Source organism: Nocardia veterana NBRC 100344, from assembly GCF_000308855.1.
In the GTDB taxonomy this organism is placed as follows: Bacteria; Actinomycetota; Actinomycetes; order Mycobacteriales; family Mycobacteriaceae; genus Nocardia; species Nocardia veterana.
Map to the genome: position 1 here is coordinate 1 of NZ_BAGM01000069.1, position 49061 is coordinate 49061.

The 49061-nt window shown below is 68.6% G+C and carries 46 protein-coding genes and 1 pseudogene; 20 read left to right on the forward strand and 27 right to left on the reverse strand.

Features of this window, described 5'->3' with window-relative positions:
• Both ON37_RS11865 and ON37_RS11870 read left to right on the forward strand, forming a co-directional pair.
• On the forward strand, positions 1-752 hold a 752-nt coding region (locus tag ON37_RS11865), incomplete at its 5' end, for a hypothetical protein (protein WP_040719134.1).
• 394 nt (positions 753-1146) lie between these two features.
• A complete protein-coding gene (locus ON37_RS11870; RefSeq protein ID WP_040719135.1) occupies positions 1147-1482 on the forward strand; it encodes a transglycosylase family protein in 336 nt (111 codons plus the stop codon).
• Positions 1483-1576: 94 nt separating this feature from the next.
• On the opposite strand, the gene ON37_RS32910 is transcribed toward ON37_RS11870, so the two are convergent.
• From ON37_RS32910 to ON37_RS11895, 6 genes are all read right to left on the reverse strand, one after another.
• The gene (locus tag ON37_RS32910; RefSeq protein WP_157171435.1) at positions 1577-1726 is read right to left on the reverse strand and encodes a hypothetical protein; all 150 of its coding nucleotides are present in this window, start codon (positions 1724-1726) and stop codon (positions 1577-1579) included.
• Positions 1727-1798: 72 nt separating this feature from the next.
• Positions 1799-2692 (reverse strand): ABC transporter permease, encoded by an 894-nt coding sequence (locus ON37_RS11875; protein ID WP_040719136.1) that lies wholly within the window; start codon positions 2690-2692, stop codon positions 1799-1801.
• Between the two features lie 4 nt (positions 2693-2696).
• On the reverse strand, positions 2697-3530 hold the full coding sequence (locus ON37_RS11880) for an ABC transporter ATP-binding protein (RefSeq protein WP_040719137.1): 834 nt from the start codon (positions 3528-3530) through the stop codon (positions 2697-2699).
• Complete coding sequence (locus ON37_RS11885) at positions 3527-4606, reverse strand: ABC transporter substrate-binding protein (RefSeq protein ID WP_040719138.1); 1080 nt, start codon at positions 4604-4606, stop codon at positions 3527-3529. Before ON37_RS11885 ends, ON37_RS11880 begins: the two co-directional genes overlap by 4 nt.
• 11 nt (positions 4607-4617) lie before the next feature.
• On the reverse strand, positions 4618-4833 hold the full coding sequence (locus ON37_RS33460) for a hypothetical protein (RefSeq protein WP_040719139.1): 216 nt from the start codon (positions 4831-4833) through the stop codon (positions 4618-4620).
• Positions 4834-5021: 188 nt separating this feature from the next.
• Positions 5022-5684: a TVP38/TMEM64 family protein gene (locus tag ON37_RS11895; RefSeq protein WP_040719162.1), complete on the reverse strand. Its 663-nt coding sequence runs from the start codon at positions 5682-5684 to the stop codon at positions 5022-5024.
• Between the two features lie 301 nt (positions 5685-5985).
• Between ON37_RS11895 and ON37_RS11900 the strand changes: the two genes are divergently transcribed.
• The 3 genes from ON37_RS11900 to meaB are packed head-to-tail and all read left to right on the forward strand — an operon-like array spanning position 5986 to position 11290.
• Entirely contained in the window at positions 5986-7869 is a 1884-nt protein-coding gene (locus ON37_RS11900) for a methylmalonyl-CoA mutase family protein (protein ID WP_083892921.1), read from the forward strand.
• Positions 7869-10130, forward strand: a complete 2262-nt coding sequence (gene scpA, locus ON37_RS11905; protein WP_040719140.1) for a methylmalonyl-CoA mutase — start codon at positions 7869-7871, stop codon at positions 10128-10130. The genes ON37_RS11900 and scpA overlap by 1 nt, the downstream gene beginning before the upstream one ends.
• Complete coding sequence (meaB, locus tag ON37_RS11910; RefSeq protein ID WP_083892922.1) at positions 10127-11290, forward strand: methylmalonyl Co-A mutase-associated GTPase MeaB; 1164 nt, start codon at positions 10127-10129, stop codon at positions 11288-11290. Before scpA ends, meaB begins: the two co-directional genes overlap by 4 nt.
• Before the next feature lie 30 nt (positions 11291-11320).
• Here meaB and ON37_RS32385 read toward each other — a convergent pair whose 3' ends face one another.
• Together ON37_RS32385 and ON37_RS32390 are read right to left on the reverse strand one after the other, a co-directional pair.
• Entirely contained in the window at positions 11321-12205 is an 885-nt protein-coding gene (locus ON37_RS32385) for an amidohydrolase family protein (protein WP_040719165.1), read from the reverse strand.
• Entirely contained in the window at positions 12205-13245 is a 1041-nt protein-coding gene (locus ON37_RS32390) for a nucleoside hydrolase (protein WP_168441207.1), read from the reverse strand. The genes ON37_RS32385 and ON37_RS32390 overlap by 1 nt, the downstream gene beginning before the upstream one ends.
• Positions 13246-13396: 151 nt before the next feature.
• Here ON37_RS32390 and ON37_RS30940 point away from each other — a divergent pair, with 151 nt between their 5' ends.
• The gene (locus ON37_RS30940; protein WP_083892924.1) at positions 13397-13816 is read left to right on the forward strand and encodes a hypothetical protein; all 420 of its coding nucleotides are present in this window, start codon (positions 13397-13399) and stop codon (positions 13814-13816) included.
• A gap of 8 nt (positions 13817-13824) precedes the next feature.
• Here ON37_RS30940 and ON37_RS11935 read toward each other — a convergent pair whose 3' ends face one another.
• Complete coding sequence (locus tag ON37_RS11935) at positions 13825-15066, reverse strand: FAD-dependent monooxygenase (RefSeq protein WP_040719142.1); 1242 nt, start codon at positions 15064-15066, stop codon at positions 13825-13827.
• 101 nt (positions 15067-15167) lie between these two features.
• On the opposite strand from ON37_RS11935, the gene ON37_RS11940 reads away from it, so the two are divergent.
• The gene (locus tag ON37_RS11940; RefSeq protein WP_040719143.1) at positions 15168-15740 is read left to right on the forward strand and encodes a TetR/AcrR family transcriptional regulator; all 573 of its coding nucleotides are present in this window, start codon (positions 15168-15170) and stop codon (positions 15738-15740) included.
• Between the two features lie 30 nt (positions 15741-15770).
• Here the strand turns inward: ON37_RS11940 and ON37_RS11945 are convergent, their stop codons facing one another.
• A complete protein-coding gene (locus ON37_RS11945; RefSeq protein ID WP_210741188.1) occupies positions 15771-16151 on the reverse strand; it encodes a DUF2784 domain-containing protein in 381 nt (126 codons plus the stop codon).
• A 296-nt stretch (positions 16152-16447) separates the two neighbouring features.
• Complete coding sequence (locus ON37_RS11950) at positions 16448-17665, reverse strand: erythromycin esterase family protein (protein ID WP_040719145.1); 1218 nt, start codon at positions 17663-17665, stop codon at positions 16448-16450.
• A gap of 112 nt (positions 17666-17777) precedes the next feature.
• Here ON37_RS11950 and ON37_RS11955 point away from each other — a divergent pair, with 112 nt between their 5' ends.
• Positions 17778-18476: a MerR family transcriptional regulator gene (locus ON37_RS11955; RefSeq protein ID WP_040719146.1), complete on the forward strand. Its 699-nt coding sequence runs from the start codon at positions 17778-17780 to the stop codon at positions 18474-18476.
• A 268-nt stretch (positions 18477-18744) separates the two neighbouring features.
• Here ON37_RS11955 and ON37_RS11960 read toward each other — a convergent pair whose 3' ends face one another.
• Together ON37_RS11960 and ON37_RS11965 are read right to left on the reverse strand one after the other, a co-directional pair.
• The gene (locus ON37_RS11960; RefSeq protein WP_051031498.1) at positions 18745-20229 is read right to left on the reverse strand and encodes an SDR family NAD(P)-dependent oxidoreductase; all 1485 of its coding nucleotides are present in this window, start codon (positions 20227-20229) and stop codon (positions 18745-18747) included.
• Positions 20230-20313: 84 nt separating this feature from the next.
• Entirely contained in the window at positions 20314-21171 is an 858-nt protein-coding gene (locus ON37_RS11965) for an alpha/beta fold hydrolase (RefSeq protein ID WP_051031499.1), read from the reverse strand.
• 210 nt (positions 21172-21381) lie between these two features.
• Here ON37_RS11965 and ON37_RS11970 point away from each other — a divergent pair, with 210 nt between their 5' ends.
• The 3 genes from ON37_RS11970 (at position 21382) to ON37_RS11980 (ending at position 23977) form a co-directional block, all read left to right on the forward strand.
• Entirely contained in the window at positions 21382-22098 is a 717-nt protein-coding gene (locus ON37_RS11970; RefSeq protein WP_040719147.1) for a TetR/AcrR family transcriptional regulator, read from the forward strand.
• A 93-nt stretch (positions 22099-22191) separates the two neighbouring features.
• Positions 22192-23337, forward strand: a complete 1146-nt coding sequence (locus ON37_RS11975) for an acyl-CoA dehydrogenase family protein (RefSeq protein WP_040719148.1) — start codon at positions 22192-22194, stop codon at positions 23335-23337.
• On the forward strand, positions 23321-23977 hold the full coding sequence (locus tag ON37_RS11980) for a TetR/AcrR family transcriptional regulator (RefSeq protein ID WP_040719149.1): 657 nt from the start codon (positions 23321-23323) through the stop codon (positions 23975-23977). The genes ON37_RS11975 and ON37_RS11980 overlap by 17 nt, the downstream gene beginning before the upstream one ends.
• A gap of 33 nt (positions 23978-24010) precedes the next feature.
• On the opposite strand, the gene ON37_RS11985 is transcribed toward ON37_RS11980, so the two are convergent.
• From ON37_RS11985 to ON37_RS12005, 5 genes are all read right to left on the reverse strand, one after another.
• Entirely contained in the window at positions 24011-25051 is a 1041-nt protein-coding gene (locus ON37_RS11985; RefSeq protein ID WP_040719150.1) for a DNA polymerase domain-containing protein, read from the reverse strand.
• Positions 25048-26142, reverse strand: coding sequence for an ATP-dependent DNA ligase (locus ON37_RS11990; RefSeq protein WP_217999929.1), 1095 nt, complete (start codon positions 26140-26142; stop codon positions 25048-25050). The genes ON37_RS11985 and ON37_RS11990 overlap by 4 nt, the downstream gene beginning before the upstream one ends.
• Before the next feature lie 127 nt (positions 26143-26269).
• A complete protein-coding gene (locus ON37_RS11995) occupies positions 26270-26653 on the reverse strand; it encodes a cold-shock protein (protein ID WP_040719151.1) in 384 nt (127 codons plus the stop codon).
• Positions 26654-26686: 33 nt separating this feature from the next.
• Positions 26687-27793: an SPFH domain-containing protein gene (locus tag ON37_RS12000; RefSeq protein WP_040719152.1), complete on the reverse strand. Its 1107-nt coding sequence runs from the start codon at positions 27791-27793 to the stop codon at positions 26687-26689.
• 14 nt (positions 27794-27807) lie between these two features.
• On the reverse strand, positions 27808-28047 hold the full coding sequence (locus tag ON37_RS12005; RefSeq protein ID WP_040719153.1) for an NfeD C-terminal domain-containing protein: 240 nt from the start codon (positions 28045-28047) through the stop codon (positions 27808-27810).
• A 181-nt stretch (positions 28048-28228) separates the two neighbouring features.
• On the opposite strand from ON37_RS12005, the gene ON37_RS12010 reads away from it, so the two are divergent.
• The 3 genes from ON37_RS12010 (at position 28229) to ON37_RS12020 (ending at position 31048) form a co-directional block, all read left to right on the forward strand.
• Positions 28229-29770, forward strand: coding sequence for a DHA2 family efflux MFS transporter permease subunit (locus ON37_RS12010; RefSeq protein WP_040719154.1), 1542 nt, complete (start codon positions 28229-28231; stop codon positions 29768-29770).
• Between the two features lie 244 nt (positions 29771-30014).
• Entirely contained in the window at positions 30015-30377 is a 363-nt protein-coding gene (locus ON37_RS12015; RefSeq protein ID WP_157171436.1) for a hypothetical protein, read from the forward strand.
• On the forward strand, positions 30374-31048 hold the full coding sequence (locus tag ON37_RS12020) for a hypothetical protein (protein ID WP_040719156.1): 675 nt from the start codon (positions 30374-30376) through the stop codon (positions 31046-31048). The genes ON37_RS12015 and ON37_RS12020 overlap by 4 nt, the downstream gene beginning before the upstream one ends.
• On the opposite strand, the gene ON37_RS12025 is transcribed toward ON37_RS12020, so the two are convergent.
• Positions 30957-32438 (reverse strand): MFS transporter, encoded by a 1482-nt coding sequence (locus ON37_RS12025; protein WP_051031500.1) that lies wholly within the window; start codon positions 32436-32438, stop codon positions 30957-30959. The genes ON37_RS12020 and ON37_RS12025 overlap by 92 nt on opposite strands.
• 54 nt (positions 32439-32492) lie before the next feature.
• On the opposite strand from ON37_RS12025, the gene ON37_RS12030 reads away from it, so the two are divergent.
• Entirely contained in the window at positions 32493-33284 is a 792-nt protein-coding gene (locus tag ON37_RS12030) for a TetR/AcrR family transcriptional regulator (RefSeq protein WP_083892925.1), read from the forward strand.
• 151 nt (positions 33285-33435) lie between these two features.
• On the opposite strand, the gene ON37_RS12035 is transcribed toward ON37_RS12030, so the two are convergent.
• Together ON37_RS12035 and ON37_RS12040 are read right to left on the reverse strand one after the other, a co-directional pair.
• Complete coding sequence (locus ON37_RS12035) at positions 33436-34062, reverse strand: TetR/AcrR family transcriptional regulator (protein ID WP_051031501.1); 627 nt, start codon at positions 34060-34062, stop codon at positions 33436-33438.
• 120 nt (positions 34063-34182) lie between these two features.
• The gene (locus tag ON37_RS12040; RefSeq protein ID WP_040719174.1) at positions 34183-36051 is read right to left on the reverse strand and encodes a Na+/H+ antiporter; all 1869 of its coding nucleotides are present in this window, start codon (positions 36049-36051) and stop codon (positions 34183-34185) included.
• A 100-nt stretch (positions 36052-36151) separates the two neighbouring features.
• Here ON37_RS12040 and ON37_RS12045 point away from each other — a divergent pair, with 100 nt between their 5' ends.
• A complete protein-coding gene (locus ON37_RS12045; RefSeq protein ID WP_083892929.1) occupies positions 36152-37588 on the forward strand; it encodes an FtsW/RodA/SpoVE family cell cycle protein in 1437 nt (478 codons plus the stop codon).
• A gap of 186 nt (positions 37589-37774) precedes the next feature.
• On the opposite strand, the gene ON37_RS12050 is transcribed toward ON37_RS12045, so the two are convergent.
• From ON37_RS12050 to ON37_RS12070, 5 genes are all read right to left on the reverse strand, one after another.
• Positions 37775-39094, reverse strand: a complete 1320-nt coding sequence (locus ON37_RS12050) for a pyridoxal-phosphate dependent enzyme (RefSeq protein ID WP_040719157.1) — start codon at positions 39092-39094, stop codon at positions 37775-37777.
• On the reverse strand, positions 39094-40578 hold the full coding sequence (locus ON37_RS12055) for a type III PLP-dependent enzyme domain-containing protein (protein ID WP_051031502.1): 1485 nt from the start codon (positions 40576-40578) through the stop codon (positions 39094-39096). Before ON37_RS12055 ends, ON37_RS12050 begins: the two co-directional genes overlap by 1 nt.
• Positions 40575-41858 carry a heavy-metal-associated domain-containing protein gene (locus ON37_RS12060; protein WP_245553166.1) on the reverse strand — a complete coding sequence of 428 codons (1284 nt, stop codon included), beginning with the start codon at positions 41856-41858 and terminating at the stop codon, positions 40575-40577. The genes ON37_RS12055 and ON37_RS12060 overlap by 4 nt, the downstream gene beginning before the upstream one ends.
• Positions 41855-43198, reverse strand: coding sequence for an aminotransferase class V-fold PLP-dependent enzyme (locus tag ON37_RS12065; RefSeq protein ID WP_245553167.1), 1344 nt, complete (start codon positions 43196-43198; stop codon positions 41855-41857). The genes ON37_RS12060 and ON37_RS12065 overlap by 4 nt, the downstream gene beginning before the upstream one ends.
• Before the next feature lie 148 nt (positions 43199-43346).
• Positions 43347-43904, reverse strand: coding sequence for a DUF2599 domain-containing protein (locus tag ON37_RS12070; RefSeq protein ID WP_245553168.1), 558 nt, complete (start codon positions 43902-43904; stop codon positions 43347-43349).
• A 113-nt stretch (positions 43905-44017) separates the two neighbouring features.
• On the opposite strand from ON37_RS12070, the gene ON37_RS12075 reads away from it, so the two are divergent.
• On the forward strand, positions 44018-45106 hold the full coding sequence (locus tag ON37_RS12075) for a TerD family protein (protein ID WP_051031504.1): 1089 nt from the start codon (positions 44018-44020) through the stop codon (positions 45104-45106).
• Positions 45107-45302: 196 nt separating this feature from the next.
• On the forward strand, positions 45303-45782 hold the full coding sequence (locus tag ON37_RS12080) for an HAD-IIIC family phosphatase (protein WP_040719158.1): 480 nt from the start codon (positions 45303-45305) through the stop codon (positions 45780-45782).
• Between the two features lie 57 nt (positions 45783-45839).
• Here the strand turns inward: ON37_RS12080 and ON37_RS12085 are convergent, their stop codons facing one another.
• Positions 45840-47555, reverse strand: coding sequence for a GMC oxidoreductase (locus ON37_RS12085; RefSeq protein WP_040719159.1), 1716 nt, complete (start codon positions 47553-47555; stop codon positions 45840-45842).
• A 217-nt stretch (positions 47556-47772) separates the two neighbouring features.
• On the opposite strand from ON37_RS12085, the gene ON37_RS12090 reads away from it, so the two are divergent.
• Both ON37_RS12090 and ON37_RS33800 read left to right on the forward strand, forming a co-directional pair.
• Entirely contained in the window at positions 47773-48480 is a 708-nt protein-coding gene (locus tag ON37_RS12090) for a TetR/AcrR family transcriptional regulator (protein WP_040719160.1), read from the forward strand.
• Positions 48481-48627: 147 nt separating this feature from the next.
• Positions 48628-49061 (forward strand): annotated as a pseudogene (locus ON37_RS33800) (hypothetical protein); the annotation flags it as partial.

The following is a 49061-nucleotide window of genomic DNA, read 5'->3' on the forward strand; positions in this document are numbered from 1 at the left end:
CCCACGAGTCGGCATTGCGGCAGCTCGAGCAGTGGCAACGCGCCCACGATGCGCCCGGCACCTCGACCGGCTCGCCGCCGGCCGGTGCCGCAGCCGCGCGGCGGGCGAACGGCCGGTCCCGGTGGTGCCGGGCCCGGGCCGGGCTCACCCCACTGCACGATCCGGCGCCGCCGCTCGCGGAGGTCGTCGACGGGTTCGAGCGTGCCTGGTGGTTGCTGCCGCGCCGCGACATCGCGGGCGAGGTATCCGCCCTGGTCGACCTGGCCATCGTCCATCTGCACCAGGGCCGGCTCGAGGCCGCGCGGGATCGCCTGGAACTGGCCGAGGTGCTGACCAGGGGCGGTCGCAATCCGACCGGACGAGCCCACACCTTCGAGGTCCTGGGCGTGCTCTGGTGGATGCGCGGCGAGCCCCGGCGGGCGTTGCGGTGGTGGCTGCTGGCGCTGACCCGCTATCGCGGAGTCGGCCACGAGCTCGGTATCTGCCGCTGCCTGCAGCATCTGGGTAGCGCGGCCACCGTGGCACCCGAGTACGGGTCGTTGCTGCTCGAGGGGCCGTTGGACACCGGTGAGGTGCTGCGGCAGGCGGCGGGCTGGTTGGCCTACGCCGAAAAGCGGCGTCCTGATGCCGCGAACGGTGGTTCCCGCCTCGCGGAGCGCTATCACCGGCGTGTCGCGCAGGCGCTGCGACACGCCGGGCTGACCTCGCCGGAGACCGTGGATCGATGGCCGGTGCGCCTCGTCGAGCAGTAGCCGAACCGGGCCCCGACCTGCGAAGTTGGCCGATTTCCGGCCTCGAACCACGCGAATCGGGCAGCGTCATGCGACCTGGGTCACTATTTCTCAGTGATCTCGACCACATAACGTTTATATAACTACAGATATGTAACGCGCGTTAATCGCATTGTGCGCTGCGTAAACGCGAATAGTCTCACCGATGGGTGGAGACAGTTTGGTTGTTACCGCAACGTGATCTATCGAGATTCGTTCGTTATCGTCGTCGACGGCTCGTGATTACGGGCTGACGCTCGAATCGCTGAACACCGGCAACCCTGTCCCGCGATTCGAGTTCGACCCCGACATACCTGGGGACAGGGGCCCGCGATCGTCACCGCCGGGCTGGTTGGGCGCAGGCAGGAAACCCCACATGTCTCGTAACCGTAAGTTCAGCACTCGCGCACTCGGCTTCGCCGCCGTCGCCGGCGCCATCGTCGCCGTCCCCTTCGGCCTGACCGCCACCGCGTCTGCCGACGGTGGTCACGATTGGGATGCCGTGGCCCAGTGTGAGGCCAGCGGCAACTGGGGCGCCGACACCGGCAACGGATTCTACGGCGGCCTGCAGTTCACGCAGAGCACCTGGGAGGCCAACGGCGGTAGCGGCAGCCCCGCCAACGCCAGCCGTGAGGAGCAGATCCAGGTCGCGGAGAACGTGCTCGCCAGCCAGGGCCCCGGCGCCTGGCCGGTCTGCGGCGCCTACCTGTAAGGGTTCGCCCGCGCGGTTTCGGCCGCATCGATGAACGTGCCGTCAGGCCCCTCCCCGGAGCTCCGGGAGGGGCCCGACGTCGTTTTGGGCGGGGTCAGGCGCTGATCGGCGGGTCGGCCGCGAACCGGCTCTCGACCGGCGGCAGCCCGTAGTGCCCGCGCAGCGTGTCGGCGGTGTACTCGCTGCGCAACAGTCCGCGCTCCTGCCGGATCGGCGCGTATGCGCCCCAGGCGAATTCGTCCATTTCGCATTGCAATTGATGAAACGTTTTTCGTGATGGCGGCAGGGACGGTCGCGGTCCCTTCGAACGGACGCGTCAGCGGTCGGTGGGCGGGCGCCAGCGCGTGAGCCGCCGCTCGATGGTCACGAGGACCGCGTTGTGGATCAGGCCGACCAGGGCGATGGCGACGATCCCGACATACATGTCGGGAATCTGGAAATTCTGCTGGGCCGCGGTGATGAGATAGCCGAGACCGGCCCGCGCGCCGGACATTTCGGTGGCGATCAGGACCAGTATCGAGGCCGAGGCCGCCATTCGGATGCCGGTGAAGATCGTGGGTACCGCCGCGGGCAGGATCACCTTCTGAAACAGCCGCAGCGGTGAGAAGCCCAAGGACACAGCCGATTTCACGAGTAACGGATCCACCGCGCGCACGCCGCTGATGGTGTTGAGCAGAATCGGGAAGAATCCGGCGTAGACCACGATGGCGACCTTGGAGGTCTCACCGATACCGAGAATGAGGATGAACACCGGCAGCAGCGCCAAGGCCGCGGTATTGCGGAACAATTCGAGCAGCGGGTTCAGAAAGTCGGCGATCGGCTTGTACCAGGCGATCGCGACGCCGGCCGGCACGGCGAGCGCGACGGCGATCGCGAATCCGGTCAGCGAACGGCCGAGGCTGGCGGAGGTGTTGTCCCAGAGCTGGCCGTTGCGGACCAGTTCCTCGCCGCGCTGCACCACGGTGGAGAACGGCGGCAGGAAGATCCGATCGACCAGGCCCAGCCGCGGCGCCACCTCCCAGAACAGGAGAAACAACGCGATGACCAGCGCGGGCTTGAGGACCCGCCAAGCGAGCCGGCCGGCGCCGCGGGCCAGCCGGCGCCCGGATGAGTCGTCGCGGGCGGGGGTGAGAGCGGGAGCGCCGGCGGCCGGCGGCGCCTGCTTCGGAACCAGCGTCGCCTCGGCGACGGCGGGCAATGCGGTGGACACGGGATTACCTCCTGTCGGTGGCGGCGAAGTCGGCTTGCTCCAAGCCCTGCGCGCGGGCCACCTCGTCGTGCAGTAGGGACCAGATCCGATGCCGGATCTCACTGAAGTGCTCGCTGGAACGCAGGTCGGCATCCGGATCGGTGTCGCGGTCGAGATCGATGTCCACCACGGCCTTGATCCGTCCCGGCCGCGAGGTGAGCACGGCCACCCGCTGACCGAGGTAGACGGCCTCGTTGATGTCGTGGGTGATGAACAGGATGGTCTTGCCGGTGGTGCGCCAGATGCGCAGCAATTCGTCTTGCAGGGATTCCCGGGTCTGCGCGTCGAGCGCGGCGAACGGCTCGTCCATCAGCAGCAGTTCGGGATCGAAGGCCAGGCTCCGGGCGATGGCCACCCGCTGCTTCATCCCGCCGGACAGCTCGTGCGGATATCGGTCGCCGAATCCGGACAGCCCGACCAGCTCCAGATAGTTCTCGGCGATCGCGCGCCGCTCCCGGCGGCGAATCCGCTTGGCCTCCAAGCCGAATTCGATATTGCCGCGCGCGGTGCGCCACGGCAGCAGCGCGTACTGCTGGAAGACGATGCCGCGATCGAGTCCGGGTCCGGTCACGGGCGTGCCGTCGAGCAGGATTCGGCCGTGGCTGGGCCGGGTGAGTCCGCCGAGGAGGTCGAGCAGCGTCGACTTACCCGAACCGCTCGGGCCGACCAGGACGAGGAACTCCCCGTCGCGCACCTGCAGCGTGATGTCCTCGAGCGCGGTGAACGGGGTGCCGGCGCCCCGGGCGGGAAACTGTTTACGCACCCCGTCCAATGCGAGTTTGATTGCTGTACCGCTCATTTCGCGGCCACCGCCTCTCCCGTCGGCCCGCTGGCGGGCGGGTAGGTGCCGTTGGCGTAGGGGTTGAACTTGTTGGTGTAGAGATCCTTCGCCGCCAGCGTCCCGGCGGGCAGTTCGCCGTTGCGGACCAGCCAGTCGATCCAGATCTGCAATTCGCGCTCCTGGATCACACCGCCCGGGACCGGGAGCCCGGAGCTCTTGTAGTACTGGAGCAGGTTGGTGTTCTCGTTGCGCCCCCGCTGCTGGATGATCGTGGTCATCCGGGCCACCACCTGATCGCGCGGCGTCACCTGGAGCCAGCGGATCGCCCGTGCCGTGCCCTGGACGAAGTCGGCCACGGCATCCTGATGCTGTTGCAGGTAATCGTTGCGGAAAACATAGGTGCCGTAATCGAACTGGCCGAACAGATCCTTGTCGGTGTACAGCGCGTGCAGCCCACCGTGCGCGAGGGCGGTGTCCTGCAATGGTCCGCCCAGCGCCGCGGCGTCGATCTGCCCCTTGCGCAGCGCGTCCTCGGTGTTGGCCGGCGGCAGCACCACCAGCTGCACCTGCTTGATCTCGGCATCGCTGAGACCCTGATCGTGCAACCACTGCCGGGTGATGAATTCGTGGTGTGCCCCGAGGGTGTTCACGCCGATCTTCCTGCCGATCAGATCGCGCGCGGATCGGATGCCGGAGTCGTCGCGGACGAAGTAGCCGGTGTAGCTCAGGGCATCCGCGCCGTAGGAGCTGAGCACGGAGGTGACCGGCGCGCCGCCGCTGACGAGTTTGACGACGGCGCCGTTGAAGGCGCTGCCGAATTCGATCTGCTTGGTCGCCGCAGCCTGGATATTCGCCGGGCCGCTGGTGGTGTCGCCTTCCCATTTCAGCCGCACCTTGGTGAAGTAGCCCAGGTCGGCGGCGAGTTCGTAGGCGGTGACGGCGCCGGTTTGGCCCTGATATCGCAGAATCGTCTTGCCGTCGGCGGTGGTGCCGGCTCCGGAGTCGGAGCAGCCGGCGGCGATCGCGACGGTGAGGGGGAGGGCCAGTGCGGCGGCGAGGGCACGCACGACCCGAGGTCGTCCGAACGACAACATGATCGGTTCTTTCACTGAATGCGTTTCGCGATCCCGAGCGGGGATCGCTGCGGGCGGATCTGCGAAACGTGGTGCCTGACAGGTGCTTCGAGGCGGCGAGGCCGCGGGCGGGCGTGACAGATCCCGTGCGGCACCCGCATGAGATCGACCGTGCGGCGGCGGGTCAGACCGAGGAGGTGGTTCGGTGCCGTACCCGCACCGCCGGCGCCTGTGTCGGTGGCGGCCATACATCCTCCTGCCGAGCCGAAATCGTCAACTCGCACTCTGACCGACCCCGGGACCTGGGGCAATGGTTGTGCGCAGCGCGAGCCGATCCCGGTGGGGCCGAACGGGACCCGTGCGTGCCGACATCGGATCCGCGGGATGGTCACTCGCGACCGGGGACCGCCGACCGTGGCAGGTGGCGCCGGACGGGTCAGCGGGAGGCGGGCTGTTCCGCGGCCTCGGCTTCGGCCGCGGTCTCGGCGAATTGGTCGGCGCCCCATCGCGCATCGACGACCAGTCCGATGACGCCGATGGTGATGCAGATCCCCGACAGCACCAGCAGGCCGGGCTCTGTCCGCCCGGTCAGCGCGTCGCCGAGGACGACGATGCCGACGGTGCCGGGAATGATGCCGAAGAAGGTGGCCAGCAGGTACGGCAGCAGTCGCACCGAGGACAGGCCGGCGCAGTAGTTGATCACCGAGAACGGGACCGGTGCGATGAGCCGCAACGAACCGACCGCCAACCAGCCACGCCGGGCGAGCCGACGGTCGACCGCCCGCACCGCCGGATGGTCGAGCCGCGCCGCGACCTGGTCGCGGTCGAGCGCGCGGACCAGCAGCAGGGCGAGCACCGCGCTCACCGTCGTCGCCGCCACGGCCAGGCCGATCCCGAGCACCGGCCCGAACAGCAGCCCCGCGCTGAGGGTGAAAACGGTCCGGGGGAACGGTGCGACGGTGACGATCGCGTGCACGAGGAAGAAGACGAGCGGAAAGACCGGGCCGATCGAATCGGCCCAGTCCCTAATCTGCTGCGGAGCCGGATGCGGGGCCAGTGCGGCCACCGCGACCAGCGCGGCGCCGAGCACCAGCAGCATCACGACCCGTCGATTGCGCAGCAGTCGCAACGCCACATCCGTCGTCCTCCGCACCGCGACAGGTTACCGGTTGGTAGTGCGACGCCGTGCGAAGCATGTGCGAACACGGGGCTAGCATCGAGTGAAGGTTGCGGAATGGTCGTTAACCGAACTGGCCGCTCACCTGCCGGTATCGCGCGGCCCGCGGATTGTGAAGCGGACACACAGCCGGTTGCGAAGGCGCTGCGAAGACTTGGGTTGCAGCACCGGTATCCGGTACAGGTGAAGTATCGGCCAGTCGAGTGGAAGAGGTGCAGCAGCGATGCCGATCGGTTCAGATCCGGACGCGGACACCGTGCCCGGATACGCCGCATGGCGTAAGGGCGTGGCCGGAGTTCTGGCCAAATCTCGCAAGGTGGACGCCGCGGAGCTCGGCGACGAGCCGGAGCGCTTGCTCGCGGTCACCAATTACGACGGTGTCACCGTCGCGCCGCTGTATACGCGCCGGGACGAACTGCCCGAGCAGCCGCTGCCGGGGCGGTTCCCGTTCGTGCGCGGCAACGAGGCGACGCGCGACGTCCACCGCGGCTGGTATGTCAGCGCCCGCTTCACCGGCTCGGATCCCGCCCGCGTCAACGAGGAGATCCTCGCCGCGCTGGAAAACGGCGTCAGTGCGGTATGGCTGGGCGTGGGCGCGGACGGTGTGCCGGTCGCCGGCCTGCCCGATGCATTGCGCGGATTGCTCTTCGAATTGGCGCCGCTGACCCTGTCCGCCGGAGCCGATGCCCCGGCCGCCACGGCGCAGGTCTTGTCGCTGCTCGACGGCTATCAGGTCGCCGATCGCTCCGACATCCGCGTCTTCCTCGGCGCCGCGCCGCTCACCAGCCGCTTCGCCGCCCTGCCCGATGCCGACCTGGACGCTACCGTCGCGCTGGCCCGCACCGCCGCCGCCCGTACCGAGACGGTGCGCGCGATCACGGTGTGCGGCATGGCCTTCCACAACGCCGGTGCCTCCGACGCGCAGGAAATCGGTGCCGCGGTCGCCGCGGGTCTGGATTATCTGCGCGCGCTCACCGATGCCGGCCTCGATATCGCCGATGCGCTGGACCAGGTGAGCTTCCGATTCGCGGCCACCGACGATCAGTTCGAGACCATCGCGAAATTCCGTGCCGCGCGCCGGCTCTGGGCCCGGATCGCCCACGAGGTCGGCGCGCCGGACTTCGGCAACGCTCCCCAGCACGCGGTGACCTCGGAACCGATGCTCAGCCAGCGCGACCCGTGGGTGAACATGCTGCGCACCACGCTGGCCGCGTTCGGCGCTGGCGTCGGCGGCGCCGATCTGGTCACGGTGCTGCCCTTCGACGCGGCGCTGCCCGCCGGGGAACTCGGTGTGTCGCAGGCGTTCTCCGAACGGATGGCGCGCAATACGCAGCTGTTGCTGCTCGAGGAATCGCATCTGGGTCACGTACAGGACCCGGGCGCCGGATCCTGGCATGTGGAGAGCCTGACCGCGGAGGTGGCGGCCGCCGCCTGGTCGTTCATGCAGGAGATCGAGCGCGCCGGTGGATACCGCAGCGCTCTCGAATCGGGTCTGGTGGCCGAGCGCATCGCCGAGACCGCGGCGCGGCGCGACGCCGATATCGCCCATCGCCGCACCGCCGTCACCGGCGTGAACGAATTCCCGAACCTCGCCGAGGAGCCCCTGTCGGAGGCCGCCCGGGCTGCGGACCTGCCCTCCCGCTACGGCGGCGGAGTCCCGGCTCGCCGGGGCGCGGCCTTCGAGCAGTTGCGTAACCGGTCCGACGCGTATCTGGCCGCCCACGGTCGTCGTCCGCGTGCCCTGCTGGTGCCGCTGGGCCCGGTGGCCGAACACAACGTCCGGGTCACCTTCGCCGCGAACGTGCTCGCCTCCGGCGGTATCGAAACCGTCAATCCGGGTGCCTTGGAGATCGCCGGAATCGGGGCGGCCGCAACCGAATCCGGCGCGACGATGGCGGTGCTGTGCGGCAGCGACGCCCGCTACGGCACCGAAGCGGCGGCCGCGGTGCAGCAGTTGCGCAGCGCGGGTGTGGCCACGGTCTTGCTGGCCGGACCGGAGAAGGCGGTGGCCGAGGTGAGCGGCACACAGCGGCCGGACGGATTCCTCACGGCCCGCATGGACGCGGTGGCGACCCTGTCCGGCCTGCTGGAGAAGCTGGGAGCGTAATGACTACTCGAGATGTGAACCACGTGATCGGCAGCTTCGCCGAGGTGCCGCTGGGCGAACCGGCGGCCGCGCAGGCCGGTGGCGGTGACGTCGAGGCGTTCGTCGCCGAATCGGCCGCCGCCAACGGCTACGCGCCCGAACAACTGGTCTGGGCGACCCCCGAAGGTATCGACGTCGCGCCGGTGTACACCAAGGCCGACCGCGATGCCGTGGTGGCCGAAGGCTACCCGCTCGACAGCGTGCCCGGTGTGGCGCCGTTCGTGCGCGGCCCGTATCCGACCATGTACGTGAATCAGCCGTGGACCATCCGCCAGTACGCGGGTTTCTCCACCGCCGCCGATTCCAACGCCTTCTACCGCCGCAACCTGGCCGCCGGCCAGAAGGGTCTGTCGGTCGCCTTCGACCTGGCCACCCATCGCGGCTACGACTCCGACCACCCGCGCGTCACCGGTGACGTCGGGATGGCCGGCGTCGCCATCGACTCCATTCTGGATATGCGGGAACTGTTCGATCAGATTCCGCTGGATCAGGTGTCGGTGTCGATGACCATGAACGGCGCGGTGCTGCCGATCCTGGCGCTGTACGTCGTCGCCGCCGAGGAACAGGGCGTCAAGCCCGAACAGCTGGCCGGAACCATTCAGAACGACATTCTGAAGGAGTTCATGGTCCGCAACACCTACATCTATCCGCCCAAGCCCTCGATGCGGATCATCTCCGACATCTTCGCCTACACCTCCGCGAAGATGCCGAAGTTCAACTCCATCTCCATCTCCGGCTACCACATCCAGGAAGCCGGAGCCACCGCCGACCTGGAGCTGGCCTACACCCTGGCCGACGGCGTCGAATACATTCGCGCCGGCCTGGACGCGGGCATGGAGATCGATCAGTTCGCGCCGCGGCTGTCGTTCTTCTGGGCCATCGGCATGAACTTCTTCATGGAGGTCGCCAAGCTGCGCGCCGGCCGGCTGCTGTGGAGCGAGCTGGTGTCGAAGTTCGAGCCCAAGAGCCAGAAGTCGCTGTCGCTGCGCACCCACTCGCAGACCTCGGGCTGGTCGCTGACCGCGCAGGACGTGTTCAACAACGTCGCGCGCACCTGTGTCGAGGCGATGGCCGCGACCCAGGGTCACACCCAGTCGCTGCACACCAACGCCCTCGACGAGGCGCTGGCGCTGCCCACCGACTTCTCCGCGCGCATCGCCCGCAACACCCAGCTGCTGCTGCAGCAGGAATCGGGCACCACACGCCCGATCGACCCATGGGGCGGCTCCTACTACGTGGAGTGGCTGACCCACCAGCTCGCCGAGCGGGCACGGGCCCACATCGCCGAGGTCGAGGCGCACGGCGGTATGGCGCAGGCGATTTCGGAGGGCATCCCGAAGCTGCGCATCGAGGAGGCGGCGGCCCGCACCCAGGCGCGCATCGATACCGGCGCGCAGCCGGTGATCGGTGTCAACAAGTACCAGGTGACCGAGGACCAGGAGATCGAGGTCCTCAAGGTCGAGAACTCGCGGGTGCGCGCCGAGCAGAACGAGAAGCTGCGCCGCCTGCGCGCCGAGCGCGACAACGCCGAGGTGGAGCGGACGCTGGCCGAATTGACCAGGGCCGCAGCATCTTCCGAAGGCGGCATGGCCAACAACCTGCTCGCTCTGGCTATCGACGCCGCGCGCGCCAAGGCCACCGTCGGCGAGATCTCCGACGCGCTGGAGAAGGTGTACGGTCGCCATCAGGCCGAGATCCGCACACTGTCGGGCGTCTACCGAGAGGAGGCCGGCAAGGTGACCAATATCAGCAGGGCCATCGAGCTGGTCGAGGAATTCGCCGAGGCCGAGGGCCGGCGCCCCCGCATCCTCGTCGCCAAGATGGGCCAGGACGGCCACGACCGGGGCCAGAAGGTGATCGCGACCGCCTTCGCCGACCTGGGCATGGACGTCGATGTGGGCCCGCTGTTCCAGACCCCGGAAGAGGTGGCCCAGCAGGCGGCCGACAACGACGTGCACATCGTCGGTGTCTCCTCGCTGGCGGCCGGCCACCTCACGCTGGTGCCCGCCCTGCGGCAGGCACTGGCCGATGTCGGGCGCCCCGACATCATGGTCATCGTCGGCGGGGTGATCCCGCCCGGTGACTTCGACGAGCTGTATGCCGCCGGCGCCGCGGCGATCTTCCCGCCGGGCACCGTGATCGCCGACGCCGCGATCGGCCTGCTGCAGAAGCTGGCGGCCGAACTCGGCCACGAGATCGGCGGACAAGCCGAGGCGGAATGAGCGACGCCGACCGGACCTCGGCGGGCGATGCGCCCGCCGGGGCTGAGCTGCCCACCAAGGCTGAGTTGCCCACCAAGGCGGAGCTGCCCGGAAGCCAAGCCCTGTCCACGGCTCGCGGCCTGCCCCCGGCGTTGCGCGTGGAGGGACCGCGGTCGCAGGGCGGCGGGCGACGCCGGACCATCGATGTGGCGGAGCTGGCAGCGGCGATTCGCGACAACCAGCGCGCCGCGCTCGCCCGTGCGATCACGCTGGTCGAATCGACCCGAGCCGATCACCGTGAGGCCGCGCAGCGGCTGCTGCTCGAGCTGACGCCCGAAGCCGGCGCCGCCGAATCCAACCGGGTCGGTATCACCGGCGTTCCGGGCGTGGGCAAGTCGACGTTCATCGACGCGCTCGGGATGTATCTGATCGGTCAGGGGCATCGGGTCGCGGTGCTGGCGGTCGATCCGTCCTCGACTCGGACCGGTGGCTCGATTCTCGGCGACAAGACCCGCATGGCCCGGCTGTCGGTCGAGCGCGACGCGTTCATCCGTCCGTCGCCGACCGCGGGCACGCTGGGCGGTGTCGCCAAGGCGACCCGGGAAACCATCGTGCTGCTCGAGGCCGCGGGTTACGACGTGATCCTGGTGGAGACGGTCGGCGTCGGCCAGTCCGAGGTGACCGTTGCCAATATGGTCGATGTGTTCTGCTTTCTCACCCTGGCCCGGACCGGAGATCAGTTGCAGGGCATCAAGAAGGGTGTGCTGGAGCTGGCCGATCTGGTGGCGGTGAACAAGGCCGACGGCCGCCACGAGGTGGAGGCCCGTGCTGCCGCGCGCGAACTACAGGGTGCGATGCGCTTGATCCATCCGCGCGAATCGCTGTGGCGGCCACCGGTTCTCACGATGAGCGGCCTCAACGGCACCGGGCTGGACACGTTCTGGGACACCGTGCTCGAACATCGTCGCGTCCTCACCGAGGCGGGGGAGTTCGCGGAGAAGCGGCGGCGCCAGCAGGTCGACTGGACCTGGACGATGGTGCACGATCAGCTGCTGCGTCGCCTGGCCGAGAGTCCGGGAGTGAAGGCCATTCGAGCCCAGGTGGAAAAGCAGATCCGCGACGGATCGCTCACCCCGGCCCTGGCGGCCGAGGAACTGTTGCGCGCATTCGACGAGAAGTAGCCCGGGCGATCCGAACCTGCCCGGGGACTCTCAGTTCAGCCGGAACAACCGCGCGGCATTGTCGTGGCAGACCGCCCGCACCCACTCCACACCGAGATCGAGCCGCTCGACCGCTTCCAGGGCGTGCGCATAGGAATAGGGGATATTGGGGAAGTCGCTGCCGAACAGAATGCGATCGCCGAGATCGGCCAGTCGCGAATATTCGCTGCGCGGAAAAGGATTGCGTTCCTCGATGAAATCGGTGAACGACATCGTGGTGTCGAGGTACACGTTGTCGTAGCGCTGCGCCAGATCCAGGAACTCCGAATATTCGGGGACCCCCATATGGGCGATGATCAACGTCAACCGTGGAAACCGTTGCAGCAGCGCCGAGATCGGCTCCGGGCCGGTGAACTCGCCCGGCGCCGGGCCGGAGCCACAATGAATCAGGACCGGAATCCCGGCCTCCGACAGCAGGCCCCAGACGTCGGTCAGAAGCGGATCGCCGGGATGGTAGTCACCCACTTGGATATGGGATTTGAAAATGCGGGCCCCGGATTCGACCGCGGCGCCGACGTAACTTGCGGCGTGGTGCTCCGGATAGAAGGTGGCCGTGTGCAGACAGTCCGGAGTGTGGGCCGCGAAATCGGCCGCCCATTCGTTGAGCCAGGCCGCCATATCGGGTTTGTGCGGGTAGACCAGCGAGGTGAACGCCCGCACGCCGAAACCGCGCAGTGTCGCCAGCCGTTCGTGTTCGTCGTCGCGATAGGCGATCGGCCACGGCCGCCCGATCAGCGGGCCCGCGGAATCGAAATACGCCCATACCTTCCGCAGCACCCGATCCGGCATGAAATGCGTATGCACATCGATGATTCCGGGCAGATCCAGCCGGCTGCGGAACCGCGCGACCGCGGCCCGGTCGCCCTCGTCGGTGATCACCGAACCTCCTGTGGCACGGGCGGATACAGCGCCGCCGCGAAATCCCCGATCCGCGCGACCATCCGGTCGAAGAACGCCTCCGGATCGGTCCCGACCACGATGTCGGCATTGGGCGCACGGCCCCACATCCCGGCCCAGTCGGCGACCGTGGCGCCGCGGGTGATGGTTCCGGTCAGTTCGACGTCGACGGTTGCCGGCCGCAGTACCGCCAGGCCCGGATCCAGCGCGACCGCGGCCGCGAACGGATCGTGCATATGCGCCAGATAGCCCTGTCCGTAGAACTGGTGGAATTCGAAGTAGAACCGCACCGCGTCGATCAGGAATCGGACGATGGGGTTGGCGGCGTCGGAACGGGTTCCGGGCGGGTCGGAGGGGTGGGGAACAGCGACCGGTCCGCTGTGCGCCCGGTCGGCGATGCGACTCAGATGGTGGGGGAACATCTCGATCGATTCGGTCACATCGAGGGCACAGACGATCGGCCGCCGCTCGGGCGGGGCCGCGGAGAACGCGTCGAAAACCAGTTTCGCCGCTTCCGGATCGACGTGCACGTTCCATTCGTTGGTCGGCGTCGTGTTGCCCGGATGCCGGAAGGCGCCGCCCATGATCACCAACCGCCGAAGCAGTTGCGGCAGGTGCGGTTCCAGCTCGAGCGCCAGCGCCAGGTTGGTCAGCGGGCCCGTGCACAGCCCGAGAACCTCACCCGGCCGGGCCCGCACCGTGTCCACCCAGAGCTGGGCGGCGGATCGCCCGGACAACGGACGCGCCGAGGGCGGGAGTTCGGCGTATCCGACGCCGTGTGGTCCGTGGGTGTCCTCGGTGGTCTGCAGCGGAATCGCCAGTGGTTGCGCCGCGCCGAGCGCCACCTCGATCGCCGGCGCCCGACACAGGTCCAACAGGGCCAGATTGTTCGCCGCCACCTGCGCGGTGGCGACGTTGCCGCCGGTCGAGGCGATACCCGCGATCTCGAGCTGCGGATGTGCCAGCAGATACAGCAGAGCCAGCGAATCGTCGATTCCGGTATCGACGTCCACCATCATCGTCTGCCGCACGATGCGAGGGTATCGGCCCGGTTTCGATGCCTTCCGCCCGGCCTGTCGCCGAGCGGATGGTCCGGGGAGAAGGTAATTTCGAATTGTCGAATCTGTAGTGGTGGGCCGTCGTGCGGCAGGGCCGCCGAGGTCCGGGGGTGTGGCACCGGTGAAATTCGCCGATCGATTGAACGAAGTCCTCGCGCAGTGGGAGCGCGTGCACGGCATGCGGATGTCCAACCGCGCCTTGGCATTCCGGGTGACGCAGGCCGGCCACCCGGTATCGGCGACCTATCTGTCGCAGCTGCGCTCGGGCAACCGCGACAACCCGTCGCCGGCGCTGGTCGAAACGGTCGCTCGTGTCCTGGGGGTGGAGCTCACCCGGTTCAGCGACGGGGGTGCGCGTGATCCGGTGCCCGGCGACGATGCGGTGTCGGCGGCGGTGGACGACCCCGGGCTGCGGCGGTTGCTGACCACCGCGGCCGGGTTGTCGGGTTCGTCGATCGAATTGCTGTCGGATCTGGCGGGCAAGTTCCGCGTCGCGGAGGGGCTCGCTCCGGGCTCGACAGCCGAACTCTGACCCGGCCGTCAGCGGGCTGTCGGTGCGGCCGCCGGATAGGTCGGAAGTTCGTACTCGTCGGTCCGGCCGAAGAACAGCTTCATCGTCACCGGGCGCATCGGCTTCGACATCATGACGCGGTTGGCCGTGCGGCGCAGCGCGGTGCCGAATGCGTTGGGCGACAGCATCATCTCGATGCCACCGCCGGGCAGCTGCTTGGCCTTGTCGACGAACGGGGTGACCTTCTCCTCGTACCGCCGCAGCGCGGCCGGCACGTCGCCGGGATCGGCCGCCAGTTCCCCGGCGAGGATATACGCGCCGACGAGGGCCATCGCCGTCCCCATTCCGGTCATCGGGGAACCGCAGTACCCGGCGTCACCGACCAGGGTTACCCGACCGGCGGTCAGGGTCGGCATATCGATGCGCGCGAGTTCGTCGAAGTAGAAATCGTCGGCCCGCGACATGGCGGCCAGAACGGCGGGCGCGTGCCACTGCGGGCGGTGGCCGATCTTCTCGCGGATCAGTTGCCGCTGCGCGTCGATGTCGCGGTGCAGCGCCGGATCGGGGGACCCGAGCAGGGTCAGGACGGCCTTGGCGGTGGCCGGATCGCGGTCGGGGCGGATGCCGACCGCGGCGGAGGGGAGTAGCTGCAGGGCGAACCAGCCCGGGGTGACGCCCTCCGGTGTGGGCATGGTGAAGAAGGAGGCATAGCCGCCCAGGAAGGTGCTGAACCGTTCTTCCGGACCGAAGGCGAGTCGTCGCGTCGCGGAGTGCACGCCGTCGGCGCCGACGACGAGGTCGAAGCGCTCGCTGCGTCCGGAGGAGAAGGTCACCGTGACGCCGTCGTCGGTCCGGTCCAGGGACTCGATCCGGTCGCCGTAGCGGTAGGTGCATTCGCCACCGGCCTCGGCGATGGCGTCGAGCAGGACCTGATTCAGATCGCCGCGGGTGATCTCGATATCGGCTACCGGACCCTTGCCCTCGAAATGCTCCATCGCCATCTCGGCATAGGTTCGGCCCTTGGGATCGATGTAGGAGATCCCGAGCTCTTCGAGCTGGTATGCGGCGATGCCCGGCATCAGTCCCATCCGCTCGGCGACCTCGCGACTGGGACCGCGCAGGTCGACGGCCTGCCCACCGGGGCGCGGCGCAGCCGCGCGCTCGACGACGGTGACCCGGATCCCGGACCGAAGCAGTTGCAGGGCAACAGCATTGCCGGCGATGCCGCCGCCGGAGACGAGGACGTGCAGCGGGCTGGAGGCGGTGTTCATGACGCGTTCCCTATCGGTTGGTTCGAACGTCTTAGACAAATGTGCCATATGGCTGGCACGCTTGTCTAGTACAAATGTCTTAGACGTTGTAGCCTGGGGCTATGGGTAATCGAGAGGATCTGTTGGCGGGGGCGAAGCAGGCGATTTTGGAACGCGGACTGGCCAAGGTGACCGCCCGGGACATCGCGGGGGCGGCCGGGGTCAGCCTCGCCGCCATCGGTTATCACTTCGGCAGTAAGGAACGTTTGATCGCCGAGGCCATCGCGGAGGCGACCGGTGACGAGATCGGCCAGGGCATGGAGGCGGCCATCCGGGATGCGGGGGAGGGGCGGTCACTGCCCGAGTCGGTGGCGGCCACCTGGAACGGCATGCTCGACGTCATCCAGAATCATCCCGACGAGCTGATCCTGAGCTTCGAGAATGGGGTGCGCGTCGCCCGGTCGCCGGAATCGCAGCAATACTTCTCCGAGGCGACCGAGGAGGTCTACACCGCGCTGTTGGAGCCGCTGCGTGCGGTCCATCCGGAATTGTCGGCTGCCGACGCGCGGGCGGTCGCCAAGGTCTATTTTGCGCTCTTCCAGGGAATGGCGTTGCAGTGGCTGATCGCGCCGGCCGCCGAGCCGGTCACCGGTGACGATGTGATGCGCGCCGTCCGCGCGATGGCGGGAAAGTAGTGGCGTTCGTGGCGAGTGTGTGATGCCGGGCTACTGGGCGACCGTTTCGCCGGGGCGATACCGCTGTTTCCGGATCCACACGAGCCCGACCCACGACACCGCCACCACCACGACGACGAGTACGCGCACGAGATCGAGAGCGCTGCGCGGGTACAGCACGCCGGTGATGTAGTAGTCGATGAAGCCCGTCGAGGGCAGCCCGGCCTCGCCGGCGCGCTCACGCGCCCACGTCTCGAGGTGGGTCAACGGGCATTCGAAGCCGAACAGGACCGTACCGAAACCCCAAGCGACGGCCGCGATATGGGTCCAGATCGTCCACCGCCAGCGCCACGCGAGAAATCCGCCGACCACCAGGTAGGCGATGAAGAGGAAATGCACACCCGCGGTGGCATCCGCCAGCAGCCGGTACATCACGCCATCCAGACTAGGTCGATCTGTCTCGCGGCGCGCGATATTCCGAAGGGCGCGAACGATTGTCGTGGGCTCGCCGGTCTTCGTCGGCAGCCCACGGGCACGGACCAGAGCGTTACCAATACCGTTACGCACATATGCGCATTGAAATATGTAAGCGCACCGTGTCGACCCGATGGTCTCGGGAACTACCGAGACCCGGTGAGCACAGGAGGGGAAGGCGCTGTTACCGGTGTGCCCGGTCCGGCCGGTCGGTGCGCGACCCGGTCGGGCCGGACCCCGCTGGGCGCGGCCGATCACCAGTAGCGATGCTGCTTTCCATCCGTGTCGGTGAGGAAGACGACGGCGTCGGCGCCGTGGAGATCCGCCTCGGCCAAGGGGATGTGCCCGCGCACGAAGGGGGCGTCGGCGGGCAGCGGCGTGGGCAAGGCGGCGCGTAACACCGCCGCCGGGAAGAGCGTGCGCCGCATCGTGGCTCGTGCCAGCTCCCCCTGAAGCGTGCCGGGTGTGCTGCGGGGACTGCCGTCCGTCGCCACGAACAGGTAACCCTCGCCGAGCGCCAGTGCGACCAGAGCTCCGGCGTTACCCCAGACGGGGGCGTCCAGCTCGGCGGGCGTCAGCGGAGGCATTCGCCGCAAATGTGCATTGTGTGCAAAAACCAAGGTGGGGCCGCGGTCCTTCTCCTGCGCCGCGATGGCGAGCAGATTCTCGGCCATCATCTCCGACCGCAGGGCGGACAGTTCGGTGATGCGGTCGCCGGTGGGCCGGGCCATCGCGGCGTGGTAGCGCAACAGGCCTTGGGCGGTGCGCGCGTGGGCCAGGGCCCGCTCGTGCGCGGCCGGATCGGTGGGGCGCAGGGCCGGTGCCGCCCGCCGCACCACGCTGGTCAGGTCGTCGGCGGCGATGCGCAGATCGCGCACCCGCTCGGAAGCCCCGATGGACGCAGCCGGTTCGTACATGGCCTGCGGGTCGGTCCAAGCGTCCTCGTCGCCGAGTAATGCCTCCAAGTCGCGGGCCGTGTCGGGGCGCCAAGACTGGGGCAGGTAGCCGATGACGGCGGACAACGCCTGTCGAGGGCTGGGGGCGGCCGAGAATTCCACCGGCGCGTCGAACCCGTGAAAGCGGACCCGGTCCTGCGGTGCCAGACCGGCGTTGTGTCCGCGGAGCCATTCCACGAGTTCGCGATTGCCCGGGATCGCCCCGAAGCCGTGGCTGAATCCGGTGGCGAGCACGGCGTCGAGGTCGACCGCTGCTCCGGCGATGTACTCGTCGACCAGAGCTGCCGCGAAGAGATCGATCTCCAAGGCGATCGATCGGAAGCCGCGGGCGACGAGTTCTGCGAACAGTTCGTTGCGTAACCGCGGGAACGCCGCCACACCATGGGTCGGCTCGCCCAGAGCGAACAGCGCCGGAGGTTCGGTGCGTCCGGCGAGCAGTTCGCCGACCGCCCGACCCAGGTCGGTGCGGTCCGCAAGCGGGCTGCCGAGATCGCGCAAATCTGTGCCGATGGACATGAGAAACCCTTTCGAAGAACGGTGCCTTCGACGCTATCGTTGAAGTTTCGAGTGAAGCTTCTGCAGCAATGACCTGCTCGAACTCCGAAAAAGCCTCAAAGAGGAGTGAAGTCTGCGGCCCATCGATCTCGCCCGCGAGCACGGCCTGTCCGCCCAGGCGATCCGCAACTACGACGAGGCGGGCATCCTCCCGCCGGCCGAACGCAGCGACTCCGGCTACCGGCGCTACACCGCGCTGCATGCCGAGGCGCTGCGCGCCTTCCTGGCACTGCGCCGCGGCCACGGCCATCAGCGAGCGGCGGAGATTCTGCGAGCGATCAATCGCGGTGATGCCGAATCCGCCTACCGGCTGATCGATACATCGCATGCCGAACTGGTCGCCGAGCGCAGAACCAGGGCCGAGGTCGCCTCGGCGTTGCAGACCCTGTCCACCACCGCACCGCCCGCGATACCCGGCCGGGCGCTGACCGTCGGGGAACTCGCGCGCCGGCTGGGCCTGCATCCGGCGACGTTGCGCACCTGGGAATCCGAGGGTCTGCTACGTCCCGAGCGCGACCGGGCGGGATACCGCAGCTACGGTCCGGAGGCTGTGCGCGCGGCCGAGATCGCGCGACAGCTGCGCCGCGGCGGTTACCCGCTGCGGCGAATCGCACGGTTTCTCGAGACCCTGCACGGGGCAGGGGGCGCGGACGCCCTACGCGTATTCCTCGACGCTTGGCAGGCACGGCTGGGGGAGCGCAGCCGCGCGCTGCTGTCCGGAGCCGGCGCGCTGGATTCCTATCTCGCCTCACGGGAGTCGGCGGAACGATAACGGCCTTCCCGTCGGCCGGTCGTCTCGGCCGGTCGTCGGCGGGGGAGGGCGCGATGTGGGCCCGGTCTCGTGGCGGCTCGGCGTGGAGCGAAGAACGTGGATAGGCGTCGACCCCTCCGAGACCGGGCAGTCGCGCCAGCCGTCGAAACGCGAGATATTACATACCGGTACGGAAATATGCGCATCTAAATATATGAGCTCAGCAAGGCCAGACAAAGACACCACACGAACACTCACCACAAAAGACAGCCCCGACCGGGGTCCGGGGTCACCAATTCGACGGTTCGTAGTCCTTCAGGAAGCAGCCGAACAGGTCCACACCGGCTTCGCCGCGGACGATCGGGTCGTAGACCCGGGCGGCGCCGTCGACGAGGTCGAGGGGAGCGTGGAAGCCTTCCTCGGCGAGGCGGACCTTGGTGTAGTGCGGGCGTTCGTCGGTGATCCAGCCGGTGTCGACGGCGGTCATCAGAATGCGGTCGGATTCGAACATCTCGCGAGCGCTGGTACGGGTGAGCATGTTCAGCGCCGCCTTGGCCATATTGGTGTGCGGGTGGCCGGGGCCCTTGTAGCCGCGGCTGAACACGCCTTCCATGGCGGAGACGTTCACAACGTATTTGCGCCGGGCCGGCGAGGCGGCGAGGGCGGGGCGCAGCCGCGAGATCAGCAGGAACGGCGCGGTCGAATTGCAGAGCTGCACCTCGAGCAGTTCCGTGGCGTCGACCTCGGCGACGGTCTGAACCCAGCTGTTGGTGTGGGCGAGATCCGGCACGAGGCCGCCCGCATCGATCGCCACGCCACCGGAAATGCGTTCGGGCGTGGCCGATCCGGCGACCAGGGCGAGGTCGGTGACCTCGGCGGCGGACAAGGTGGTGACCGCGGGCGCGGAGTCGAGAGCGGCGGTCAGCGCATTCGGATGGGCCTGGGTGGTGGTGCCGAAGCTGATGGTGTCGGGTAGTTCGCCGGCGGGCAGCGGCGCGGATTCGGCTTCGACGAGCGCGGAGTAGGCACCGGCCGAGCGTCGCACGGTCTGGGCGGCGTTGTTGATGATGATGTCGAGCGGGCCCTGGGCGGCGACATCGTCGGCCAGGGCGACGACCTGTGCGGGATCGCGGAGGTCGATTCCCACGATGCGGAGCCGGTGCAGCCAGTCGGAGCTGTCGGGCTGCGCGGTGAAGCGACGGATGGCGTCGTTGGGGAAGCGGGTGGTGATCGTGGTGTGGGCGCCGTCGCGGAGCAGTCGCAGTGCGATGTACATGCCGATCTTGGCGCGGCCGCCGGTGAGCAGGGCGCGGCGGCCGGTCAGATCGGTGCGGGCGTCGCGTTTGGCGTGGTTGCGGGCGGCGCAGTCGGGGCAGAGTTGGTGGTAGAAGTGGTCGACGCGGGTGTAGCGCTGTTTGCAGATGTAGCAGGGCCGCGCGCGGAGCAGGGTGCCGGCGGCCTCGCCGGAGGCGTTGCTGGACAACGGGATTCCGGCGGTTTCGTCGTCGATGCGGTTCGGTGAGCCGGTGGCGGTGGCGGCGACGACAGCGCGGTCGGCGGCCGCGACCGCCTCGCGGGCGGCGTTGCGGCGGCGCTTCTTCAGTTTCTTGAACATGTGCCCGACGGCTCGCTGCACGGCGATGGAGTCGGGGTGGTCGTCGTCGAGCATGGCGGCCCGGTCGAGCACCCGCAGGCAGATGGCGAGTTCGTCGGGATCGATCGCGGTGTCCGGCGAGGGGGTGGTGGGCGCGTTCGTTGCGGTGTGCTCAGCCATCGTGCTGCCGGAGGGTCCTTCGTGTGCTCGGTGATTACCGGCGCCTATTGTCGCATCGTGCACCACGGCGGCTTCGGGGTGCTCCTATCGGGGCGAGTAGTGGATGGGCCGATGGTCGGTGTGCTGGTCGTCGATGAAGTTGGCGATCGCTTCGACGACGAGGAGCGGTTCGGTGAGCGGCAGCCACGGATCGGCGGGCAGTTCCCGCAGCCACAGCCGGTCGACGTCGCGGCGGATGTGGTGGCGCAGGGTGGGCAGGGCGGCGGTGTCGGCGCGGTCGAGGATGAGCTGTACGGGTACGGCGGTGGGCTGGGTGCGGGGATGGCGCAGATGGTGGGCGAGGTTGGCGGCGACGATGCGGGCGCCGGCGAGGAGGTCGGTGGGCCAGGTCGGGGCCTGCGGTACGACGCGGGCGCGCAACCGGGGCCAGTGCAGTAGTCGCCGGCCGACGACGAGCCAGCTCAGCCGCGGCAGTCGCCACCACGGACTGCGGGGGCAGCGCAGATCGCGTACGGCCAAGGCGAGGTGGTCGAGGTGCGGGGCGGACAGGGCGGTGGCCGAGGCGATCCGGATGTTCGCGCGGGGGTCGCCGAGTGCGTACCACAGTTGGATGGCGCCCCAGCCGTGTCCGGCGAGGTGGACGGGCCGGTCGGGGCTGACCGCGTCGAGGACGGCGAAGAGGTCGTCGGCGAGATGGGGTAGGCGATAGTGGTGCGGCCGGGTGGGTGCGCTGGAGCGGCCGTGGCCGCGCACATCGAAGGTGACCACGTGGAAGCCGTCGGCGAGGCCTGCGGCGACGCGATTCCAGATGCGGTGGGTGTCGGTGATGCCGGGAATGAGCACGATGGTCTCGGCGTCGGGTCGGCCGTACTCGTAGACGGCCAGATCGCCGCCGGGGGTGCGGACGGTGCGGGGGCGGGCGGGCGTGCGGTGGTTGGTCATCGGTCTACTCCGTGAGCGCGGGTGGAGGCCGCTCGTACTGCCGGTACGGTAACGGTACCGACAGTACGTGGCGCGCTGTCCGGTGGGTCGGCGTCTGAGGCAATTGTGCTGTAGCTAACCCGTTTTCGTCTCCTGCGGTTCGGCTGGTGATTTCGTACCGGCGGTACGTGTAGTGTTCGGGTGATCGTTCGTTCGACTGGGGAGTCGCCCATGGTGTCTCGTGTCGGCAGGCGCTCTGCGCCTCGGGTCACGCGGGAGGAGATCGTCGATGCGGCGATCCGGGTGATCGACCGGGACGGTCCGCAGCCGAGTATGGACGCCATCGCCCGGGCGGCGGGGATGACGAAGCCGCGGTTGTACCGGCAGTTCGCGGACAAGGCTGAGTTGTACACCGAGATCGCGGATCGGATGGCGCGGACCGCATTCGCCTCGGCCGGTGCGGATATGACGCTGTTGTTGCAGCCGCCGAAGCCGGCGCTGCGGCGCGTGTTCACCACGTACGCCGAGGGAATTCTGGAGCACCCCAACGTTTTCCGGTTCCTGATGCGGGCGCCGGTGGTGCAGACGGCGCGGTCGAGCCGGTCGGGTGATGCGGCGGTCGGTGCGGTGCTGCAGTTCGATCTGGGGCGCGATGCGGCTCGGCGGTTCGCCAGGGTGGCGCGGGCGGTCGCGGCGGCGGTGCCGATCGAGACCGATGGGCTGGACTATCTGTCGCGTGCGGTGGTCGGGGTCGTGGTGGCGACGTCGGAGTTGTGGTTGGCGGGTTCGGAGCCGCCGCGGCGGATGGATGAATTCGTCGAGCGCACAACGGATCTGGTGTGGTCTCTGCTGGATGGTTTTCTGCGCGGTCAGGGTATCGTGGCCGATCCCGAGCTGCCGATTTTCAGCACGCTCGCAGCGGTCGGCCGAGCGGAGGACGCGCGGTGAACCGACGTTGTTGACAGCACGCCAATAGTGCGCCAGGCTGGGTGCGCGGGACCGGTGCGGTCCGGTTCCGGGTACGAGACGAAGGAAGTAACGATGGCGCGCGCCGCGTGGAGCGACGATGAGGTCGAGGCCGTCCGGGATCTGGCGAAGACCTTCTTCGAGAAGGAAGTCCTGCCGCACGAGGAGAAGTTCGTCGCGCAGGGGCATCCGGACCGTGAGCTGTACAACCGGGCCGGTGAGCTGGGTCTGTTGTGTGCGGCGATTCCGGCCGAATACGGCGGTGGCGGCGGCACTTTCGCGCACGAGGCGGCGGTGATCGAAGCGCAGTCCTATGCGGGCGACGGCTCCCTGGGTATGCCGGTGCACTCGTCGATCATCGCGCCCTACATCCATCATTTCGGGACCGAGGACCTCAAGCGACGGGTGCTGCCGAAGGCGGCCAGTGGCGAGATGGTGCTGTCGATCGGGATGACCGAGCCGGGGACGGGCTCGGACCTGCAGAACATCAAGACCCGCGCGGTGCGTGAGGGTGACGAGTATGTGATCACCGGTTCGAAGATCTTCATTTCCAACGGCTGGTTGTGTGACGGCATCGTCATCGCGGCCAAGACCGATCCGACGAAGGGCGCGGCGGGGGTGTCGCTGATCTTCGCCGAGGTGAGCGACGAGACGCCGGGGTTCCGGCGTGGCCGGATCCTGAACAAGATCGGCGGGAAGGCGCAGGACACCGCGGAGCTGTTCTTCGACGGTCTGCGGGTGCCGGCGTCGAATCTGCTGGGTGAAGTGGAGGGGCAGGGCTTCTATCAGATGATGCAGCTGCTCGCGCAGGAGCGGCTGGTGACCGCGATCATGGCGGTGTCGATGATGGAGCGGGCGGTGGAGTTGACCGTCGAATACACCAAGGGTCGTGAGGCTTTCGGTAAGCCGCTGTTCGCGATGCAGAACACGAAGTTCGAATTGGCCGAGTGTGCGACGATCGCGCGGGTGAGCCGGACCTTCCTCGACGACGCGATCGGTAAGCATCTGCGGGGTGAGCTGGATATTCCCACCGCTGCCATGTCGAAGTACTGGCTTACCGACCAGTTGGGTATTGTGGTGGACCGCTGTCTGCAACTGTTCGGTGGTTATGGATACATGACGGAGTACCCGATTTCCCAGCTGTACACCGGTGCGCGCGTGCTGCGTATCCTCGCCGGTTCCAACGAGGTGATGAAGGATCTCATTGCCCGCTCACTCTGATACCACGACCCAGCCGGCGCCGGCCGATGCCGATTCGGCGCGCCGGCGCCGGTTGGAGCCGGACGAACGGCGCGCCCAGATTCTGGCCTGCGCTATCGAGATGTTCGGCGAGCGTCCCTATGCGGCGGTGTCGACCGCGGAGTTGGCGCAGCGCGCCGGGGTCGCGCGCGGGTTGATCAACCACTACTTCGGCAACAAGCGGGATCTGTATCTGGCGGTGGTGCGGCGGATGGTGACGTTGCCGCGGCCGGATCACATGGTGATGCCGACGGGTACGCCGCGCGAGCGGGTGGATGCGAGTGTGTCCTGGTTGCTGGACACCATCAGTGGGTTGGGTAGTACCTGGGTGAAGGTGACCGGGCACGAGGGTATCGGTGACGATCCGGAGGTGCAGCGCATTCTGGACGAGGCCGACGATGCGGCGGCCGACCGCTTGTTGCAGATGGTCGGCCTGGCGGGTTCGGCGCGCGACGACGAGTTGCGAGCGCTGGTGCGTGCTTACAGTGGGTTGGTGAAAACAGCCGGGCGGGAATGGATCACCCGCCGCAGCCTGAACCGTGAGCAGGTGCATCATCTGCTGGCGGATGTACTGATGGCATTGGTCGAGACCACGTTTCCGCGCATCGAACAGGGCCGCTGAACGTCCGGTTCGCGGCGGGATCGCGCGGGGTTCTCAGCCGGGCGTGCGGGCTCGGCTGGGCTGGACGCGTGGGGGCTCGTTGGGCATTTTCGGGTAGTTCGGCGGCCAGGGCGCGTCGAGGAGTCCGGAATCGAAGTCGCGGCGCGACATTTCGAGCAGCGGTTGGATCGATTGGGGGGTGCGGTCGGCCCACGGGTCGCCGGATTCGGCGAGGCGTGCGGGAACGGTGGCGATGGTGAGGTCGTCGGGGACGACGGACTCCAGTGCGTCCCAGGCGATGGGGGTGGAGACCTGCGCGCCGACCTTGGGTCGCACGCACCAGGCGCCGAAGACGGTTTTGTGTGGTGCGTTCTGGTTGTAGTCGATGAAAACGCGTTGTCCGCGTTCTTCTTTCCACCAGTTGGCGGTGATCAGGTCGGGGTGGCGGCGTTCGAGTTCGCGGGCGAGGGCGACGGCGGCGGCCCGAACCTGATAGCCGTCCCACAGGGGTTCGAGGAGGGCGTAGATGTGCAGGCCGCGGGAGCCGGAGGTTTTCACGCGGGCGTCGATGCCGAGTTCGGCGAGCAGGTCGCGGGTGAGGACGGCGACGTGGCGCAGATCGTCGAAGCCGATACCGGGGGAGGGGTCGAGGTCGATGCGCAGTTCGTCGCTGATGTCGAGGTCGCCGATCTCGCCTTCGATGCGGGCCGGGACACCGCCGGCCGGAACGTGATTGGGCCAGACGTGGAAGCCGAGGCAGCCGAGGTTGACCGCCCATAGGATGTGGGCGAGGTTCGCGGCGACGAGCGCGTCGCTGGCGGTCCCGTTGGGGGTGGAGACCTGCACGGTCTGCAGCCAGTCGGGGACCGATTTCGGGACGCGTTTCTGGAACCAGGATTTGCCGCCGGCGCCGTCGGGATAGCGTTCGAGCAGCACGGGCCGGTTGCCGATGGTGCGCAGCAGGGGTTCGGCGACGGCCTGGTAGTAGCGCACGAGGTCGAGTTTGGTTTCGCCGCGTTTGCCGAAGTAGATCTTGTCGGGGTTGCTGATGCGGACGGTCACGCCGTCGGTGTCGATGTCGATGGCGTCGCTCACGGCTGGGCCTGCGCTTTCGCGGCGGTGAAGATGTCGGCGAGTTCGGCGGGGGCGACCTCTTCGAGTTGGGCATAGGTGCACGATTGCGGGGTCCGGTCGTCGCGGAAGCGGACAAGTCGTCCGCCGTGGCGTAATCGTCCGGCCATGAGGTGTTCGTAGCGGACTTCGGCGACCAGTTCGGGCCGCAGTGGTTCCCAGGACAGGTCTTTGCCGCCGGTCCAGCGGCTGATGCCGCCGGGCATCTTGCCTTCGGCTTCGGCCTGTGCGGCCGCGTCGGCCCAGTTGCGCCAGGGATGGTTGTCGAGGGCGCCTTCGCGCAGCGGTGCGAGTTCGTCGACGAGTTGTTTGCGGCGGGCGGCAGTGAAGCTGCTGGCGACGCCGACGTGGTGGAGGTGGCCGTCCTCGTCGTAGAGGCCGAGCAGTAGCGATCCGACGCCCTGGCCGTCCTTGTGCCAGCGGAAGCCGGCGACCACGCAGTCGGCGGTGCGTTCGTGTTTGACCTTGACCATGACGCGTTTGTCCTGCATATAGGGCAGGTCCCGGGATTTCACCATGACGCCGTCGAAGCCGGCGCCCTCGAATCGGGTGAACCAGTCCTGGGCGGTGTCGGGGTCGGAGGTGATGGGGGTGAGGTGGATGCCTTCGTGCGGGGTCGCGAGGAGCGCTTCGAGCAGTCGGCGGCGTTCGTGGAACGGGGTGCCGGTCAGGTCGTCGTCGCCGAGGGCCAGCAGGTCGAAGGCGACGAAACTCGCGGGGGTTTCGACGCTGAGTTTCTTCACTCGGGAGGCGGCGGGGTGCAGGCGGTTCTGCAGGACGTCGAAGTCGAGTCCGTGGTCGGTGACGACGACGATTTCTCCGTCGAGCACGCAGCGCGGGGGCAGTGCCGCGTCGAGGAGTCGCACGACTTCGGGGAAGTAGCGGGTGAGGGGGCGGTCGTTGCGGGAGCCCAGTTCGATGTCGGTGCCGTCGCGGAAGACGATGCACCGGAAGCCGTCCCATTTCGGCTCGTAGAGGAGGGTGTCCTCGCGGGGCAGGGCGGCGGCCGATTTGGCCAGCATCGGCTTCACCGGCGGCATGACGGGCAGGTCCACGCGATCCTCCTCGGGTCGGTCTCACCCATGCCGACGGTGTGGCCGGGCGAAATTCATCGCCCGGGCACCGTCGTCATGATCGTAGGCCGCCGGCGGCGGATCCGAGGGGAGGTGGGCCGTGGCCGGCTCAGTTGTCCAGCCACCCGTGCTGGTCGGCGAATTCGGCGAGGCGGTCGCGGATGGTGACGATTTCCCCGGCGGTGAGCGCGGGGCTGGCCTCGAGCAGCAATTCGGTGATCAATCGCTTGTGTTCGGCGGCGGTGAGTTGTCCGGCGCCGCGGCCGCGGTGGCGCGGCGGGGCGGGGGCCCCGCCGACGGCGGTCAGATTGATCGCCTTGGGCCCGCGGTCGCCCTCGGTGACCTCGAATTCGAAGACCCGCCCCTGTCGCAGTTCGTCCTCGTCCAAACCGATGTCGTTCACGTGAACGAATACGTCGGGACCGCCGTCTTCGGGACGGATGAATCCGAATCCCCGAGAACTGTCGAAGGACACCAATTTCCCGATCGACACCTACACCTGCTCCTCATTGCCGTCCGTGTCCGGTCACTCTATCGGTGCGTCGTTGCTGTTGTCGGAGGAAAGCGCCTTTTGCAGTGAGTTGAACACCGTCAGGCCCTGTCCGACCATTCCGTTGACCAGTTCGCCGACGCCGTCGGGGCCGTTGAGCACGGTGAGATTGGCGTTGGACAGGCCCTGGGCGGCTTGTTTCACGATTTCGGGCAGTTGTTCGATCAGCAACTGGTCCAAGGCGATTCGGTTGTTGGAGGCGGCGGCCTCGGCCTGGATGCGGGTGCGGTCGGCCTCGGCCTGGGCGAGTACCCGGACCCGTTCGGCTTCGGCTTCGGCGGGTTTGACGACCTCGGCCTGCAATTGCTGTTCGCGCAGTTGGGCTTCCTTGCGGGCGCGTTCGGCCTGGGCGGTGAGCACTTCCTGCAGGGCGATGGCTTCGGCGAGGGGGCCGGCCTGGCTCGCCTCGGCCTTGGCCTTGTCGATGTCGCGCTGGTATTCGGCCTGCAGGATCGCGGTCTGGCGTTGGTATTCGGCTTGTTTGCGCAGCGATTCCTGTTCGGCTTCGGCGGCGGCTTGGGCGGCGGCGGCCTGGGCGATCTGGGCGTCGCGCTGGACGGCGGCGTTGTGCGGGGCGGCGAGGGCGGCGATGTAGCCGAGGCCGCCGTCGTCGATGGATTGGATCTGGAACGAATCCACCCACAGTCCGATGTTGCTCATCTCCACCTTGGAGGCGACGAGGACCTCGTCGGCGAGTTTCTGGCGTTCTCGGATGATCTCCTCGACGGTCATGGAGCCGACGATCGAGCGCAGGTGACCGGAGAAGATGCGGCCGGTGAGCACCGACATCTCACGTTCCTGTTCGGACAGGAATCGCTGGGCGGCGTTGACCACGGATTGGGTGTCGTTGGCGACCTTGAACGCGATGACGGCGCGCACGTCGAGCTGGATGGCCTGGCGGGTGACGCATCGTTCCTGGATTTCGGATTCGAACATCGCCAGCGACAGGTAGCTGACCTTGCGGAAGAACGGCATCACCCAGGCGCCGTGGCCGGTGATGACGCGGAAGGGGGCGTTGTCCTTGGCGCGGCCGCCGCTGATCAGCATGGCCTCGTCGGGATCGGGCACGTGATAGCCCAGCACTGGTGTCTCCCTTGTTATTTCGTAATGTCCCCACCCGGTCCGAGGTCGAGCGGAATCCACGCGACGACATCGACGATCCGGCCGGGGTTCACCTGCACCACGAGCACGGTGGTGCCGGCGGCCAAGGGTTCGGTGGATCGCGCGATGTACAGTTCCGTGCCCCCTCTGATCGCGACCAGGACCTCCCCGAGCATGCCTGCGCCCCGGATCGGCGATGTGAGCCTACCGGTCGAACCGAGTACCGGGTCGTCCATCGCGGGGAACTCCTTGCCGGGCAATCGAAACAACGGTGGCAACCAATGTAGTGGGCGGGCGGCGGCGGTGAAGGTAACGACGGGAAGGGACGAATCGGGCACGAAAAGTCGGAGGTTTCGATATGGCCTCCCCTGGGAACGGGGTCTGGTCAAGCGATCGGTCACCTGGCAGGCTGAAGCGGTGACCTCTCCTCCGGATATTCCTGCGGCGACGTCGGATCCCGCATCCGACAAACTCGATGCCGCGGTGTTCAAGGTGGCCGGTGTGGTCGTGCTCGGCGCGATCATGTCGATCCTGGACGTGACCGTCGTAACCGTCGCGCTGCCGACCTTCCAGCACGAGTTCGACACCAGCTACGCGATCGCGGCCTGGACGATGACCGGCTACACGCTCGCGCTGGCCAGCGTGATCCCGCTGACCGGCTGGGCGGCCGACCGCTTCGGCACCAAACGCCTGTACATCATGGCGCTGACGTTCTTCATCCTCGGCTCGGTGCTCTGCTCCACCGCGTGGAACATCGAGTCCCTCATCGCCTTCCGCGTGGTTCAGGGTCTCGGCGGCGGCATGCTGATGCCGTTGGGTATGACGATCATGACCCACGCTGCCGGCCCCCAGCGGATCGGCCGGGTGATGGCCGTGCTCGGTGTGCCGATGCTGCTCGGGCCGATTCTGGGACCGATTCTGGGCGGCTGGCTGATCGGCAGCTTCAGCTGGCACTGGATCTTTTTGATCAACCTGCCGGTCGGGGTGATCGCACTGATCCTGGCGGTGGTCATCCTGCCCTCGGACAAGCCCGAACCGTCGGAATCGTTCGACTTCCTCGGCATGCTGCTGGCCTCGCCGGGCCTGGCGCTGTTCCTGTTCGGGGTGTCCTCGATTCCCGAACAGCACACCGTGGCCTCGGCCCGGGTGCTGGTTCCGGCGGCGATCGGGCTGGTGCTGATGGCGGGTTTCGTCGTGCACGCGTTGCGCACCGAACATCCGCTCATCGATCTGCATCTGTTCCGCAACCGGCAGCTCACCTTCGCGGTGCTGACGGCGGTGTTCTTCGCCATCGCGTTCTTCGGGTCGGGTCTGCTGCTACCCAGCTATCTGCAACAGGTGCAGGGCAAATCGACGTTGATGACGGGTTTGCTCATCGCGCCACAGGGTTTCGGCGCGATGATCACCATGCCGATCGGCGGCAAGCTGGTCGACAAGATCGGCCCCGGCAAGGTCGTCATGACCGGTCTGGCCGTCATCGGGGTCAGCCTGCTGTTCTTCACCCAGCTCTCGGCCGACACCTCGCTGCCGTTGATGTGCGGGGCGCTGTTCGTCATGGGGCTGGGCATGGGCTGCACGATGATGCCCACGATGACCGCGGCGATCCAGACGCTGACCCACGCGCAGGTGGCGCGCGGATCGACCTTGATGAACATCGTCAACCAGGCGGCCGGTTCGATCGGCACCGCGACCATGTCGGTGGTGCTGACCAATCTGCTCGAGAACCGGCCGCTGGCGCAGGCGGCGATCGGCTCGCAGTTCGACCCGACCATCGCGCAGAAATTGCCGCCCGGTGCGCTGGACACCGGATTCGAACAGGCCGCCACAGCGTATGCGCACACCTACATCGTGGCGGTGGCGTTGATCCTGGTGACGCTGATTCCGGCGGCGTTCCTGCCCCGGTCGAAACCGAAACTGCCACAGGAAGGAACCGAGGCCCCGGTCCTCATGGGGCACTGAGCCGGCGCCCGCCGACCCGACGGCGGGGATTGCTTTCGGATATCGAATGCCGTCCGGATGGTTTTCGCGACCGTCCGGGCGGCATTCCTGTGTCAGGACCCCGAACCGGGTCGGTCGCTATCGAATTGCTGAACACGTTCGGGTGACGGTTGGATCACTTTCGTGGAGGGCCCTGCGATTCGAGTTGTACTTTTGAATTCCCAGTTCAAATGCAGTGATGAGCAGGTGACCGAAAGGGGCGGACATGCCGTTGCGTAGGAGTTTGCTGGGATCGCGATCCGGTTCGGCGCGGGAGGTCGCCGCAGCTGCTGGTCCGTCGTTGACTCCCGAAGCGTTGACCACCGGAGGCTTGCTGCTCCTCGGCGCCGGCCTGGCGTTGACCGGGCCGCTGCTGGCCGCACTGCTGATTCGAGCCAGCGGCGGCGGCCGCGCCGATGCCGCCGCGACGGTGCCGCTGGTACTGGCCGTGCTCGCCGTTATCGCCGCGGTGACAAGCGGATTCACCCTGTTCGTCACCGCGTGGCGGCGGTCCCGGACACCGATGCCGCAGCGGTTGCGCTCCCGGGCCGCGCTGCGTGCGGGCCTCGACGGTGGTGGTGCGCCGTGAGTGTCGCGGGGATCGAACACGGGCGTCCGGACGTGCTGCGGTGCCGGCTGGTGCAGGTGCTGGCCGTGGTCGAGGACGAATCGTGTTGTCGGCGAGCGAGTGCGGTGCTGGTCGAGCGGGCCTGCCGGCGGTGGTCGGGGCGGCCGGACTGGGATCGGTTTCCGCCGTTGCAACGCTGGCGGGCGGTGGAACCGGGGTTTCTCGGCGGTGCCGAAGAGCTGCCCGCGGGGTTGATCGGCGCCGCGGCGGCCGGGCGCCGTCCACCGGCCCGGGACCTGGCCGCCGCGCTGGCTGCCGCGGTGGTCCTGCATTCGGGTTGTCCGGCGCTGGTTCAGGATTGGGACCTGGGCCGCGGGGCGCGGCCGGGTGGGCCCCGTCGCGGTGTGCTCGTCTCGATCTACGGTTTGCGGGAGGACGATATGGCGTTGGCCGAGAGCGTCCTGGCCGGTTGCGTGCAGCTGGGTGCGCTGCGATTGGTGGAACGGTTCTCCCGGCGGGTGCCGGGGCCGCGAGGTGGGCGCCCGGTCTCGGCGTCCGGCGCGGGGCCGATCGCCGAGACCGGTATCGCGTTGTGTCCGGTCAGCTCGCCGATGCCGGTTCGGGCCGCGGAGCCGATTGCGGTGTGCGGTGCCGCAACAGGATCAGGCCCAGAACCGCTGCGGCGAGGCTGAATCCGGCGCTGATCCACGACCCGTACGACATGGCGGTCGTGAACGCCGACTCGGCGGGTTCACCGAAGCCGAGCGCGAACGCGTTGCCGATGTTGTCGCGGGCCGCCGCCGGGGCGTCGGCAGGCATATGCGAGGTGAACACCCCGGCCAGCACGCTGCCGAGGACCGCGATGCTGACCGCCATCCCCACCTGCTGAATGGTGTCGTTCATCGCCGAACCGACGCCGGCGTGTTCGAGCGGGATGGCGCTCATGATCGCGGCGTAGGCGGCCGGGCCGGCCAGACCACCGCCGATACCCATCACCAGCATCGACGCCAGCACCCAGGCGTAGCTGTCGGCGTTGGCGAGGATCACGAACGCCCCACCCATCACCACCAGGCCGGCCACGATGAGTGTCTTGTTGCTCAGTGTCTTGCCGAGAGTGGCGCCCAGGCCGTTGCAGACCGCGGCGGCCACCGCATACGGCAGCAGCGCGAGCCCGGCCTTCATCGGGCCGTAGCCGAGGACGAACTGCAGGTACTGGGTGAGCATCAGCATCACCGCGCCCATGCCGAAGACCATCAGCAGCAGGGTCAGGCAGGTGCCGGTGAAATCCCGGTTGCGGAAGACCGCCAGCGGCAGCATGGGATGCGCCGAGCGATACTCCCAGTAGGTGAATCCGGCTGCGGCCAGCACCGCCAGCACGATGACCGGGATATTCCATTCGCGTTCGATGATCACGTACACCGTCGCGGTCAGCGCCACGATCGACAGCGCCACCCCGACGAGATCGACCGGTCGCTGCTGTCCGTAGGTTTCGGGCATCAACACGACCGCGGCGACGATCGCGACGATCGCGACCGGAATGTTGACCAGGAAGACCGATCCCCACCAGAAGTGTTGCAGCAGAAAGCCGCCCAGGGTCGGGCCGAGCACGATGCCGACCATCGACACCGTCGACCAGCCGGCCATCGCCTTGCGCCGTTCGTCCTCGTCGAAGGTGGTCATCAGGATCGACAGGGTGGAGGGCATCAGCAGTGATCCGCCGACACCCATGGCGGCGCGGGCGGCGACGACCTGCCAGGGTTCGGTGGCCAGGACGGCCAGCAGCGAGGCGGCGCCGAAGACGGCCAGGCCGGTGATGAGCATGCGGCGGCGGCCGAAGCGGTCGGACAGGCTGCCCGCGGTCAGCAGCAGCCCGGCGAAGACCAGGACGTAGGCGTCGAGGATCCACTGAATATCGGATGGGCTCGCGCCCAGTTCCCGAATCAGGGACGGAATGGCCAGGTTGAGTACGGTGCCGTCGATCATCAGCACCAGCAGGGACAGGCAGAGCACGCCCAGGATCCACCAGCGCCGGGGATCGCGCGCGGGCGCGTCGCCCGCTTCTCGTACAGTGTTCGATTCCACTCGCGCAGCGTACGACAAACTCGAACAGTGTGCGAGTGAATTACAGTGAGGGGCGTGACCAAACCGTTCAGCTCGGTATGGACGCGGCAGCCGCGGCCGCCCCGGAAAACGGGGCTGACGCGGGAACAGATCGTCGCGGCCGCTGTGGACCTGCTCGACGCCGAAGGGCTCGAGGCGTTGAGTATGCGCAAGCTCGGCGCCCGCCTCAACGCCGGCGCGACCAGCCTGTACTGGTATGTGGCGAACAAGGACGAGCTGCTGGAACTGGCCCTCGACGAGGTGTGGGGTCTGATCGACACCCCCGACCCAGATCGCGTCGGGTGGCGCGAGGTGTTCACCACCTTCGCCTACAGCATGCGCGCCACCATCCGCGCCCATCCGTGGTCGGCCTCGCTGCTGGGGCGGCTACCCAGTGTGGGACCGAGCGCCTTCGCCCTCACCGATCGGCTGCGCCGCAGCTGCGTGCGGGCGGGTTTCACCGGTGCCGACGTCTACTTGGCGACCAGTGTCGTGATGAGTTTCATTCTGGGACAGGTGATTCCGGAGATCACCTTCCGCACCTCGCGCGGTGGCGAGGTCGATACGGAATCGCTGCTCGCCGCGATGGAAACGTTGGCGGCCGACTATCCGCAACTGCGCGCCGACTATCGCGAGACCCTGCCCGCCGATCCGGAAGTGGCGCGGGCGCTGGGATTCGAATTCGGGCTGGTGTGCGTGCTGGACGGTTTGGCGGCGCGGCTCGGCGAGCCGTCGTCGGCCGAACTCGGACACCATAGGCGCGCCCGCGAAGCCCTGCCGGAGGATACGCCGTTGCCGCGGAACGGAACCGAGCACCGAACCCGGTAACGCCGTGCCGGGAACGTCGCGACGCTGTTCCACGGTGGCCGGTGCGCTGACCGACCCCGACACCGGGCCGGTTACCTGCCTGCCGCCCCCAGCTACGGTTTCGAACTCCTCGTCGGCAACATCCACCTCGGCGACCGCGGCGGCGCATCGGTCAGGGCCGGTACATGGCGCGGTAGGCGCCGATGACGGCGACCAGATGATCCACCACCTGGTCGCGGTCGGCGCGCAGCGAGCCGTTCAGCCACGCGGCGAACAGTCCGGCGTTTCCGGAGGCCATCGTCACCGCGGCCATCCGGCGCCGGATCGGATCCTCGATATCGGTGAACAGATGATCCTGGATGAGGCGGGTGAAGGTGGGCATCACCGCGATCGTGGTCTGCCCCAATCCGGTGCTCGAATACGGCTCCACCAGAAACAGCCGCGATTTGCGGGGATCGGCGAGCACCTTGTCGACCAGGACACCTGCCAGTTCCCGGTCCCGCTCGGGATCGGCGGTGGCGGCGAAGGAGGTCATCGGCTCACGGAAGTCGTCGGCCACCTGCCGGTACAGCACGTCGAGCAGATCGTCGCGGCTGGTGAAGCTCTCGTAGAAGTAGCGGTCGGTGAGCCCGGCGCGCCGGCAGACCGCCCGCATCGTCACCGCGCCGGCACCGGCCTCGCCGATCAGGTCCAACGCCGCCTCCAGCAACGCCGTCCGCCGCGCCTCCCGGCGCTCGGTGAGCGTGGTACCACCCCAGATGCGGGTGTCGTTGTCGGCGGAATCCTGACCTGTCTGCACTCGCCCGAGCCTAACGGGCGCGCCCCGGCGGCGGCAGCGGAGTGCAACCACGCAGGGGCAGGGCCGTCAGAGGTGATCGGCGCGGCCCGGCGTCGGCATGCGGGAGCCGACCGCGTTCGTTCAGCCGAGGATTTCGTCGACGTAGCACCAGCGCCAGGTTTCGCCGGGTTCGACGCTGCGCATCACCGGATGGTCGGTGCCCTGGAAATGCTTGGTGGCGTGGTTGCCGACCGAGGAATCGCAGCACGCGATGTGGCCGCAGGTCAGACACATTCGCAGATGGACCCAGGTCAAACCCTCGGCGACGCATTCGGAGCACGCATCGGGATGGTCGGGGACCCGGGTCTGTGGCGCGTCGAGCAGATGTTCGCAGCCGCCGGAGAGCGGCCCGGCCAGGGGTTCGATCGCCCCGTCGTCGTCGGCCTCGCTGATCCGATCGATGGTGGACTCCTCGAGGTCGATGGCGGTCATCACCTGCTCGAGCACCTCGTGGTCGATACCGCCGGCATCGCGTGCGCGCAGCACCGCCGCGCGCTCGGCATGCAACATCACCAGGCGCAGCCGGCGATATTCTCCGCTCGGAGTGACCCGCAGCGATTCCGCGCGTCCCAGCTGCTCCCAGGCCGCATGGGTGCGCCGCGCCACCCGGTCGCGCAGGCTCGCGACCACCTCGGGCGGTGTTTCCGGCGCGACCGCCCCGTCCAGCGCCTCGAGTCCGGCCGCGGTCGCCTGCTGCAACAGGGCCGCCTCCTGTAGCGCGTCCTCGGCCCGGCTCGGCCCGCGCAGTCGCAGCATCCGCACCAGCGCGGGCAGCGAAATGCCTTGCAGCAGGAGGGTTCCGCCGACCACCACCAGGGCGAGCAGTTTCAGCGTCGCCAGCTGCGGAGTGTCGTCGGGCAGCAGGGTGGCCGCGGCGAGGGTGACGACGCCGCGCATCCCCGCCCACGACACCACCGCGGGCCCGGTCCACGCGGGCTTGGGTTTGCCGCGCGGGCGGCTCTCGACGAACCAGGAGAAGTAGGTGGCGGGAAATACCCAGACCGGACGCACGACGATGACGGTGGCCAGGACGGCGACCGCGGTGAACACGATGGTGGCGTGGTCGAGGCCGCTGTTCCAGGCGTCGTCGACGATATGGCGCACCTGCAGGCCGATCAGCAGGAATACCGCGCTCTCCAACAGGAATTGGATGGTGCGCCAGTTGGTGCGTTCGGCGACCCGGGACGCCGCCGACTGCCACACCGGCGCGCCCTGGCCGAGGATCAGACCGCACACCACCACGGCGATCACGCCGGAGGCGTGCGCGGCCTCGGCCGGCAGATAGGCCACGAACGGCGCCAGCAACGACACGCCGGTGTCGAGGACCGGGTCGGTGATGCGGCGGCGCACCAACACCAGCACGGCCGCGGCGACGATCCCGATCACCGCGCCGCCCGCGGCGGCGTAGACGAAGTCACCGCCGGCCTGCCACACGCTGAAACTTCCGGCCATGGCGGCGATCGCGGTGCGCAGTGCCACCAGCGCGGTGGCGTCGTTGAACAGCGATTCGCCTTCCAGCAGCGTCACGATCCGGCGCGGCATGCCGACCCGGCGGGCGACGGCGATGGCGGCCACCGCATCCGGCGGCGCCACGATCGCACCGAGCGCGACGGCCGCGGCGAACGGCACCGGCAGCAACCACCACACCACCGCCGCCACCGCGAAGGTGGTAGCCAGGACCAGCCCGACCGACAGCAGGGTGATCGACACCTTCTTCGGTTTGAACTCCAGCAGTGAGGTGCTGATCGCGGCCGTGTAGAGCAGCGGCGGCAGCAAACCCAGCAGCACCCATTCCGGGTTGATGTCGATCTGGGGGACGAACGGCAGATACGAGGCGACGACGCCGGCGACGGTGAGCAGCAGCGGCTCGGCCATGCCGAGGCGGCGGGCCAGCGCCGCCAGCGCGACCGCCACCGCGATCAATGCCACGATCCCGAACGCGATATGCACGCGCTCATCGTGCCAGTGCCCGCTCCCGGCGCCCGCATCCGCCCGTCGCGGGCCCGCGCCGGACCGGCGCAGTGGTGCGGTGATCCGCATACTGGAGGCGATGAATGCGCTGCGGGCCGGGACGTTGTCGGGACCGATCGTGCGTTCGCGGCCGCGGCGCGCGGAACTGCTGTTGTGTCTGGCGGCGGTCGCCGTGGTCGCGGTGGCGGCCTGGTCGACGGCGGCGGCCGCCGGCGGCGACGCCGGTTCGCTGCCGCGGTCGCTGCTGGTGTTCGCCGGATTGACGGGCGCGGCGCATCTGGCGGTGCGGCGATTCGCCGCGCGCGCCGATCCGGTGATTCTGCCGTGTGTGGTGGTGCTCAACGGGTTGGGGCTGGTGTTCATCGATCGGCTCGACCGCGCGGAGGCGACCGCGGCGGCCGCCAAGGGGCTGCCGGTGCCGGCCTCGGACGGTGCGCACCAGTTGATCTGGACCGCAGCCGGAATCGCGTTGTTCGCCTTGGTGCTGGTGGTGGTGCGCGATCACTCCCGGCCCGCCCGATACGCCTACACCTGCGGGCTGGCGGGTCTGGTGCTGCTGCTGATCCCGGCGGTGCTGCCGTCGCGGTTCAGTGAGGTCAACGGCAGTAAGAGCTGGATCCTGTTCGCCGGGTTGTCGTTTCAGCCCGGGGAATTCGCCAAGGTGCTGCTGTTGATCTTCGTGGCCGCGTTCCTGGTGGCGAACCGGGATCTGTTCGGGGTGGCCGGGCGGCGGCTGCTGGGGTTCACGGTGCCGCGGTTGCGGGATCTGGGGCCGTTGCTGGTGGTGACGTTCGTGTCGGTTCTGGTGTTGGTGTACGAGAAGAATCTCGGCTTCTCGCTGCTGGTGTTCGGCACGGTGCTGGCGATGGTCTACATCGCGACGGGCCGGGCGTCGTGTCTGCTGATCGGGGTGGCGATGTTCGCGGTGGGCGCGGTGATCGCCTATCACCTGTTCGCGCACGTGCGGGTCCGGGTACGGGTCTGGGAGGATCCGATGGCGACCTATTACACCAACGGCTATCAGATCGCGCAGGGTTTGTTCGGGCTGGGCACCGGCGGACTGTGGGGGACCGGGCTGGGTGCGGGCCGGCCGCAGGAAGTGCCGTTCGCCAAAACCGATTTCATCATCTCCACCATCGGTGAGGAGCTGGGGTTGTTCGGGCTGACGGCGGTGATCCTGCTGTTCGGCGTGATCACGGTGCGCGGTTTCGGCGCCGCGCTGGCGACTCGCGACGCGTTCGGCAAACTGCTCGGGGGCGGACTGGCGTTCTCGGTGGGTTGGCAGTTGTTCGTGGTCGTCGGCGGCGTGACGAAATTGATTCCGCTGACCGGTCTCACCACACCGTTCATGTCCTACGGCGGGTCGTCGCTGCTGGCCAACTATGTGATCGTCGCGTTGGTGATCCGGATCTCCCACGACGCGCGCACCCAGGCGGCGCCGGCCGCGCCACCCCCGACCCCGATCGCCGACGCCATGACCGAGCACATTCGGCGACCGAGACCTCGTCGGCCGTGAAAATGTCCGCGCCGCAGCTGTTTTCGTGTCATCGGGTGCTCGCTTCGACCAGGTTGGGTAGCGTCCGGCCGGTCAGGAAACGTTCGATCTGCTCGGCGGCGACGGCATAGGCACGGCGAATACGGCGCGGGCGCCGCGATCGGGAGCCGGTGGCGGTGCGGTGGCCGGGCAGTGAGGGGGTGTGTGTCACATTGCCGGTGGCGCAGCGCTTTCCAACGCGTACCCGGCGTCGCGCCACGCCACCACGCCCCCGGCGAGGCTGGCCGCCTCGTAGCCGGCGCGGGCGGCCAATGCCGCGAACCGGCGCGACAGGTCGCCCACCGGGCAGACGAAAACCACCGGGCGCGAACGGGAGAACGGCACGCCGTGGGTGAACATGTCGTCGAGTTGATCGTCGCGGATGTTGATCGCCCCGGGGATGTGCCCGATGCGGTAGGCCATCGCGCCGCGGGTGTCGACGACAGTGGGGCGGGCATCGTCGAGGGCGAGCAGTTGCGCGGGAGACAGCTGGGTGACCGCGTCCAGTTCGGCGTCGGTGGGCGGCCGGGCGGCGGTGCGGCCGAACAGCTCCGGGCGGCGCTTCTTGAGGTAGGACAGGTACGGTTCGATCCGGTCGCAGACGATGAGCACCGCCACGACAGGTTCGCGGCGCGGCGGCAGCTCGCCCAGCACCTCGCGGGCGGCGGCATATCCGGCGCCGCTGGTGGGACCGGCCAGTATTCCGTAGCCGGTGGCCAGTTCGAGGGTGGCCTCGATCGCGCGAGCCGAATCCACGGCCACGATCCGCTCGTAGAACTCGGGTTCGAACAGTCCGACATCCCACATCTCGGTTTCCGAGCGGATTCCGGGGATGAAATCCGATCGCTGCGACACCACGCCGATGGTGCGCAGATCCGGGTGGTGCTTACGCAGATAGGTGGCGGTGCCGCGGGTGGACCCGGTGGTGCCGAGGCCACCGATGAGGTAGTCGGCGGTCACGCCGGCCGCGGTGAGGTCGTCGTGGATTTCCCGGCCCGTACCGTGGTAGTGGGCCTCGATGTTCTTCTCGTTGGTGTACTGCGACGGATGATGGTAGGCGCCGGGGTTTTTCGCCATCGTGGTCTCGATGACCGAATACACGTCGTTGGGGGTGGTGGGATCCGGGCATTCGGACAGGCCCGGCAGTTCCTCGATATCGGTGCCGAGCAGTTGCAGCAGATCGCGCACCTCGTCGACCTTGATCCGGTTGGTGACCGCGCGCAGCCCCACCCCGCGTCCGGCGCCGAGCAGCCGCAACGCCTTGGCGGTATTGCCGCTGGAGGCCTCGATGAGGGTGCGGCCGTGAGCGACGAGATCGTCGAGGTTGTCGCGGATCATTCCCCAGGCGACACGGTCTTTCACCGAACCGAACGGGTTGTAGTACTCGAGTTTCGCGTAGAGCTCGACTCCCGGCAGGGCGTGCACGGCCGGATCCAGTCGCAACAGCGGAGTGTTGCCGATGAGCTCGGTGATGTGGTCGTAGCGCATCACGGCCTCCCGGACAACGCGGCCACCGCGGGGTCGTCGCCGGCCGGGACCGGATCGGGCCGGAAGTCGGCGTCGGGGCACAGCTGGAAGCCGTCGCGGTAGGTGACGGCGAATTTCGGTGGCAGCGGATGCATGGATGCACGCGCTGCCGACAGATCCATGTGGTAGGCACCGGTATTGGGGAACACGAGCAGATCGCCCGGCTGCGGCAGCCGCGGCAACCACACCTTGTGGTTGCTGATCAGATCGCGTTCCAGGCACAGATGCCCGGCGATGAATACCCCGACCGGGCCGTCGCCGGGACCGGCCGGGCCGGAATCCGGTCCGGGCAGCAGCAGCGGATCCACCATCACCTCCTGGTCGGCGGGCGTGACGGTGTCGCGCCCGATATCGACGGTGACCAGCAGGCTGCCGTCGGCGGCCCGCTTCACGAATTCCACCCCGGCGACGGTGATTCCGGCGTGATCGACGAGCGCCTTGCCCGGTTCACACCACAACTCGAGCAGATTGTCGGCGAGCACCCGGGCCAGCGGCCGGCCGCCGTGAGCGTGCAGCGGCGCGCTGAGCAGGTCGTCGAGCATCCGCGGCGCGGACACCGTGTTGCCGTATTTGTGGAACACCGGGGTGCCGTGGGCGCCGGTGTCGTCGAGGTGATAGCCGAAGGTGTTCGCGGCCCAGCTCATCGGCTCACCGTGACCGAGCAGTGAGTCCCGCAGGGCGCGAGTGTAGTGGTCGAACCGGTCGGCGTCGGCGGTGAACACCTGTCGCAGACCGCCGCCGATATCGAGCACCGTCGGCGCCGATCCGTAGCGGTGGGCGCGTTCGATCCACTCCAGGCAGGCCTCCACCGCGCGCACCCGGTCGGTGATTTCGCCGGAGTCCAGGTGAAAGGCGAAACCACGCAGCGTGATTCGATCGCGATGGGCGGCGATCATCGCCAGCAACGGCTCCACCTCGTCCGGGGCGATCCCGAACCGGCTCACCGCCGCCCGGCCGCCGGGCCCGGGGAAACCGCTCAGCCGCAACAGCACCGGAACCGGTGCCGCCGGATCGGCGAGGGCGACCAGTTCACTCAGCTCCCACGGATTGTCCACGTTCACCGTGGCGCCGGTGCCGGCCACGGCGGTCAGCAACCGCCGGCCCTTGGGTCCGGTCACCTCGATCGCGGACGCGTCGAACCCGGCCCCGTAGGCGGCGGCCAGTTCCGGCGCCGACGCGACGTCGACGGCGATCCCGGCCCGGTGGGCTGTCACCAGCAGGGCGCGCGACCGGTTCACCTTGTGGGCGTAGCAGATGCGAGTGTGCAGTCGATGCCGTCGCAGCACCGCCTGCACGCGGCGCACGTTGTCCAAATACACCTGGGGAAACAGCAGGTGCAGGGGTGTGCAGTGCCGGCGCACCGCCTCGGCGAGTGCGTGCGGGTCGGCCAGATAGGCGCGGACGAGGGGATGCAGCAGCGCCGGTAAACCGGGTGGGGTGCTCATCGCGGGGTACCCGGGGCCGCCGCGGTCGGGTTGTAACCGCTGTCGCGCAGCACCTCGAACGCGCGATGCCGGTTGCGGGCGCTGCGGAATTCGGCGCGCACCCGCTTGCTGATCAGGTCGATCTCGTGCACGGGAATCTGCATCGACTCCAGGACACCACCGATGGTGCGCACACAGTGTTTGCAGTTCATGTCGGGGACGTAGAACACCTGCTCGGCGGCGCCGGCGAGATCGGCGTCGCCGGCCGGGGTTTCGACGACCCGGAGATCGGCGACCGTGCGCGCGAACAGGTCCACGAACCGGTCGACCACCTCCGGCAGCAGGCTGTAGTGCGTGCCGTCGATACGGTGCGGCATGGCGGCCAGGCACGACGGGCGCACATCCGGTGGCAGCAGGGCGTACTGGCGGGAGATCAGATCGAGGTCGTCGTGGTATTTCGCGATCGCTTCGGTCACCGACAGTCCCTCGGTGGTGGTGGCGCGAGCCATGACGGTGTGGGCGTCGTGGATGGTGGCGTCCTTCATCGCCCGCAGCGTGGTCACCGTCTCGGGGGTGTAGCGGACCGTGCCGTCGGGTTGGGTGTCGAAGGCGACGGCGATCATGCCCCGCCGATAGGTGGAGGCCTGCTGTTCCCAGTACCAGCGGGTGGCGACCGCCGCGAAGATGCCCGAATCCCGCATGCCGTAGGCGAATTCGATGGGTGTGCGGTAGGGCGTCGTGGCGGCCAGCAACGCGTGCTGGGCCAGGGCGCGGCCGGTGGCTTCGATGCCGACCCGCAGGATGTCGAGCGGTTCGTGGTCGGTGGTGGTCGCGGCCAGCACCGCCCGATCGTGGGCGGTGAGCGCCGAGATCCGTTCGGCCAGTGCGGTATCGGTGTCGAGGCTGTGCCAGAGCGCGAGCACGGTTTCGCGGACCGCGACCGGCACGATCGGGCCGAGTCCGGCGCTGTGCACGTGTCCGGTGTTGGGGATGCCGTCGCTGTCGGTCCACACCACCCGGTGGGTGGCGCTGGTGACCTGATCGGCGCGGCACGGCCGCATGAACGATTCCAGATACAACCGCTGGGACAGGGTGAGATGGCTGCCGGGTTCGGGTTGCAGTGCGGTGCTGGTGACCTCGATCGTGCCGGCGCGGGTAGGGGTGGCGGTGGTGAACAATCCGGGTCGGGCCAGTTCGGCCAGGATCCGGGATGCGCCGCGGCGGTCGTAGTCGGTGATCGGATCGGGTCCCGGTTCGGCCGTGGTCACGGGGGCGGCGGGGGTGTCGCGGCGTGTGGTCATCGGACCTCCGTGGCGATGGTGGTGAGGCAGGCGAGGAACCGGTCGATCTCCTCGTCGGTGGTGTAGATGTGCGTGCTCACCCGCACCGAATCCGATTCGGCCACCTCGGTTTCGGTGTCGCCCCGCTCTCCGGCGGTGTCGCCGGGGACGCAGTGGGCGCCGGTGCGCACGAGGAAACCGAGCTGCGCCAGCACGAAACCCAGGTCGGTGCCGGTGATTCCGTCGAGGGTGAACGACACGATGCCGTAGCCGATATCGCAGGAGGCGTGCGCCGGGCCGGGGAGCAGGCGCACCCCGGGCAGTGCGCGCAGCCCCGCCACCAATCGGCGGGTCAGCCGATGATTGTGCCGGGCGATGGTGTCGATGCCGATGCGTTCGAGCACCCCGAGCGCGGCGCCGAGCGCCAGAATTCCGGGGATGTTGTGGGTGCCGCCCTCGAGCCGATGCGGCATCGCGGTCGGCAGCAGCGCCGAATCATGCACCCGCACACCGGAATTGCCGCCCGGGAGGAAGGGGGAGAGGTGGTCGTGGATGCGGCGGTGGCAGAACAGGACGCCGGTGCCCGGGGTGCCGAACATCTTGTGCGCCGACAGCACCGCGAAGTCGGCGCCGAGTTCGGTGACGTCGACCGGGATGTGGCCGGCGCTCTGACTGCAGTCGAAGCAGATCGCCACCCGTGGGTCGATCCGGCCGCGCAACTCCTCGAGGGTATTGACCGCGCCGTAGACGTGGTGGAGGTGGCTGACGGTGAGCAGCCGGGTGCGGGGGCCGAGTTTGGCGGCGATATCGCCGACATCGGCTTCGCCGGCGGCCGTGGTGCGGTAGGGGACCAGCCGGATACGGCGCCCGAAGTGGGCGAGGGTGGCGCGCAGTTGCAGCCACGGGTAGACGTTGGAGGCGTGGTCGCGGGGGCTGTAGAGGATTTCGTCGCCGTCGTCGAGCGCGGTCAGTCCCCAGGCCAGGGCGACCGCGTTGAGACCGGCCGTCGCACCGGCGGTGAACACCACCTCCTCGGGCCGGGCTCCGAGGAAGCGGGCGGTGTCGGCGCGGACCTGCTCGATCGCGCTGGTGAGTCGGGTCGCCCACGGATAGGTGCCGCGTCCGGAATTGGCGGTGTGGCGGCGATGGTAGCCGTCGACGGCCTCGATCACCGGCAGCGGTTTCTGCGTGGTGGAGGCGCTGTCGAGATAGACCGGACCGGCCGGGTCGAGGGCGGGGAACAGATCGCGGATCGGCGGTCCGGAGTGGGCTGGGAGAACGGGATTCGGCGCACCGGGTGCGGCGAGGGCCGGGGCGCTCACCGGGTGGGCGTGCGCGGGCCGAGTCGTGGGCGACCGCACCGTGACGCTCCCTTCGGCTCGTACGCTGGCGACCGTATCCACGATACCCACACTCGGGGCCTGCTTCGAACCCGGTCGCGGACAACATAATTCACGGACGGTCGTCCAGATATCCGAAATGTGCGCGGCGGCAGGCGATTCGCGGGGCCTAGTTGCCGGCCGGGTCCGGGCCGCCGGGGTTGCACAGCGCCTGCACCGTCGCCTGGTAGCCGACCGCCGGGCGCCACGGTTCCAGATTCCAGGCGGGCTTGTTCGGTGCGACCATCCGGGCCCACACCCAATGGCATCGGAACTGGTCGTACATGCCGGGGGAGTCGGCATCCGGTGCGTCGGCCACGATTTCGCTCCAGGCCCGGTCGAGCGCGGCGGGGAACTGGTCGGCGCGGCCGGCGGGGGTGGGGTAGACGTGCAACCGGCGACCGTCGACGTCGTCGGTCCATTCGGTGTGGTCGACGAGGGGGCTGCCGGCGAACGGATCGGTGGTCGGTTCGGGCGCGGGCGGACCGCTGGTGAGCGGCGGTGCGGGGACTGTGGTGGTGGTTGCCGCGGTGTCGGCGGTGGTGGTCGAGGAGTCGGTTGCGGCGCTGTCGTCGCCGCAGCCGGTGGCGAGCAGGACGGCGATCAGCAGTGCCGGCACCGGAAACGTCCGGTTCCACCGGCATGAGCGCTGCGCCACCGGCCGCATCGGCGTCCCCCTGTTCGACATCGCGGATCGTCGTCGCCGCTCACGCTACCCGCCCCCGCGCCCGGGACCGGCGGCGGCGGGCCACTGCGCCCGTGTTGCCCGGATACCGCCGGGAATCGACGTAGAGTGGAACAGTGGCCGCACAGTTGACCAAGGGACAGGTGGACCGTCTGACCTACGACGACATCGTCGTATCCGTCCGGCACAGCGAACCCGTCGATGTGTCGGCGCTGCTGTTGAATTCGGCCGGGCGCGTCCGTGACGAAAGCGACCTGATCTTCTACAACCAGCCCGCCGCGCACGGAGTGCGCCTGGCCGCCGGCCGGCCCGAACTGTCGATCGGATTGCGTTCGCTGCCACCGGATATCGAGCATGTGCGGATCGTGGCGTCGCTCGAGGATCAGCAGGACCGGTTCGGTGACTACGCGCCGCCGCAGCTGAGGGTGTCCGGGCCGGGCGGAAAAGCGTTGTACGAGTACACGGTCGAGGGCCTCGGCGAGGAAGCGGCGGTGATCGTCGCCGACCTCGATCGGGTCGGCAGCACCTGGCAGGTGCGGCCGCTCGGCCACGCGTTCGCGGGCGGTTTCGCCGCCCTGGTCACCGCGCACGGGGTGCCGGTGGGCACCTCGGCCGACGAACTGCCCTATCGCGGCCCGGCGGTGCTGGCTCCCGGCCAGGAGGTGGCGCTGAGCCAGATCCGCAAGGGTGAGCTGTCGATGGTGAAGATGGGGGTCGGCTGGGACCCGATGAAGGTGCACGGCCCGCGGGGGCTGCGCCCGCTCGAGATCGACCTGGACGCTTCGGCGCTGCTGTTCGTCGGTCAGACGCTGGTGGATGTCGCGTTCTATCAGCAACTGTCCTCCCGCGACGGCGCGGTCCGGCATTCCGGGGACAACCTGACCGGTGACGGCAAGGGCGACGACGAGGTCATCACCGTCGATCTGGCGCGGCTGCCCGCGCAGGTGTCGGCGGTGGTCTTCGTGGTCACCTCCTATGCCGGTCACACCTTCGAACGGATCCGCAACGGTTACTGGCGCCTGGTCGACGGCTCCACGTCGGCCGAACTGGCCCGCGGCAATCTGCGCGGCGGCGGGCCGCACACGGGGATGGTCGTGGCGAAGGTGTACCGCGACGGCGGGGTGTGGCGGGTGGCGTCGATCGGCGCGCCGATCCAGGCCGGGCATCCGGTCGAGGCGGTGCCGCTGGTGGCGTCGAGTCTGTGACCGGGCGGTGAGCAATCGGTTTGCCAGGGCTGGTGTGTGCGGCGCGGCGTCCCTACTATGACCTCTCGCGAGACCGGCCCCGGAAAACCAGGGGCTTGTCCGGCACAATCGGTACCTGGATTGTGGCGGTACCCGTCGCGCGCACCCGCCGGTGCGGTCGATGTGGGTGTTGAGGAGAGTGGACCGTAGGGGCGAGATGACAGCACCGGCAGTGAAATGTCTTGTCTGGGAAGTGGACAACACCGTGTGGGACGGTGTGGTCTGCGATTCCACCAGTGGCGCGCTGCGGTCGGACGCGGTGCGCGCGCTGCGGACGCTCAGCGGCCGAGGTGTGGTGCACGCGGTGGCCAGCCGTGGTGAATGGTCGTGGACCACGGACAAATTGCAGCGCCACGGCCTGCACGAGATGTTTGCCGCCGTCGAGGTCGGGTGGGGGCGCAAATCGGCGGCGATCACTCGGATCGCCGCGCAGTTGCGCATCGAACTCGATGCGATCGGCTACATCGATGCCGAGGCGATGGAACGCAGCGAAGTGGCCCACGCCCTGCCCCAGGTGCGCTGCTACGCCGGACGGCATGTGGATGTGCTTGCCGCACTGCAGGAATTCCGGGCCCCGCTCACCTCGGCGCCGCCCCCGACCTCGCCGATGGGGTTCGCCCACATCTGCGCGAACTGAGGCGGCCGTCGCCCTGCCGGAGCAGGACGACGGCCGCATCGTCTCGGCAGGGCCCGATCAGGCGCTGTCGCGGTTGATTTCGACGATCGGCAGCACCAGCGCCGCGGGCGCGGAGGCCGGCACCACCGGATTGCGCGGTGCCACCGGGGAGATCCGCTGGTAGCCGCTGCCCTGCGGCGGACGAGTGTCGCGTTCGCCCTTGTTGGGCCACAGTGCGGCCGCGCGTTCGGCCTGTGCGGTGATGGTCAGCGACGGATTCACGCCCAGGTTGGCCGAGACCGCGGCGCCGTCGACGACGCTGAGGGTCGGATAGCCGTAGACCCGGTGGTAGGGGTCGATGACGCCGTGCTCGGCGTCGGCGCCGATCACCGCACCACCGAGGAAGTGGGCGGTCAACGGGATGTTGAACACCTCGCCCCAGGTGCCGCCGGCGACGCCGCCGATCTTTTCCGCCACCCGCCGGGTGACGTCGTTACCGGCCGGGATCCAGGTCGGATTCGGTTCGCCGTGGCCCTGTTTGGAGGTCAGCTTGCGGCCGAAGAGTCCGCGTTTGGTGTAGGTGGTGATGGAGTTGTCCAGATGCTGCATCACCAGGGAGATCACCGTTCGTTCGCTCCAGTTGCGGACGCTGAGCATCCGCACCAGCCGCACCGGATGGCGCAGCACCTCGAGCAGGAACCGCAGCCAGCGCGGGATCCGGCCGCCGCCGTCGACCATCAGGGTCTGCAGCAGGCCCATCGAATTGGAGCCCTTGCCGTAGCGCACGGGTTCGATGTGGGTGTCGGGGGTGGGGTGGATGGAGGAGGTGATGGCGACGCCGCGGGTGAAGTCACGGTTGGGGTCGAGCTTGGGTGTCGCCGCACCCAGTATCGATTCGGAGTTGGTGCGGGTGAGCTCGCCCAGCCGCGGCGACAGATTCGGCAGGATTCCCTTGTCGCGCATGGCGAACAGCAGTTTCTGGGTGCCGCGGGTGCCGGCGGCGAGGACCACGTGGCCGGCGGTGTAGGAGGCGGGGGATTTGCGGATCTTCGCGCCGGTGCGGCGGGTGTCGACCTGCCAGCTGCCGTCGGGCAGCGGCCGGATCGCGGTGACGGTGGTCATCGGCACCACTTCGGCGCCCGCCTGTTCGGCCAGGTACAGGTAGTTCTTCACCAGCGTGTTCTTGGCGCCGTGGCGGCAGCCGGTCATACATTCGCCGCATTCCAGGCAGCCGGCGCGGCGGGGGCCGACACCACCGAAATACGGGTCGTCGACGGTTTTGCCGGGCTCGCCGAAGAAGACGCCGACCGGGGTCTGCACGAACGTGTCGCCGACGCCCATATCGTCGGCCACCTGCTTGAACACCTCGTCGGCGGGGGTGATGTGCGGGTTGCGCACCACGCCCAGCATCTTGGTGGCCTGCTCGTAGTAGGGGCCGAGTTCGGCACGCCAGTCGGTGATGTCGCGCCACTGGTTGTCGCGGAAGAACGGCTCCGGTGGCACGTACAGGGTGTTGGCGTAGTTGAGAGATCCGCCGCCGACGCCGGCGCCGCCGAGGATCAGCACATCGCGGAGCAGGTGGATGCGCTGGATGCCGTAGCAGCCCAGGGCCGGCGCCCACAGGAATTTGCGCAGATCCCAGCTCGTTTCGGGTAGCTCGTCGTCGGAGAAGCGGCGGCCGGCCTCGAGCACGCCGACCCGATAGCCCTTCTCGACCAGGCGTAGCGCGGTGACGCTGCCGCCGAATCCGGACCCCACGATGAGGACGTCGAAATCGGTGTCGCGCGCGGTCATAGTCACTCCTGAAGTCGGTGTCGCCGGTGACGAAGATCAACGCTACTACCGAGTACGTTAGATGTGTCGCCCGGTACCCCTAAACCCGTGTTATCCGCGGTCGACCAGCGCGGACGGGAGGTCGGGGGCGAACAGGCGCCGCGCCGAGATATGACCGATATCACCAGATCGGCGATCACTGCCGTAAGCACCGCTCTCTATGTGGCAGGCTGGGGCCATGAGCACCCCCCGATCCCGCGCTCGCGCCCGAACCATGGACGAAATCGTGCGGATCGGCCGCGAACATCTCGCGGTGCACGGCGCTGCGGCGCTGTCGCTGCGCGCGGTCGCCCGCGATCTCGGTGTGGTGTCCTCGGCGGTGTACCGCTACGTGCGCAGCCGCGACGAACTGCTGACCATGCTCGTCGTCGACGGCTACACCGAACTCGCCGATGCCGTCGACGCGGCTCTGGCGGCGGCGCCCGCCGACGCCGCGACCCGGTTGCGGGTGCTGGCCCGGGCGGTGCGGGACTGGGCGCTGGCCGAACCCGCACGCTACGGGCTGCTGTTCGGCACGCCGGTGCCCGGCTACGACGCTCCGGCGCAGGAAACCGTGGCGCCCGGCACCAGGGTTGTCGCGGCGTTGTTGCGGATCGTCGAAAACGCCTGGCGCGCCGGGGAGATCGTGCCGCCCGAGACGGCTCCGGAGGTGCCGGCCGAGCTGTCGGCCGATATCGAGCGCATCCGCGGCGAGTTCGGTCTGCAGATGCCGGACTGGGTCATGGCCCGCACGCTGACGGTGTGGACGAGCCTGTTCGGGGCCGTCAGCTTCGATGTGTTCGACATGTACGGCGCGCAGACGTTCACCGACCGCTCCCAGGTCTTCGACGTGCACCTCGATGCCCTGGCGGCGGTTCTCGGATTACGCGCTGCCCCAGCGGATTAGCGACACCGGCTGGGCGTGCCGCAACCGGTGCGGGCCCGTCGCACGTGACGGGTAGGCATCGGCGACCGGCATCGTGCAGGATGTCACAACCCGATAAAGCGCATTCTCAGCTCTCCCATACCCGGGAATGAAAGACTGAACGGCGAAATGAACGACGAAACCGAACCGATCCCGGTGGTGGATCCCCGCGGGGGCAGCGGCCCGGCGCGGCACGCGCGACCCGACGACGAGTCGCCGCTGGATCGGTCCGGTCGACACGGTTCCCGCCACATCCGGGCCGGCACACCGCCGTGGAGCCGCGGGTTCGGCGCACCCGACGACCGGCGCGGCGAACGCATCCGACGTTCGGCACCGCCCGAGGAGATCCGCTCGGCACCGTCCGAGGAGATCCCAGCGTCCGGCCGTCCCGGGCGGAGACCACGACCCGACCGCGCCGCCGAGGCGGCCCCCCGGCGCCGGTCGCGACCCACCGACGATTCCGGCGAGCACCGGACCCGCCGCCGCAGCGGCGCAGCGGCCGCCGCCGATCTCGCCGCGCCCGTCGATGTCCCGGCCACGGGGGTCGACGCCGCCGCGGTGCC

Excerpts from the sequence above, each read along its gene's own strand:
- ON37_RS11870 (WP_040719135.1), top strand. The coding sequence starts at position 1,147 with ATGTCTCGTAACCGTAAGTTCAGCACTCGCGCACTCGGCTTCGCCGCC.
- ON37_RS32910 (WP_157171435.1), bottom strand. The coding sequence starts at position 1,726 with ATGGACGAATTCGCCTGGGGCGCATACGCGCCGATCCGGCAGGAGCGC.
- ON37_RS11880 (WP_040719137.1), bottom strand. The coding sequence starts at position 3,530 with ATGAGCGGTACAGCAATCAAACTCGCATTGGACGGGGTGCGTAAACAG.
- ON37_RS11885 (WP_040719138.1), bottom strand. The coding sequence starts at position 4,606 with ATGTTGTCGTTCGGACGACCTCGGGTCGTGCGTGCCCTCGCCGCCGCA.
- ON37_RS33460 (WP_040719139.1), bottom strand. The coding sequence starts at position 4,833 with ATGGCCGCCACCGACACAGGCGCCGGCGGTGCGGGTACGGCACCGAAC.
- ON37_RS11895 (WP_040719162.1), bottom strand. The coding sequence starts at position 5,684 with ATGCTGCTGGTGCTCGGCGCCGCGCTGGTCGCGGTGGCCGCACTGGCC.
- ON37_RS11900 (WP_083892921.1), top strand. The coding sequence starts at position 5,986 with ATGCCGATCGGTTCAGATCCGGACGCGGACACCGTGCCCGGATACGCC.
- scpA (WP_040719140.1), top strand. The coding sequence starts at position 7,869 with ATGACTACTCGAGATGTGAACCACGTGATCGGCAGCTTCGCCGAGGTG.
- meaB (WP_083892922.1), top strand. The coding sequence starts at position 10,127 with ATGAGCGACGCCGACCGGACCTCGGCGGGCGATGCGCCCGCCGGGGCT.
- ON37_RS32390 (WP_168441207.1), bottom strand. The coding sequence starts at position 13,245 with ATGATGGTGGACGTCGATACCGGAATCGACGATTCGCTGGCTCTGCTG.
- ON37_RS11935 (WP_040719142.1), bottom strand. The coding sequence starts at position 15,066 with ATGAACACCGCCTCCAGCCCGCTGCACGTCCTCGTCTCCGGCGGCGGC.
- ON37_RS11940 (WP_040719143.1), top strand. The coding sequence starts at position 15,168 with ATGGGTAATCGAGAGGATCTGTTGGCGGGGGCGAAGCAGGCGATTTTG.
- ON37_RS11945 (WP_210741188.1), bottom strand. The coding sequence starts at position 16,151 with ATGTACCGGCTGCTGGCGGATGCCACCGCGGGTGTGCATTTCCTCTTC.
- ON37_RS11950 (WP_040719145.1), bottom strand. The coding sequence starts at position 17,665 with ATGTCCATCGGCACAGATTTGCGCGATCTCGGCAGCCCGCTTGCGGAC.
- ON37_RS11960 (WP_051031498.1), bottom strand. The coding sequence starts at position 20,229 with ATGGCTGAGCACACCGCAACGAACGCGCCCACCACCCCCTCGCCGGAC.
- ON37_RS11965 (WP_051031499.1), bottom strand. The coding sequence starts at position 21,171 with ATGACCAACCACCGCACGCCCGCCCGCCCCCGCACCGTCCGCACCCCC.
- ON37_RS11970 (WP_040719147.1), top strand. The coding sequence starts at position 21,382 with ATGGTGTCTCGTGTCGGCAGGCGCTCTGCGCCTCGGGTCACGCGGGAG.
- ON37_RS11975 (WP_040719148.1), top strand. The coding sequence starts at position 22,192 with ATGGCGCGCGCCGCGTGGAGCGACGATGAGGTCGAGGCCGTCCGGGAT.
- ON37_RS12005 (WP_040719153.1), bottom strand. The coding sequence starts at position 28,047 with ATGGACGACCCGGTACTCGGTTCGACCGGTAGGCTCACATCGCCGATC.
- ON37_RS12015 (WP_157171436.1), top strand. The coding sequence starts at position 30,015 with ATGCCGTTGCGTAGGAGTTTGCTGGGATCGCGATCCGGTTCGGCGCGG.
- ON37_RS12045 (WP_083892929.1), top strand. The coding sequence starts at position 36,152 with ATGAATGCGCTGCGGGCCGGGACGTTGTCGGGACCGATCGTGCGTTCG.
- ON37_RS12050 (WP_040719157.1), bottom strand. The coding sequence starts at position 39,094 with ATGCGCTACGACCACATCACCGAGCTCATCGGCAACACTCCGCTGTTG.
- ON37_RS12055 (WP_051031502.1), bottom strand. The coding sequence starts at position 40,578 with ATGAGCACCCCACCCGGTTTACCGGCGCTGCTGCATCCCCTCGTCCGC.
- ON37_RS12060 (WP_245553166.1), bottom strand. The coding sequence starts at position 41,858 with ATGACCACACGCCGCGACACCCCCGCCGCCCCCGTGACCACGGCCGAA.
- ON37_RS12070 (WP_245553168.1), bottom strand. The coding sequence starts at position 43,904 with ATGTCGAACAGGGGGACGCCGATGCGGCCGGTGGCGCAGCGCTCATGC.
- ON37_RS12080 (WP_040719158.1), top strand. The coding sequence starts at position 45,303 with ATGACAGCACCGGCAGTGAAATGTCTTGTCTGGGAAGTGGACAACACC.
- ON37_RS12085 (WP_040719159.1), bottom strand. The coding sequence starts at position 47,555 with ATGACCGCGCGCGACACCGATTTCGACGTCCTCATCGTGGGGTCCGGA.
- ON37_RS12090 (WP_040719160.1), top strand. The coding sequence starts at position 47,773 with ATGAGCACCCCCCGATCCCGCGCTCGCGCCCGAACCATGGACGAAATC.